At 70.9% G+C, this 55,938-nt stretch carries 58 protein-coding genes (1 of these 58 running past the window's edge); 21 read left to right on the top strand and 37 right to left on the bottom strand.

Annotated features, from left to right (window positions below):
* The 4 genes from ACSHWB_RS39355 to ACSHWB_RS39340 form a co-directional block, all read left to right on the top strand.
* A protein-coding gene (locus ACSHWB_RS39355) for a non-ribosomal peptide synthase/polyketide synthase (protein WP_439658396.1) crosses the window boundary here: on the top strand, window positions 1–901 show its 3' portion. 18,518 nt of this gene lie to the left of the window's left edge; the window shows 901 of its 19,419 coding nt (coding positions 18,519–19,419); its start codon lies off the left edge, out of view; its stop codon occupies window positions 899–901.
* Window positions 902–904: 3 nt separating this feature from the next.
* Window positions 905–2,155, top strand: coding sequence for an MFS transporter (locus ACSHWB_RS39350; RefSeq protein WP_439658395.1), 1,251 nt, complete (start codon window positions 905–907; stop codon window positions 2,153–2,155).
* A gap of 4 nt (window positions 2,156–2,159) precedes the next feature.
* A complete protein-coding gene (locus ACSHWB_RS39345; protein ID WP_439658394.1) occupies window positions 2,160–2,366 on the top strand; it encodes an MbtH family protein in 207 nt (68 codons plus the stop codon).
* A gap of 90 nt (window positions 2,367–2,456) precedes the next feature.
* The gene (locus tag ACSHWB_RS39340; RefSeq protein WP_439658393.1) at window positions 2,457–2,747 is read left to right on the top strand and encodes a DUF4342 domain-containing protein; all 291 of its coding nucleotides are present in this window, start codon (window positions 2,457–2,459) and stop codon (window positions 2,745–2,747) included.
* 266 nt (window positions 2,748–3,013) lie between these two features.
* Here the strand turns inward: ACSHWB_RS39340 and ACSHWB_RS39335 are convergent, their stop codons facing one another.
* Genes ACSHWB_RS39335 through ACSHWB_RS39320 form a run of 4 tightly spaced genes read right to left on the bottom strand, consistent with a single transcriptional unit; the run spans window position 3,014 to window position 7,238 of the window.
* A complete protein-coding gene (locus ACSHWB_RS39335; protein ID WP_439658392.1) occupies window positions 3,014–4,189 on the bottom strand; it encodes a mandelate racemase/muconate lactonizing enzyme family protein in 1,176 nt (391 codons plus the stop codon).
* 1 nt (window position 4,190) lies between these two features.
* A complete protein-coding gene (locus tag ACSHWB_RS39330) occupies window positions 4,191–5,018 on the bottom strand; it encodes a carbohydrate ABC transporter permease (protein ID WP_439658391.1) in 828 nt (275 codons plus the stop codon).
* Window positions 5,018–5,962 carry a carbohydrate ABC transporter permease gene (locus tag ACSHWB_RS39325; RefSeq protein WP_439658390.1) on the bottom strand — a complete coding sequence of 315 codons (945 nt, stop codon included), beginning with the start codon at window positions 5,960–5,962 and terminating at the stop codon, window positions 5,018–5,020. The genes ACSHWB_RS39330 and ACSHWB_RS39325 overlap by 1 nt, the downstream gene beginning before the upstream one ends.
* 4 nt (window positions 5,963–5,966) lie before the next feature.
* On the bottom strand, window positions 5,967–7,238 hold the full coding sequence (locus ACSHWB_RS39320; protein ID WP_439658389.1) for an ABC transporter substrate-binding protein: 1,272 nt from the start codon (window positions 7,236–7,238) through the stop codon (window positions 5,967–5,969).
* A gap of 123 nt (window positions 7,239–7,361) precedes the next feature.
* On the opposite strand from ACSHWB_RS39320, the gene ACSHWB_RS39315 reads away from it, so the two are divergent.
* The 6 genes from ACSHWB_RS39315 (at window position 7,362) to ACSHWB_RS39290 (ending at window position 13,501) form a co-directional block, all read left to right on the top strand.
* Entirely contained in the window at window positions 7,362–8,126 is a 765-nt protein-coding gene (locus ACSHWB_RS39315; protein WP_439658388.1) for a FadR/GntR family transcriptional regulator, read from the top strand.
* 199 nt (window positions 8,127–8,325) lie between these two features.
* Window positions 8,326–9,672: an alpha/beta hydrolase family protein gene (locus ACSHWB_RS39310; RefSeq protein ID WP_439658387.1), complete on the top strand. Its 1,347-nt coding sequence runs from the start codon at window positions 8,326–8,328 to the stop codon at window positions 9,670–9,672.
* A 101-nt stretch (window positions 9,673–9,773) separates the two neighbouring features.
* Window positions 9,774–10,676, top strand: coding sequence for a transporter substrate-binding domain-containing protein (locus tag ACSHWB_RS39305; RefSeq protein ID WP_439658386.1), 903 nt, complete (start codon window positions 9,774–9,776; stop codon window positions 10,674–10,676).
* The gene (locus ACSHWB_RS39300) at window positions 10,673–11,557 is read left to right on the top strand and encodes an amino acid ABC transporter permease (RefSeq protein ID WP_439658385.1); all 885 of its coding nucleotides are present in this window, start codon (window positions 10,673–10,675) and stop codon (window positions 11,555–11,557) included. The genes ACSHWB_RS39305 and ACSHWB_RS39300 overlap by 4 nt, the downstream gene beginning before the upstream one ends.
* Window positions 11,554–12,360, top strand: a complete 807-nt coding sequence (locus ACSHWB_RS39295; RefSeq protein WP_439658384.1) for an amino acid ABC transporter ATP-binding protein — start codon at window positions 11,554–11,556, stop codon at window positions 12,358–12,360. The genes ACSHWB_RS39300 and ACSHWB_RS39295 overlap by 4 nt, the downstream gene beginning before the upstream one ends.
* A complete protein-coding gene (locus ACSHWB_RS39290) occupies window positions 12,353–13,501 on the top strand; it encodes a CapA family protein (protein WP_439658383.1) in 1,149 nt (382 codons plus the stop codon). Before ACSHWB_RS39295 ends, ACSHWB_RS39290 begins: the two co-directional genes overlap by 8 nt.
* Here ACSHWB_RS39290 and ACSHWB_RS39285 read toward each other — a convergent pair.
* Window positions 13,489–14,397: a PaaX family transcriptional regulator gene (locus tag ACSHWB_RS39285; protein WP_439658382.1), complete on the bottom strand. Its 909-nt coding sequence runs from the start codon at window positions 14,395–14,397 to the stop codon at window positions 13,489–13,491. The genes ACSHWB_RS39290 and ACSHWB_RS39285 overlap by 13 nt on opposite strands.
* A 210-nt stretch (window positions 14,398–14,607) precedes the next feature.
* Entirely contained in the window at window positions 14,608–15,528 is a 921-nt protein-coding gene (locus tag ACSHWB_RS39280; protein ID WP_439658381.1) for a PaaX family transcriptional regulator, read from the bottom strand.
* A 70-nt stretch (window positions 15,529–15,598) separates the two neighbouring features.
* Here ACSHWB_RS39280 and ACSHWB_RS39275 point away from each other — a divergent pair, with 70 nt between their 5' ends.
* From ACSHWB_RS39275 to ACSHWB_RS39265, 3 genes are read left to right on the top strand one after another with little or no spacing between them, the layout of a single operon-like run.
* The gene (locus ACSHWB_RS39275) at window positions 15,599–16,831 is read left to right on the top strand and encodes a CaiB/BaiF CoA transferase family protein (RefSeq protein WP_439658380.1); all 1,233 of its coding nucleotides are present in this window, start codon (window positions 15,599–15,601) and stop codon (window positions 16,829–16,831) included.
* Window positions 16,832–16,833: 2 nt separating this feature from the next.
* Window positions 16,834–17,898 carry a 2-hydroxyacyl-CoA dehydratase gene (locus ACSHWB_RS39270; protein WP_439658379.1) on the top strand — a complete coding sequence of 355 codons (1,065 nt, stop codon included), beginning with the start codon at window positions 16,834–16,836 and terminating at the stop codon, window positions 17,896–17,898.
* Window positions 17,891–19,153 (top strand): 2-hydroxyacyl-CoA dehydratase, encoded by a 1,263-nt coding sequence (locus ACSHWB_RS39265; RefSeq protein ID WP_439658378.1) that lies wholly within the window; start codon window positions 17,891–17,893, stop codon window positions 19,151–19,153. Before ACSHWB_RS39270 ends, ACSHWB_RS39265 begins: the two co-directional genes overlap by 8 nt.
* 3 nt (window positions 19,154–19,156) lie before the next feature.
* Here ACSHWB_RS39265 and ACSHWB_RS39260 read toward each other — a convergent pair whose 3' ends face one another.
* The gene (locus ACSHWB_RS39260; RefSeq protein WP_439658377.1) at window positions 19,157–20,347 is read right to left on the bottom strand and encodes a fumarylacetoacetate hydrolase family protein; all 1,191 of its coding nucleotides are present in this window, start codon (window positions 20,345–20,347) and stop codon (window positions 19,157–19,159) included.
* A 151-nt stretch (window positions 20,348–20,498) separates the two neighbouring features.
* The gene (locus ACSHWB_RS39255; RefSeq protein ID WP_439658376.1) at window positions 20,499–21,584 is read right to left on the bottom strand and encodes a D-galactonate dehydratase family protein; all 1,086 of its coding nucleotides are present in this window, start codon (window positions 21,582–21,584) and stop codon (window positions 20,499–20,501) included.
* An 8-nt stretch (window positions 21,585–21,592) separates the two neighbouring features.
* Here ACSHWB_RS39255 and ACSHWB_RS39250 point away from each other — a divergent pair, with 8 nt between their 5' ends.
* Window positions 21,593–22,153, top strand: coding sequence for an amidohydrolase family protein (locus ACSHWB_RS39250; RefSeq protein ID WP_439658375.1), 561 nt, complete (start codon window positions 21,593–21,595; stop codon window positions 22,151–22,153).
* Between the two features lie 55 nt (window positions 22,154–22,208).
* Here the strand turns inward: ACSHWB_RS39250 and ACSHWB_RS39245 are convergent, their stop codons facing one another.
* The 3 genes from ACSHWB_RS39245 to ACSHWB_RS39235 all read right to left on the bottom strand — a co-directional run bounded on the left by ACSHWB_RS39245 (window position 22,209) and on the right by ACSHWB_RS39235 (window position 24,688).
* Window positions 22,209–23,159 (bottom strand): alpha/beta hydrolase, encoded by a 951-nt coding sequence (locus tag ACSHWB_RS39245; RefSeq protein WP_439658374.1) that lies wholly within the window; start codon window positions 23,157–23,159, stop codon window positions 22,209–22,211.
* Window positions 23,160–23,187: 28 nt separating this feature from the next.
* The gene (locus tag ACSHWB_RS39240; RefSeq protein WP_439658373.1) at window positions 23,188–24,123 is read right to left on the bottom strand and encodes an NADP-dependent oxidoreductase; all 936 of its coding nucleotides are present in this window, start codon (window positions 24,121–24,123) and stop codon (window positions 23,188–23,190) included.
* A 97-nt stretch (window positions 24,124–24,220) separates the two neighbouring features.
* Window positions 24,221–24,688: a cupin domain-containing protein gene (locus ACSHWB_RS39235; RefSeq protein WP_439658372.1), complete on the bottom strand. Its 468-nt coding sequence runs from the start codon at window positions 24,686–24,688 to the stop codon at window positions 24,221–24,223.
* Window positions 24,689–24,856: 168 nt separating this feature from the next.
* Here ACSHWB_RS39235 and ACSHWB_RS39230 point away from each other — a divergent pair, with 168 nt between their 5' ends.
* A complete protein-coding gene (locus ACSHWB_RS39230) occupies window positions 24,857–25,354 on the top strand; it encodes a MarR family winged helix-turn-helix transcriptional regulator (protein ID WP_439658371.1) in 498 nt (165 codons plus the stop codon).
* Window positions 25,355–25,356: 2 nt separating this feature from the next.
* Here ACSHWB_RS39230 and ACSHWB_RS39225 read toward each other — a convergent pair whose 3' ends face one another.
* The 13 genes from ACSHWB_RS39225 to ACSHWB_RS39165 form a co-directional block, all read right to left on the bottom strand.
* Window positions 25,357–27,312, bottom strand: coding sequence for an ATP-binding protein (locus tag ACSHWB_RS39225; protein WP_439658370.1), 1,956 nt, complete (start codon window positions 27,310–27,312; stop codon window positions 25,357–25,359).
* Window positions 27,313–27,340: 28 nt separating this feature from the next.
* Window positions 27,341–28,195, bottom strand: coding sequence for a helix-turn-helix domain-containing protein (locus ACSHWB_RS39220; protein WP_439658369.1), 855 nt, complete (start codon window positions 28,193–28,195; stop codon window positions 27,341–27,343).
* A gap of 27 nt (window positions 28,196–28,222) precedes the next feature.
* Window positions 28,223–28,852, bottom strand: coding sequence for a response regulator (locus ACSHWB_RS39215; RefSeq protein WP_439658368.1), 630 nt, complete (start codon window positions 28,850–28,852; stop codon window positions 28,223–28,225).
* Window positions 28,849–30,123, bottom strand: a complete 1,275-nt coding sequence (locus ACSHWB_RS39210; protein WP_439658367.1) for a sensor histidine kinase — start codon at window positions 30,121–30,123, stop codon at window positions 28,849–28,851. The genes ACSHWB_RS39215 and ACSHWB_RS39210 overlap by 4 nt, the downstream gene beginning before the upstream one ends.
* A 29-nt stretch (window positions 30,124–30,152) precedes the next feature.
* Entirely contained in the window at window positions 30,153–31,364 is a 1,212-nt protein-coding gene (locus ACSHWB_RS39205) for an acyltransferase family protein (protein WP_439658366.1), read from the bottom strand.
* A 47-nt stretch (window positions 31,365–31,411) separates the two neighbouring features.
* Complete coding sequence (locus ACSHWB_RS39200; RefSeq protein ID WP_439658365.1) at window positions 31,412–32,323, bottom strand: LysR family transcriptional regulator; 912 nt, start codon at window positions 32,321–32,323, stop codon at window positions 31,412–31,414.
* A gap of 108 nt (window positions 32,324–32,431) precedes the next feature.
* A complete protein-coding gene (locus ACSHWB_RS39195) occupies window positions 32,432–32,998 on the bottom strand; it encodes a TetR/AcrR family transcriptional regulator (RefSeq protein WP_439658364.1) in 567 nt (188 codons plus the stop codon).
* A gap of 54 nt (window positions 32,999–33,052) precedes the next feature.
* Entirely contained in the window at window positions 33,053–34,009 is a 957-nt protein-coding gene (locus ACSHWB_RS39190; protein WP_439658363.1) for a PDR/VanB family oxidoreductase, read from the bottom strand.
* A 14-nt stretch (window positions 34,010–34,023) separates the two neighbouring features.
* The gene (locus ACSHWB_RS39185; RefSeq protein ID WP_439658362.1) at window positions 34,024–34,758 is read right to left on the bottom strand and encodes an SDR family NAD(P)-dependent oxidoreductase; all 735 of its coding nucleotides are present in this window, start codon (window positions 34,756–34,758) and stop codon (window positions 34,024–34,026) included.
* Window positions 34,755–35,276 (bottom strand): aromatic-ring-hydroxylating dioxygenase subunit beta, encoded by a 522-nt coding sequence (locus ACSHWB_RS39180; RefSeq protein WP_439658361.1) that lies wholly within the window; start codon window positions 35,274–35,276, stop codon window positions 34,755–34,757. Before ACSHWB_RS39180 ends, ACSHWB_RS39185 begins: the two co-directional genes overlap by 4 nt.
* The gene (locus tag ACSHWB_RS39175) at window positions 35,269–36,540 is read right to left on the bottom strand and encodes an aromatic ring-hydroxylating oxygenase subunit alpha (protein ID WP_439658360.1); all 1,272 of its coding nucleotides are present in this window, start codon (window positions 36,538–36,540) and stop codon (window positions 35,269–35,271) included. The genes ACSHWB_RS39180 and ACSHWB_RS39175 overlap by 8 nt, the downstream gene beginning before the upstream one ends.
* A 17-nt stretch (window positions 36,541–36,557) precedes the next feature.
* Window positions 36,558–36,938: a hypothetical protein gene (locus ACSHWB_RS39170; protein WP_439658359.1), complete on the bottom strand. Its 381-nt coding sequence runs from the start codon at window positions 36,936–36,938 to the stop codon at window positions 36,558–36,560.
* Window positions 36,939–36,965: 27 nt separating this feature from the next.
* Window positions 36,966–38,102 (bottom strand): flavin-dependent monooxygenase, encoded by a 1,137-nt coding sequence (locus ACSHWB_RS39165; protein ID WP_439658358.1) that lies wholly within the window; start codon window positions 38,100–38,102, stop codon window positions 36,966–36,968.
* A 128-nt stretch (window positions 38,103–38,230) separates the two neighbouring features.
* Here ACSHWB_RS39165 and ACSHWB_RS39160 point away from each other — a divergent pair, with 128 nt between their 5' ends.
* The 4 genes from ACSHWB_RS39160 to ACSHWB_RS39145 all read left to right on the top strand — a co-directional run bounded on the left by ACSHWB_RS39160 (window position 38,231) and on the right by ACSHWB_RS39145 (window position 41,918).
* Complete coding sequence (locus ACSHWB_RS39160; protein ID WP_439658357.1) at window positions 38,231–39,691, top strand: PAS domain-containing sensor histidine kinase; 1,461 nt, start codon at window positions 38,231–38,233, stop codon at window positions 39,689–39,691.
* Window positions 39,692–39,806: 115 nt separating this feature from the next.
* A complete protein-coding gene (locus ACSHWB_RS39155; protein ID WP_439658356.1) occupies window positions 39,807–40,319 on the top strand; it encodes a flavin reductase in 513 nt (170 codons plus the stop codon).
* A gap of 25 nt (window positions 40,320–40,344) precedes the next feature.
* Entirely contained in the window at window positions 40,345–40,626 is a 282-nt protein-coding gene (locus tag ACSHWB_RS39150) for a hypothetical protein (protein ID WP_439658355.1), read from the top strand.
* The gene (locus ACSHWB_RS39145; protein WP_439658354.1) at window positions 40,623–41,918 is read left to right on the top strand and encodes an amidase; all 1,296 of its coding nucleotides are present in this window, start codon (window positions 40,623–40,625) and stop codon (window positions 41,916–41,918) included. The genes ACSHWB_RS39150 and ACSHWB_RS39145 overlap by 4 nt, the downstream gene beginning before the upstream one ends.
* 7 nt (window positions 41,919–41,925) lie before the next feature.
* Here ACSHWB_RS39145 and ACSHWB_RS39140 read toward each other — a convergent pair whose 3' ends face one another.
* From ACSHWB_RS39140 to ACSHWB_RS39105, 8 genes are all read right to left on the bottom strand, one after another.
* Window positions 41,926–42,549 (bottom strand): response regulator transcription factor, encoded by a 624-nt coding sequence (locus tag ACSHWB_RS39140; protein WP_439658353.1) that lies wholly within the window; start codon window positions 42,547–42,549, stop codon window positions 41,926–41,928.
* Window positions 42,546–43,103, bottom strand: a complete 558-nt coding sequence (locus ACSHWB_RS39135) for a nuclear transport factor 2 family protein (RefSeq protein ID WP_439658352.1) — start codon at window positions 43,101–43,103, stop codon at window positions 42,546–42,548. Before ACSHWB_RS39135 ends, ACSHWB_RS39140 begins: the two co-directional genes overlap by 4 nt.
* Before the next feature lie 10 nt (window positions 43,104–43,113).
* On the bottom strand, window positions 43,114–44,556 hold the full coding sequence (locus ACSHWB_RS39130) for an aldehyde dehydrogenase family protein (RefSeq protein WP_439658351.1): 1,443 nt from the start codon (window positions 44,554–44,556) through the stop codon (window positions 43,114–43,116).
* A complete protein-coding gene (locus ACSHWB_RS39125; protein WP_439658350.1) occupies window positions 44,553–44,948 on the bottom strand; it encodes a hypothetical protein in 396 nt (131 codons plus the stop codon). The genes ACSHWB_RS39130 and ACSHWB_RS39125 overlap by 4 nt, the downstream gene beginning before the upstream one ends.
* Window positions 44,935–46,923 (bottom strand): primary-amine oxidase, encoded by a 1,989-nt coding sequence (locus ACSHWB_RS39120; RefSeq protein ID WP_439658349.1) that lies wholly within the window; start codon window positions 46,921–46,923, stop codon window positions 44,935–44,937. The genes ACSHWB_RS39125 and ACSHWB_RS39120 overlap by 14 nt, the downstream gene beginning before the upstream one ends.
* 37 nt (window positions 46,924–46,960) lie before the next feature.
* Entirely contained in the window at window positions 46,961–48,385 is a 1,425-nt protein-coding gene (locus ACSHWB_RS39115; protein ID WP_439658348.1) for an APC family permease, read from the bottom strand.
* 245 nt (window positions 48,386–48,630) lie between these two features.
* A complete protein-coding gene (locus ACSHWB_RS39110) occupies window positions 48,631–49,518 on the bottom strand; it encodes a dioxygenase (protein WP_439658347.1) in 888 nt (295 codons plus the stop codon).
* A complete protein-coding gene (locus tag ACSHWB_RS39105; RefSeq protein WP_439658346.1) occupies window positions 49,515–50,552 on the bottom strand; it encodes a maleylacetate reductase in 1,038 nt (345 codons plus the stop codon). Before ACSHWB_RS39105 ends, ACSHWB_RS39110 begins: the two co-directional genes overlap by 4 nt.
* Window positions 50,553–50,719: 167 nt before the next feature.
* On the opposite strand from ACSHWB_RS39105, the gene ACSHWB_RS39100 reads away from it, so the two are divergent.
* Window positions 50,720–51,136 (top strand): DUF6892 domain-containing protein, encoded by a 417-nt coding sequence (locus ACSHWB_RS39100; protein ID WP_439658345.1) that lies wholly within the window; start codon window positions 50,720–50,722, stop codon window positions 51,134–51,136.
* Window positions 51,137–51,151: 15 nt separating this feature from the next.
* Here the strand turns inward: ACSHWB_RS39100 and ACSHWB_RS39095 are convergent, their stop codons facing one another.
* Complete coding sequence (locus ACSHWB_RS39095; RefSeq protein WP_439658344.1) at window positions 51,152–52,027, bottom strand: helix-turn-helix transcriptional regulator; 876 nt, start codon at window positions 52,025–52,027, stop codon at window positions 51,152–51,154.
* A gap of 105 nt (window positions 52,028–52,132) precedes the next feature.
* Here ACSHWB_RS39095 and ACSHWB_RS39090 point away from each other — a divergent pair, with 105 nt between their 5' ends.
* Window positions 52,133–52,834, top strand: a complete 702-nt coding sequence (locus ACSHWB_RS39090; RefSeq protein ID WP_439658343.1) for an SDR family NAD(P)-dependent oxidoreductase — start codon at window positions 52,133–52,135, stop codon at window positions 52,832–52,834.
* 12 nt (window positions 52,835–52,846) lie between these two features.
* On the opposite strand, the gene ACSHWB_RS39085 is transcribed toward ACSHWB_RS39090, so the two are convergent.
* The 4 genes from ACSHWB_RS39085 to ACSHWB_RS39070 form a co-directional block, all read right to left on the bottom strand.
* Complete coding sequence (locus ACSHWB_RS39085; protein WP_439658342.1) at window positions 52,847–53,194, bottom strand: hypothetical protein; 348 nt, start codon at window positions 53,192–53,194, stop codon at window positions 52,847–52,849.
* Between the two features lie 62 nt (window positions 53,195–53,256).
* Complete coding sequence (locus ACSHWB_RS39080; protein WP_439658341.1) at window positions 53,257–54,006, bottom strand: SDR family oxidoreductase; 750 nt, start codon at window positions 54,004–54,006, stop codon at window positions 53,257–53,259.
* Entirely contained in the window at window positions 54,003–54,914 is a 912-nt protein-coding gene (locus ACSHWB_RS39075) for a helix-turn-helix domain-containing protein (RefSeq protein WP_439658340.1), read from the bottom strand. Before ACSHWB_RS39075 ends, ACSHWB_RS39080 begins: the two co-directional genes overlap by 4 nt.
* A gap of 69 nt (window positions 54,915–54,983) precedes the next feature.
* Window positions 54,984–55,790: a serine hydrolase gene (locus tag ACSHWB_RS39070; protein WP_439658339.1), complete on the bottom strand. Its 807-nt coding sequence runs from the start codon at window positions 55,788–55,790 to the stop codon at window positions 54,984–54,986.
* Window positions 55,791–55,938: the final 148 nt, after the last annotated feature.

Below are 55,938 nucleotides of genomic sequence, written 5' to 3'. Positions count from 1 at the left end.
GGTCGACGGGGTGTCCTGGCGGATCCTGCTGGACGACCTCGAACTGGCCTACAAGCAGGCCGACCTCGGCGAGAAGACGACGTCGTTCCTGGACTGGGCCAAGCGCCTCAGCGAGCACGTGGCGGCGGGTGGACTCGACCACGAGCTCGAACACTGGACCGCTGCCCTGGACGTGCACGACCTGCCGGTGGACCGCGAGCAGCAGAAGCCAGGAACCCCGGCCGAGATCGTGTCGATCACGCTGGACGCCGAGGCCACGGACGCGTTGCTGCACGCGGCACCCACCGCGTACCGCACCCGGATCAACGAGGTCCTGCTCAGCGCGCTCGCCTGGGCGTTGTCCCGGTGGACAGGGCAGCAGGTCGTCTCGATCGACCTCGAGGGGCACGGCCGTGAGGACGTCCTCGACGGGGTCGACCTGACCAGGACCGTCGGCTGGTTCACCACGATCTTCCCGATCGCCCTGACCGTGCCGGAGGAGGACGAACCGCGGTGGCGCGAGATGGTCAAGTCGGTGCGCAGGCAGCTGCGCGCCGTGCCGGACAACGGGTTCGGCTACTCGGCGCTGCGTCACCTCGGCTCACCCGAGGCACGCGAGCGGCTGTCCGGCGACGGGCGGGGCCCGCAGATCGCCTTCAACTACCTCGGGCAGTGGGACAGCACCGCCAAGAACACCGGCAGCGGCCTCTACGTGGCGTCGCACTCGTCGCTGGGACAGGACCACGATCCCGCTGAGAGCAGCTCGCACGTGCTCGAGGTGGTGGGCGCGGTCCAGGGCGGTGAGCTGGTGTTCTCCTGGTTCTACCAACCGGATCTGCACGACCTCGCGACCGTGGAGCAGGTCGCCGGCGACTTCGCCGACGCCCTGCGGAGCATCGCGCGGGACTGCGGGAAGGGCTGAGCCATGACCGTTCCGTTGTCCCGCAACCGCGACTACCGGCTGCTGTGGATCAGCCAGGCGCTGTCGGCGTCGGGCTTCAGCGCGTCGATGATCGCCTTCCCCCTGCTGGTGCTCGCCCTCACCGGGTCGCCCGCGACAACCGGTCTCGTGCTGGGCGTCGAGGCGGCGGCCCAGGTCGTGGTGGGACTGCCAGGCGGCGCCCTGGTGGATCGCTGGAACCGCAAGAAGATCATGCTCATGGCCGAGGCGACGCAGGCACTGGCCGTCGCCAGCCTGGTCCTCGCGCTCTGGCTGGACATGCTGGGCGTGGCGCACATCGTCGTGGTGGCAGCGCTGATGGGCGTGTGCAACGGCTTGTTCGGCCCGGCCGAACAAGCCGCGCTGGTGAAGATCGTGCCGCAGGAGCAACTGGCGACGGCGCTGGCGATGAACTCCGCCCGCGGCGCGGTGGGGCAGCTGTCGGGCACGGCACTGGGCGGTTTCCTCTTCGCGGTGGGAAGACTGGTGCCGTTCGCGTTCAACGTGCTCACGCACACGATCTCGTTCGTGGCGTTGTTGTTCGTGCGCGTGCCTCCGTCCGAAGTCGAGCAGGCGCCGGACAGCCACCTGGGCAAGGAGATGGCCGAGGGCCTGCGTTGGGTCTGGCGGCAACGGCACGTCCGCGTCACGGTGCTGTGCGCGGTGAGCCTCAACTTCCTCTTCAGCGCCTACTACATCGTCATCATCGTGCTGGTCTCCGGCAGAGGTGTCTCCTCGGGCGAGATCGGTGTCATGGCGGCGATGCTCGGCGTGGGCGGCATCTGCGGCGCTCTGCTCGCGCCATACCTGCACCGGGCGATGAGCCCGTACGCGTCGATCATCGTGGTGTTCTGGGCGCTGGCCGTGCTCACCCCGGTCGCAGTCTTCATCGACAACGGCCTGCTGATGGGCGCGTTGTTCTTCGCGATGGCCCTGCTTCCGCCGACCGCGAACACCACGATCAACACCTACCAGCTCCTGCTCACGCCCGATCGCCTGCGCGGCCGGCTGAGCGGGGTGATGGGGATGATCTCCGGCGTCTCCGCCGCGGCCGGTCCCGCGTTCGGCGGCCTGCTCGTGCAGGCGGTGGCCGGCACCTACGCGGTCCTCCTGATCGCCGCGGCCATCGCGGTGATCGCGCTCATCACGACCCTGAGCCCCACCATGCGCTCGTTCCCGCGCGAGGAGACCCTCGCGATGGACGCATCGGATTCCGAAACGACGAAAGGAAGATGAACACGTGGACGAGGACGTCAAGTACCAGGTCCTGATCAACGACGAGGAGCAGTACTCCCTCTGGCCGGCGGACCAGGACATCCCCGCCGGATGGCGCAGCACCGGCACCGAAGGGAGCAAGGAGCACTGCGTGTCCTATGTGGACGAAGTCTGGACGGACATGCGCCCGCGCAGTCTCCGCGAGCGGATGGCGGCCGGTCAGCAGGAGTGACACCCGCTCCTGAGCGGAAATCGGGGACAGGACGCCTGGATGTGGGCAGACTGGCGTCTTACAGCGATGTCCGCAGTTTCGAGGAGAGACATGAGCGAACCCAGGCCCGAGTCCGCCCGCAACGCCGTCGACTCGCTGGTCGACGCCGTGCGCGGGCTGGTCGACGAGGGCATCAACCGCCATGTGGTGGTGCGGGACAGCAGGGACGACGTGCTGCTGGAGGTCCCGGCGGCCCTCGGACTGGTCGCGGCCTTCGCGGCTCCGGTGGCCACGACGATCGGTGCGGGTCTCGCGCTGGTCGGCAAGTGCTCGATCAAGATCGAGGACCGTCGCGAGCCCGGTGACGAGCCCGCGACGACGGTCGAGCCGGAGCAGGTCTAAGCACCTGGCGAGAAGTTCTGTCCCCGGCCTGTCGGGTCCAGTTCCCGATGGGTAACAAGGGGCCCGGCACGCTCTTTTTTGCAGTACGCGGGGTCCCCGCGTGTGCTCTGACAGTACGAAAGGTCCCCGCGTGCGGTTCTAGACTTGAGCCGGGCACGCTCAAGTTCTGGGGCGTAGCCCGTGGTTTCGGACAGGACTTCCGGTCAGGTGCCTAGGGGTCGAAGGCCGGTGGCACGCCACCGGCCTCGCCTTGGGCTGTGCGGCGTCTACGCGGGCAGCGGGCTCTCCGACGTGCCGGGCTCCACCGAGTGCAGGCGGCGACCGGCGCGCTCGGGCCGCACGTGTGTACCGGCCGCGACCGGATGGGGGAGGAGGTGGCTGGACGCAGCGATGGCCTCCTCGTCGAGGCGCAGACCCAGCCCGGGACCGTCCCCGAGGACGTAGGCGCCGTCCTCGACGTGCAGGTCCAGCACGACGCCGACAGCGGGCCGGAGGTCCTGCAGCTCGCTCACCAGGTGGTTGGGCACCGAGGTCGCGGCGTGCAGCAGTCCGACCGGGCTGGTGCCGATCGGGCTCACCGGCAGGTCGTGAGCGTGGGCGAGCGCGGCGACCCGCAGGAAGTGGGTGACACCCCAGACGCCTGCTGTCTGCACCACGTCCACCGCTCCGGCGGCGATGAGGGGCCGGTGCTGTTCGAGGCCCGTGAGGTTCTCCCCGGTGGCGACGGAGGCGCGGATCCCCCGGCCGACCGCCGCATGACCCTCCACGTCCCAGCGCCGCACGGGTTCCTCGACCCACGTCAGGTCGAAGGTCCGTTCGAGCTCGGCGACGTAGCGGACCGCCTGCTTGCGGGTCCAGGTCTCGTTCACGTCGAGCATGAGGCCTGGGCGGGCACCGCCGCCCGCCTCCGTCAGGAGGTCGCGCACCAGGGCGAGGCGGTGGCGGTCCCTGTCGACGTCGAGGCCGCCCTTGATCTTCGCCGCGCGCAGGCCGTGGCCTGCGTAGTTCTCGTACGCCGCAACCAGTTCGTCGTCGGTGAGGGCTATGTCCAAACCGGACGCGTAGGCGGGCACGGTGCGGTCGCGGCCGCCCAGCAGCCGCCACAGCGGTTCGCCTGCAGCCTGGGCCTTGATGTCCCACAGCGCGGTGTCGAGGGCGCCGATCGTGCCGAACACGGAGCCGGCGTGCCCCGCCTTGAACGTCCACCGCAGCATCCGGTCGTACAGGGCGGTGACGGACCTGGGGTCCTCGCCCTCGACGGCGGCGAAGACGGCCTCGATCTCCACGTGCGGGCCGAGTCCGACGCCGGTGATGCCCGCGTCGGTCTCCACGACGACGATCGGCACCCTGACGAGGCCGTCGGGGATCACGCCGTTGGCGTCGCCGATCGGACGGCCCCAGTCCTGGACAGTGGTGAGAGTCCGGTAACCGGTGATGCGCATGTCAGCCCTTCGTGGACCCGGCGGTGACACCGTCGGCGATCTGGCGTTGCAGGAACAGGTAGACGACGAGCACGGGGACCGCGGCGATCAGCACCCCGGCGGCGAACGTGGGGATGTCGTCGGAGTACTGGCCCCGCAACGACGTCACGCCGACCATGAGCGTGCGGTGTTCGGCGGACGGCATCATCAGCAACGAGATGAGCACGTCGTTCCAGCAGAACAGCGCGTTGAGCACGCCGACGGACAACAGCGCGGGCGCCCCGATCGGCAGCATGATCCGCCAGTACACGCCGTAGACCGTGTTGCCGTCGATGCGGGCGGCGTCGACGATCTCCGCCGGCACGGTCGCGTAGTAGCTCGTCAGCAGGAAGATCGTGAACGGCAGGAACTGGGCCACGTACGCGAGCACCAGGCCGGGGTAGGTGTCGATGAGACCGGTGCCGGCCATGATCCGCGCCAGCGGGACCATGATCACCTGGAACGGCACGAACAGCGCGGCGAGGATCCCCAGAAACAACGCGGAGGAGCCGCGGAACCGCAGCCGGGCCAGCGCGAAGCCCGCCATCGAGCCGAACAACAGCAGCAGCGCGACCGAACACGCCACGACGAGCACCGAGTTGACGAAGTACCGGGACATCCCGACGCTCGTCCACGCCCTGACGACGTTGTCCAGGCTGAAGGAGCTGGCCGGCGCGAAGCGGTCGAGCACGTACTCGCGCCGGGTCTTCATGGCGACGTTGGTGGTGAACACCAGCGGGTAGATCGTGGCCAGTGCGAGCACGGCCATCGGCACGGCGACGACCCACCTGGTGAGCCTGGGTCCGGACATCAGTCCTCCCTACCGGTGGCGCGGCGCAGGATGCTGATCTGGGCGAGCCCGACGACGAGCATGATCGCGAACAGCGCGGTCGAGGCCGCCGAGGCGAGCGCCGGCTGGTTCATCTGGCCCTGCTGGATCCAGACGTAGTACTCGGGCAGGTAGGTCGACCCCTCCGGCCCGCCGCTCGTCATCACGTACAGCAGGCCGAACATCGAGGTCAGCATGCCGATCATGGTGGTGACGAAGACGAACTGGATCGTGCGCGTCAGGCTCGGGACGATCACGTGCCGGACGGTCTGCGCGAACGAGGCGCCGTCCACCCTCGCGGCGTCGAGCAGCGTCGAGTCGAGGGTGGCGAACCCCGCGAGGAAGACGACGAGCGCCATGCCGAACGTCGCCCAGACGTGCACCCCGATCACCGCGAAGATCGCCACGCCAGGATCGCCGAGCCAGTCCACGGGCCCGATGCCGAGACCGCCGAGGAGCCGGTTGAGCGGGCCGTCGAACGCCAGCAGCAGGTTGAAGATCGCGCCGACGATCACCGGCGACAGCACGGCCGGGAAGAAGTAGACGCCCCGGTAGATCCGGTGTCCCGGCACCCGCAGGTAGAGGAACGTCGCGAGCAGGCCGGGGATCGCCACCGCCACCGGCAGCAGCAGGACGAGCAGACCGACGTTGCGCAACGCGGTGCGGAACAACGGATCGGTGAACAGCGTGACGTAGTTGTCGAACCCGACGGACGTGCCGTCGCGCTCGCCGTCGCCGGTGAACGAGAAGTTGACGCCGAGCACCAGCGGCCACAGCCGCAGGCCGACGATGATCAGCAGGGCCGGTGCCAGGAGGACCAGGGGAGCCAGGCGTTCTGCCCGCGAACCGGCACGGGCAGGACGCCTGACCGTCCTGGCGGGTCCGGCGGCGGCCGGACCCGCGGAGGACAGGGTGGGTGCGGTCACGCCGTCAGCCCGTCTTGTCCGACGCCGCCAGCTGGGCGACCGCGTCGTCCACAGTGGCCGATCCGCTCAGCAGCTGCTGGGACAGACGGCCCATCAGGTCGAGCGTCTTGGACGACAGCGCGACGTGCAGCGCGGGTTTGCCGGACTTGATCTCACCGACGATCGTCCGCAGGGCCGGACCGCCCGCGGCGACGTCGATCGTCGAGTCGGACGCGACGGCACCGCTGTTCTCGTAGAACGCCTTCAGCGCGTCGGCCGAGGTGAGCGAGCGCACGAGGTCCGCGGCCAGCTTGGGGTCCTTGGTCCACTTCGCCACCGCGTACCCGATGCCTCCGTCGTAGGGCAGGCTCGGTTTCGCAGCCGAGTTGACCACGGGCGCCTGCATGACACCGATCTTGTCGGCGGGCAGGAACTCGGCGAAGTCCTTCCAGTGCCCCACGTCCGACATCAGGCCGATGACGTTGGCTGCCTTGCCGGAGTTGAAGAGTGCGAAGGCGTCGTTGAACATCGCGGTGGAGTTGGCACCGTCGGTGTTCAGGCCGGAGTCGGCGGTCTGCTTCCAGAGTTCGAAGAGCCGCTTGACGTTCGCGGAGCCCCAGTCGCGCTTGCCGGCGATCCAGTCGTCGTACTCTTGCGGCGTCAGCACCGCGGAACCCATGGCGGACAGGAAGAACTGGATCCCGTAGCCCTCCTTGTTGCCCTGTGCCAGGCACTTCGCGCCGGTGTTCTCGGCGATCACACCGCAGTTGCGGACGAACTCGTCCCAGGTCCTCGGCGGCGAGCCCGGGTTGAGCCCGGCCTTCTGGTAGAGGTCCTTGTTGTAGTAGACGGGATGTCCCTGCAGGGTCACCGGTGCGGCGTAGGTCTTGCCGCCCTTGGTGAACGCGTCCCAGCCGGCCAGCCGCTGCCGGTCCTGTGCCACGTACTCGTCGATCGGGGCGAGGGCGTCCGTCCGGTCGCGGATCTGCCCGCCACCGTTGAACAGGACGACGTCGGGCCCCTTGCCTGCCTGGATGGCCGCGCCGAGCAGGGTGTAGTACTGGTCGAACGGCTGGGCGACGAACTCCACTGTCACGCCGGAGTGCTTCTTCGCGAAGTCGGCCTTCGCCTTCTCCACGTACGCGGCGACCTCGGCGTCGCCGGACTTCCAGTCCCAGACCACGAGCTTGTCGCCCGAGCCGCCGGACTGCGAGCCCGGCCCGGACGCGCTCCCGCAGGCGGCGGTCAGCATCAGTCCCGCGACGAGGGCAGCAGACCAGAGTGTGCGCTGCTTCATTGCTCGCTCACTTCTCTTCTTCGAGAGGGGGACGCCGGGCTGCGGAGATCCCGACGAAGTGCGGTGAACGTAATTCGTATGACGTATTACGTCAACCGTCGCGTTCGGGCTAAGCTCCGCGCCATGACCGCTTCAGGCCGGAAACCGATCGCCGTCGCTCCCGACTGGGCGCGCAGGCCCGCGAACCTGGCGAGCGCGGTGACCGCGGAGCTCGTGGGCCGGATCGTGCGCGGTGACCACCCCTCCGGCACGTTGCTGCCGACGGAGCCCGTGCTGTGCGAGGCCTTCTCGGTGAGCAGGACCGTCATCCGCGAGGCGGTGAAGGTGCTCCAGGAGAAGGGCCTGGTCCAGGTGCGGCAGGGGGCGGGCACCCAGATCACCCCGCCGGCGATGTGGAACATGCTCGACGAACTGGTTCTCGCCGCGTCCGTCGCCGAGGACGAGTCGCTCGCGGTGCTCGACGACCTGGTCGTCACCAGGCGGTTGCTCGAGTCGGACATGGCGCAGGTCGCCGCCCGCGCGGCGGACGAGGCCACCGTCGCGGCGCTGCGCGAGATCGTGGAGCTGATGGACCAGCTGGTCGGCGACCCGGTGGCCTACCGGGAGCAGGACCGGCTCTTCCACGACCGGATCATGCAGGCGTCCGGCAACCGGATCGCCCGCGGTGTCGTGCGCGCACTGGAGAGCCAGGTCATCAACACCGCCCGCTACACCGGCCGCAACGACCGCGACCTGTGCGCGGCCTCGAACAAGGGCCACCGCCTCATCTGCGAGCGGATCGCCGCCAACGACCCGCAGGGTGCGTCCGAGGCCATGTTCACCCACATCACCGAGGCCTGGCTGGTCCGCCGCACCGGCGCCGGGGACCCGAGCCGGCTGGAGAGGTAGCCCGCAGTGCGCCGTGTCGACGCGCGCCACGGCGAGGTCGCGGAGTCCTGGTCGGGGGCGCTCAACCTCGAGTGAGACGGCCGCGTTCGCGGTCTGCGGCGACGGCCGAGATCTTATTAGACATAATTCTTGACGTGCGTTGTGTAGAGAGCACAAGATGAGGCCCCACCGAGCAGGACTCCTGGGAGTGGAGGCTCGAATGTCCGCAGCGCGTGATCTCGGTGCCGCCCTGGCGGCGGTGGTCGTCCTCGTGACCGGTGCGCCGGCCGCGGTCGCCGCCGAGCCGTGTCTCTCCGAGGCCGCGTGCACGGCCGGGCAGCTGGCCGACGGCACCCCGTACCAGTTCGTCCGGCCGCACAAGTGGAACGGCGTGGTCCTGGTCGACATGGACTTCGCGGCAGGCGGCCTCACCACCGCGCTCACCGGGAGTCTCGTCCAGCGCGGCTACGCCGTGGGCGGCACGACCAGGACCGTGACCGGGTGGCGCATCGCCCAGGCGATCGACAACCAGGCCGCCGCGCTCGACCGCTTCGAGGCCGCTTTCGGTCCGGCGCGGTGGGCGATCGCCGAAGGCCGGTCGATGGGCGGGTTCGTCGCCGCCGGGGTGGCGCAGGTTCACCCGGACAGATTCGACGCGGCCGTGCCCATGTGCGGTGGGCTCGGCGGTTCGGTCGGGCAGTGGAACCAGAAGCTGGACACCGTCTTCACGGCGAAAACGCTGCTGTTCCGCGACACGGACCTGCCCGTCACCGGCATCCCGGCGGACGTGCCCGGCGCGCAGCAGCGGTGGATCTCTGCTCTCGCCACCGCGCAGTCCACTGCGGACGGACGAGCGCGCATCGCCCTCGCGTCCGCCATCGGTCAGCTTCCCGCCTGGGGCCTCGCGGCCGACGGTGCCACCACGCCGGTGCCGAGGTGGTGGGACGCGGCAGGCCTGGAGAACGGCATGTACCAGGCGCTGGCGGGTGGTCCGCTGCCTTACGTCGGTCAGGCGATGAGCAGCAGGCGCGCGATCGAACAGCTGGCCGGCGGCAACCCGTCGTGGAACACCGGTGTCGACTACGCCCGGCAGTTCGCGCTCGCCGAACCCGCGCACCAGTTGTCCGTCGTGCGGTTGTACGCGGAAGCGGGGCTGGACCTGCGCGCCGACCTGGAACGGCTGGCGGCCGCGCCTCGCGTCGCCGCTGATCCCGCCGCGGTGGCGTACCTGTCCAAGGGCATCGTGTTCACCGGTGACGTCCGCGTCCCTGTGCTCACCGTCAATGCCATCGGGGACCAGATCTCCACTGTGGCGCAACAGCAGTCGTACGAGGAACTGGCCCGCCGCGCGGGCAACAGCCGGTTCGTGCGCCAGACGTACGTGCGGACGGCGGGCCACTGCACCTTCACGGTGGGGGAGCAGGTGGCCGCGATCGACCAGATGTGGCAACGGTTGCGGACGGGACGCTGGCCCGACGTCTCGCCCCGCGCCATGAACGGGCTCGCGGGCGACGGCCGGTTCGTCGGCCACGCCCTGCCCCGCTTCAACAGGATGTATGCGGGCTGACCGCGCATCGCGCCCGACCTTGACACGGCCGGGCGCCAACGTTAGACACTATTGTCCACGGCCGTAAATCAAATGCGGTTCTATCGACGGCGGGAGCACCGATGCTCAAGTCTCGTAGATCTCTTCTCGCGATGGTGGCTGTGGTGCTCGTCGCCGCATCCGGATGTGGCGGTGGCGCGTCCGGCGGCGCCCAGAACACCGCCGCGGACGCGAGCGCCACCCACCACGACAAGCTTCCCCAGCAGTTCAAGGACTCCGGGGTGATCCGCTTCGCCGGCGACTCGCACCCTCCCTACCGGATCGTCGGCAAGGACGGCACCACGGTCACCGGCCTCGACCACGACGTCCAGCAGGCTCTGGCCAAGGTGCTGGGCGTGCGCACGGAGATCACCATCGTGCCCGGGCTGCCCGCCGCGCTCTCCGGCATGCTGTCGGGCCGCTACGACGCGTTCAACGGCCCGGTGAAGGACACGGCGGAGCGGGAGAAGCAGTTCGACGCCGTCGTCTGGATGGTCACGAGGACCGCCTACCTGGTCCCGAAGTCGGGTTCGGCGAACGTCAAGGCCAGTGACGACCTCTGCGGCAAGAAGGTCGCGGCCGTGGCGGGCAGCATCGTCCAGGACCAGATCGTCCGCCTCACCGACTGGTGTGTGAAGAAGGGCAAGCCGGCCGTGGAGTTCATCGGCCTGGCCGACACGAACGGCACCGTCCTCGCGGCGAAGTCCGGCCGCGCCGACGCCGCGGGCATGACCGAGAGCGCCGCGATCGACGCCCTGGCGGCCGCGAAGGACGACTTCACCTACGTGACGCAGACCGACGAACAGGGTGCGGGCGTCGACAAGCTCGCCATGCTCGTGCCGAAGTCGAGCGGTCTCGGACCGGTGATGCACCAGGCGTTCCAGGAGATCTTCGCCAACGGCGAGTACGAGCGGATCATGAAGCAGTACGGGCTGGAGAACGTGAAGGTGGCCAAGCCCGAGCTCAACACGGCGGCCGGCCAGTGACCACGACCGCCACCACCGGGCGGGACACCGGGGACGTCGACGTCGCCACGTCCCGCCACCGCCCGAGGCCGTGGCGCTGGGTCCTGGGCGCGGTGATCGTCGTGCTCACGGCCCAGGCCGCCTGGTTCGTCACGCACAACCCGCGGTTCGAGTGGCCCGTCGTGGCCGAGTACCTGTTCGACCCGAACGTGCTGGCGGGCCTCGGCACCTCCGTGCTGCTCACCGTCGTCGCCATGCTCGGCGGGTCCGTGCTCGGCGTGCTGCTCGCCCTCGGGCAGCTGGCGGACTTCGGTCCCGTGCGCTGGGTGTGCACGCTCTACATCGGACTGTTCCGCGGCATCCCGCCGCTGGTGCAGCTGTTGTTCTGGTTCAACCTCGCCTACCTGCTGCCGCGGCTGTCGATCGGCGTCCCGTTCGGGCCCACGTTCGAGTCGTGGTCGACGAACGACCTGATCACGCCGCTCACCGCCGCGCTGATCGGGCTCACGCTGCACGAGGCCGCCTACATGGCGGAGATCGTCCGCGCGGGCATCCTCTCGGTGGACCCCGGTCAGCGGGACGCCGCCATGGCCATGGGCTTCACCGGCGGGCAGACGTTCCTGCGCGTGGTCCTGCCGCAGGCGATGCGGGTGATCATCCCGCCGAGCGGCAGCCAGTTCATCTCGCTGCTGAAGGGCACGTCGCTGGTGAGCGTCATCGCCATGACCGACCTGCTGCACGCCGTGCAGGTCGTCTACAACCAGACCTACCAGATCGTGCCGATGCTGATCGTGGCCTGCTTCTGGTACCTGGTCGTGGTCACCACGCTGTCGTTGCTGCAACAGCGTCTCGAACGCCGGTTCGGCCGCGGGCAGCGGTCCTCACGAGGGGAGTGGCAGTGACGACCGGACCCGTGCTGAGCGTCCGGAACATCCGGCGCAGCTTCGGCGAGCACGCCGCACTCGACGGGGTCAGCCTGGACGTGGCCGAGGGCGAGGTGGTCGCCGTCATCGGCCCGTCGGGCTCCGGCAAGTCCACCCTGGTGCGCTGCGTGCACCAGCTCGAACCGATCGACAGCGGGGCGATGTACCTCGACGGCGACCTGCTCGGGTACGAACACTCCGGCGCCGGGCTGCGCCCGTTGCGGCCGCGTCAGGTGGCCGAGCAACGGCGCCGCATGGGCATGGTGTTCCAGCAGTTCCAGCTCTTTCCCCATTGGACGGTGGAACGCAACATCAGCGAGGCCCAGGTCCGGGTGCACGGACGCAGCCAGGAGCAGGCCCGCGAACGGACGTTGGAACTGCTCGCGAAGGTCGGCCTCACGGAGAAGGCGGCGGCGTACTCGCGGCAGCTCTCCGGTGGCCAGCAGCAACGGGTGGCGATCGCCAGGGCACTCGCCACCCGGCCGCGCATCATGCTGCTCGACGAGCCGACCAGCGCGCTCGACCCGGAACTGGTCGACGAGGTGCTGACGGTGATCAGGGACCTGGCCGCCGCCGGGCTGACGATGATCATCGTCACGCACGAGATCGCCTTCGCCCTCGAAGTCGCGGACCGCTTCGTGTTCATGGACCGCGGCCGCGTCGTCGAGCAGGGCCCGGTCGCCGACGTGCTCGGGGACGGCACCTCGGACCGCCTGCGCTCGTTCCTGTCCCGCTACACCCAGCAGCGCGACACCGCGCGGGAAGCGAGGTTCCGTGTCTGACGCGGTGACCGTGCTGTCGGTCGGGGACCTCGTGCTCGACGAGCCGGACCCGGCGTCGTTCCTCGTCCCCGCCCGCTCTGTGCTCGCGACAGGCGACGTCGTGATCGGGCACGTGGAGGTCCCGCACAGCACCACGGACGTCCAGGTCAGCACGGACGTCCCTGCGCCACCGGCCGATCCCGCCGGGCTGGCGGCCCTGGCGGACGCCGGCTTCCACGTGGTGACGCTCGCGGGCAACCACGTCTACGACGCGGGCGAGGTCGGAGTGGCGGACACGATCGCCCATGCGCGGGCCGCCGGACTCGTCACGGCGGGTGCGGGGCCCGATCTCAGCGCTGCCCGGCGCCCGGCCGTGGTCGAGCGCGGCGGACTGCGGATCGGGGTGCTCAGCTACAACCTCGTCGGCCCCCGCGAGTCCTGGGCCACCTCGCGCAAGGCGGGCTGCGCGTACGTCCGGGTGCTCACGCACTACGAGCTCGACCACGCGAGCCCCGGCGGCCCTCCCAGCGTCTACACGTTCGCGGAACCGGCGAGCCTGTCGGCCATGGAGGACGACATCCGCGCGCTGGCGTCCCAAGTGGACGTTGTCACCGTGTCCATGCACAAGGGTGTCGGGCACACACCTGCCGTTCTGGCGATGTACGAGCAACCGGTGGCGCGGGCCGCGATCGACGCGGGAGCGCACGCCGTGTTCGGCCACCACGCGCACATCATGCGCGGCATCGAGGTCTACCGCGGCCGGCCGATCTTCCACGGGCTGGGCAACTTCGTGACCGTCACGCACGCCCTCACGCCGACCGGCAACGACAACGCCGAACGAGCCGACTGGGCGCGCAGACGCGTCGAGCTCTACGGCTTCGCCCCGGATCCGGACATGCCCTTCTACCCGTTCCACCCGGAGAGCCTGAACACGGTCATCGCCACCTGCCGGTTCGACAGCGGGGGGATCACCGCGGCGGGGTTCGTGCCGTGCCGGATCGACGGGCAGGGCCGTCCGGTGCCGGTGTCCCGTGTGGACGGTGGTGCCGAGGTCGCCGGCTACGTCCGGCTGATCGGCGAGAAGGCCGGTCTGGACACGGAGTTCGACTGGGACGGCGACGAGGTCGTGCTGCCCGGCGTGTCCCGTGCTCAGCCCGCGTAGTCGCTGGCGTGTCCGCGCACCAGGGCGGCGACGTCCGCGTCGAACTGACCCACGACCTGCCTCACGCGCTGCTCGGCCAGCGACGCGAGGTCGTCGTAGAGCTCCGTGAACAGCGCCCTGGCGCTCGCCCTCGGCCACGGCTGCGGCAGCAGGCTCATCGGCAGTTCCGGGTCGAGGCCGGGGAACCGGCGCCAGTCGTCCATGAGGGCAGTGCGCTCCACGAGCGCCTCGGCCGTGCCGATCCGCCCCTCCGCCAGGCGCAGGCGGACACCGGAGTAGTCGTCGATCAGCGCGTCGTACCTGGTCCGCAACGCGTCGAGGTCCCACGCGGTGATGGGGTGACCGCCGAGCGGACTGCCGCCGGCCACCTCGGCGCGCAGCACGGTGGCGGTGTCGATGGCGAGCTCGGCCAGCACCTCGGTGATCGCGGCGACCCGGTCGTGCGGGCAGACCCACACACCGTCGAAGAGGGTCGCGAACCCGAGCCAGCTCAGCCGCGTCCGCAGGGCGTGGCGCAGGTCCCGCTGGTCCTCGGGCACCGAGAAGACGGCGACGGTCCACTGACCCTCCCACCGCTCCTCCGCGGCGCCGAACGTCACGATCTGCCGCAGACCGCTCTCCAGCACCCGTGCCGCACGCGCGCTCAGCGCGTAGTACGTGTGCCGGCCCGTTCGCGACATCTCCAGCAGGCCCCGGCGCGACAACCTGCTCAACGCGGCCCGCGCGCTGATCCCGGTGATGCCGAACTCGCCGAGCAGGGCCACCAGTGCCGCGGAGGGCAGGGGAGCGCGCTGGCCGTACCAGTAGTCGCCGATCAAGGTCAGGAGAAGGTGCTGCGGGCTGCCACCGGACTGCATCCTGGGGAGTGCGGGCACTTCGTGAGGAGCAGCGACCATGAAGTCAGCTTACATTTTTCCTCGCGATCGACACGACATGAGATCCGCTTCAGTCTTCCTGGCCGCTCGTAGACAGGTCTGCGGTCAGCCGTCAGCTGTAAGAAGCGTCAATGCTTGACACTTCTCGTTGCGAGTGGTGACCTATGAGTCTAGTTACTGCGGAGGGGAGTGCGGATGTGGTCGAGTCCTCACCGTGCTGCCTCTGACGCGTCAGGGCGCCTGGCGGGTCGTGTGGTGGCGGACCAGCTCGACGTCGTCCGGGTCCAGTTCGCGCACGATCTGCCGGACCCGGTGCTCGGCCAGCGGCCCGAGCCCGTCGTACACCTCGGCGAACAACGCGCGTGCGGTATCGCGGGGCCAGTCCTGCGGCAGCAGCTCGTGCGGGAGGTTCGGGTCCTTCCAGCGGAACGTGCGCCACTCGTCCATGACCTGAGTGCGGCACACCAGTGCCTCGGCCGACGTGACCGCACCGGCCCGGACCCGTTCGGCGAGCGGCGACACGGTGCCGATGAACCCCTCGTACAGCGCGCGCACCTCGTCGAGGTCCCACGCGTCGGTCAGCGGCCGTCCGCCGACCTGGCCGTGGGCGCGCAGCACGACCGCGCTCGTCACGCCGAGCGCGTCCAGTTCGCCGACGGTGTCGTCGGCGGACGCGGTCGGCGAGATCCAGAAGCCGTCGAAGATGGGCGCGAACCCGAGCCAGCGCAGTCGTGTGCGCAGCTGGTGGCGGATCTCGCGCTGCTCCTCCGGGATGGAGAACGCGACGGTCGTCCACGCGCCGTCCCACAGTTCGGCGACCGTGCCGAACGACAGGACCCTGCGGACCGACTCGGCCAGCGTCGTCGCGGCAGCGCCCTCGACGCCGTAGAAGGTGCGCCGCCCGTTGCGGTGCACGCTCATCATGCCGCGCCGGGACAGCCTGCTCAGCGACGCCCGCGCGCTGGTCTCGGTGATGTCGAACTCGGCCAGCAGGCGGACCAGCGCCGCCGACGACGCCCAGCCGTCGGTGGACAGCCAGTAGTCGGCGTAGAGCGTCATCAGCAGGTGCTGGGGCGCGCCGCCGTGCTGCTGGCGGGGGAGCAGGTCGGAGCGAGGACCGCGCTGGGCGGCAGATCGCGGCGTGGCCGTCACGATCAGCGAGTGTAGAGGTGGCACGCCGACCGTCACGGAACGTGCCGGTCGTGACCGAGGAGGTGCGCAGGTGGCAGAGCAACCGCTCGCCGGGCGGACGGTCGTCGATCTCACGACCGCACTCGCCGGGCCCTACGCCACCCTGTTGCTCGGGGGCCTGGGCGCACGGGTGATCAAGGTGGAGAACCCGCGGACGGGCGGGGACTCGTCGCGTGGCAACGCCCCGTACCTGGGCAGGGACGGACTCGGCCTCGGGCGGGTCCACGCCGACGACGTGTCGGTGTCGATGTTGTTGCGGGGCCGCAACAAGGAGAGCGTCACGCTCGACCTCAAGCACCCCGAGGGCCGCGACGTGCTGACCGACCTGGTGCGGCAGGCCGACGTGCTGGTGGAGAACTACAGCGCGGGCGTCACCGACCGGCTCGGCATCGGCCCCGCGGCCATGCTGGCGGTCAACCCCCGGCTGGTCTACACGTCCATCAGCGGGTTCGGGGCGCAGGGCGGGCCCGCCAAGGCGATGGACACGATCGTCCAGGCACTGTCCGGGATCATGGGCACCGCCGGGCAGGAGGGCGACGACCCGGTCCGCAACGGCCTGCCGGTCGGTGACCTGGTCGCACCGCTGTTCGCGGTCATCGGCACGCTGGCCGCGGTCGTGCAGGCCGACCGCACCGGTGCCGGGCAGCACGTGGACGTCTCGATGCTCGGGGCGCTGACCTCGCTGGTCGCGTGCGAGCCCTTCGACGCGTACGCGGCCGTCGGCCTCGCCCAGCGCACCGGCTCGCTCGTGCCGAGGCTCGCGCCGTTCGGGCTGTTCGAGGCCGCGGACGGATGGCTGGCCCTGTGCGGGCCGACCGACCGGTTCGCGGCGGGGGTGTTCGGGGCCATGGGGGATCCGGCGCTGGTGTCCGATCCGCGTTTCGCCACGAGGGACGCGAGGGTGGCGAACGCGTCCGTGCTGCACAAGCTGATCGGGCAGTGGACGGCCGGGCGGCGGCGGGCCGAGGTCGTGGCGCTGCTCGTCGACAACGGGGTGCCGGCCGCGGAGGTGCGGGAACCCGCAGAGGCCGTGCGGGACCCGTTGGTCCGCGCGCGCCGCGAGGTGGTCGCGCTGACCCACCCCGCCCACGGCGCCACGGCGGACATCTCCGCCACCGGGGTGCCGATCGTGTTCTCGGGCGCCGACGCCGGGTTCGACCGGCCGGCCCCGGCGCTCGGCGAGCACAACGACGCCATCTACGGGGACTTCCTCGGGTACGGCGCCGACCGGATCGCCGCACTGCGCGCGGACGGGGTCATCTGATCATGGGCACCCCTCTGGAACGGCTCCTCGACCACTACGAACAGCGCTACCCGGCCGCGTCCGGCGAGTTCGTGATCGGGTGTGTGGGCCAGGACGTCCCGGTCGAGCTCGTGACGGCGGCGGGCGCGCTCCCCGTGCGGCTGGCGGGACGACCGGGCATGGACGTGACACCGGGCGAGACGTACCTCGGCCGTGGCGTGGACCCGTCGGCGCTGTCGGTGCTGACCCGGCTGCTGACAGGGGAGTACGGCAGGCTCGACCGGCTCCTGGTGTCCCGGGACTGCGAGGCCTCGCTGCGGCTGTTCTACGCGGTGCGCGAACTGCGCCGGCTCGAACCCGGGCTGGGACTGCCGGAGACCCACCTGGTCGACGTGCTGCACCTGCCGCACTGGACGACCACGCGGTACGTCGGGAGCCGCTTCGCCGAGCTGGTCGCCGTGCTGGAGCGGTGGACGGGGACGCGGCTGACCGCGCCGAGGATCGCGTCGGCGATCATGCTGCACGACGCCCGCCGCGACCTGTGGCGCGCGGTGTCCGCGCTGCGCAGGGACCTCCGGCTGACCGGTGTACAGGCGCTGGCCGTCTTCGGTGCGGTGCTGCCGGTGACGGAGCACAACCGGTTGCTGAGGGCTTTGCTCAGGTCCGATTTGGACGTCCACACAGGACGACGGATCTTCCTCACCGGCAGCTCTCACGACAACCCGGAGGTGTACCGGTCGTTGGAGGAGCTGGGAAGCGTGGTGGTGGGCGAGGACCACGACTGGGGAGACCTGCTCGCCACGCGGCTCGTGGGTGAACCGACACTCGCCGCCCTGGTCGAGCGGTACCAGTACAACGGCCCCACTGCCGCACGTGCGTCGATCGCCGCCCGCGCGGCGCACACGGCACAGGCGGCGGCCGACTGCGGAGCCGAGCTCGTCCTGTCCTACGTCAGGCGCAACGACGACGCGCCGCCCTGGGACTTCCCCGCGCAGAAAGAAGCCCTGCGGCCGCACGGCATTCCGGCCGTGATGTTCGATCGCCAGGACTACGGCTCGATCCACCTCGCGGAGGTGTTCGTTGGCTGAGAAACTGCTGGCCTCGGCCACGGAGGCGACCCGCTACCAGCGCGAGTGGTTCCGCGATCTGCAGAAGTCCGCGGCCACGGGAGGCCCGCTGGCGCTGGTGAACGCCGACGCCCCCCAGGAGATCTTCCGCGCGATGGGGATCCCGTACGTGGTCAACCAGTGGTGGGCGTCCGTCGTGGCGGCCAAGCAGCGGGCGCCGCACCACCTGGAGCTCCTGCGGGAGCGCGGCTACCCGGACCACACCGAGCAGTACAGCTCGATCTCGCTCGCGTCGCTGTTCGACCCCGACCCGCACCTGGCCCCGTGGGGCGGCCTGCCCCGGCCGACGATCGTGCTGGCCGAGACCGTCGGCGACGGCGGGCGCAAGATCTTCGACGTGTGGGGCAGCCAGCCGGACATCACCTACTACGCGCTGGAGAGCGCGGCCGAGAACGCGGTCCCGGTGAACTGGTGGGACCTGATGCCGCACGACTGGGAGAAGGCGGTCGGCACGACGAGGCTGGACCTGATGGTGGCCGAACTGCACAACCTGATCCGGTTCCTCGAAACGACGACCGGCCAGGTGTTCAGCGAACGCGCACTGAGGCGGGTCCTCGACCTCGTCAACGAGCAGGCGGAGTGGAACCGGCGCACCCGCGACCTCGTCGCGCGCACCAGACCGAGCCCGCTGGCCGTCACGGACAGCATTCCGAGCGTCATGATCCCGCAGTGGCACCGGGGCACCGAGTGGGCGCGTGACGCCGCGCAGAGCTTCTACGAGGAGGTGGAAACCCGAGTCCGGTCCGGCGCCGCGGCGTGCGAGGACGAACGCGCCCGCCTCATGTGGATCGGCCGGGGCCTCTGGTACGACATGGACTTCTACCGCAGGTTCGAGCAACGCCACGGCGCGGTCTTCGTGTGGTCCATGTACCTGGCCATCGCGGCCGACGGCTACCCGCGCTACGGCGACGATCCGCTGAGGACGCTCGCGGCCCGGTTCGCCGCCTTCCACGACCAGCTCTACACCCCGCCGTGGTCGAGCGAGTGGTACGTGAAGGAGGCCAAGCTCCACGGCGTCGACGGCGTGGTGCACCTGGTCTCCGACGACGCCCGCGGCAGCTACTTCACCAACCGCGCCCTCCGCGCCGCGGGCATCCCCGTGTACGAACTGCACGCCGACAACGTGGACACCCGCTCCTTCGCGGAAACCGCTGAGACAGAACTGGAGGACTGGCTGGAACGCGAAGTGCTCCCGGCCGCCCGAGCCGGTGCCTGACGGCTAGCTCGGTCGCGCCTTCGAGCCCAGCAGACCGCGGGCGGCGAGGTTCTCCATCAGCGCGGTGATGCCGAACGTCCAGTCCTCCGCCTCCTCGGCCGTGTTCACGACGTTCGTCAACGCGCCCAACCGGGGCGACGAGATGCGGACGACGTCCCCGACCTTGTGGGTGAACCCTTCGCCGGGCTGGTCCCGGTCCTCGGTCGGGGCGAACATCGTGCCGGTGAACAGCACGAAGCCGTCGGGATAGCGGTGGTGCGCGCCGAAGGCGTGGGAGACGAGGTCCTCGAGCTCCCGGCTGATCTCGGACACCGGATTGACGCCGTGCAGCTCGAAACCGTCGGGCCCGCTGATGTCCAGGGCGATCCGGGTGGCCTTGGCGTCCGCCAGGCTGAACCCGTCGTCGAACAGCCGGAGGAACGGCCCGATGGCGCAGGAGGCGTTGTTGTCCTTCGCCTCGGTCAGCAGGAGAGCACTGCGGCCCTCGAAGTCGCGCAGGTTGACGTCGTTGCCGAGCGTCGCGCCGACCGGGTTCCCGCGCGAGTCCACCACCAGGACGAGCTCGGGCTCGGGGTTGTTCCAGGCGGAGCGGGCGAGAACCCCGATGTCGGCTCCCAGCCCCACCGCCGAGAGCACCGGGGCCTTGGTGAAGATCTCGGGGTCCGGCCCGATACCGACCTCGAGGTACTGCGACCACAGGCCCTCGGCCTGAAGAACCCGCTTCACCTCCGCGGCCTCCGCCGACCCCGGCCTCAGGTGGGAGATGTGTCCCTGGACGATCGCGCCCACCTTCGCGCGAACCTCCTCGGCCCGCGTGGGGTCCCCGTCGGCGCGCTCCTCGATGACCCGCTCGAGCATGCTGCGCACGAACGTCACGCCGGCGGCCTTGAGCACCTGCAGGTCGACGGGCGCCAGGAACCGCGGAGTGGAACCTGCCGGGTTCGTCGTGGCGGCCAGCACCTCCGCGAACGGCCACGACGTGCCGCCCGCGTGGTTCCTGACGATCTCCAGCGCGTCCGGCCGGTCGAGCAGCGACGACACGGTCGATGCCGCCTGCGACAGGTCTACGACCTCGTCGCCGCGGATCGCCACGACCGAAGGGCCGCCCGCGGACGGGTCGAAGACCCTCGCGACGAGTGTGGCGTCCGCTGCGTCCTCGGGGAGAACGTCGGCGGCGTTGAGCGATACCCCCATGGAGATCCTTCCTGCACGCACATCAGGTCGCGTTGGGACTGCCGTGTCGCGAACTCGGCAATTCTCGCGGACCACGAGGTCCTCGACCAGCGGTCTGCGGAGATCGGGGCACTTCACCTCGACCCGCGACCTCCACAGCCGCCGAGCGGGGTCACCAGTCGTGCATGGACCCGTCCAGCCGGAGGCGGTTCACCGGCAGGTAGGCGCGGGAGTACGGGTGCGCCTCGGCCACGGCGTCGTCGTACCCGACGCCCAGACCCGGTTCGTCCGACGGCGCGAGCAGGCCGTCGGCGAAGCGGTACGTCGGCTGGAACACCTCGTCCGTCGCCGCGGAGTGCTTCATGTACTCCTGGATGCCGAAGTTCGGGATCGTGATCCCGAGGTGCAACGCCGCCGCCAGCCCGACCGGGGAGATGTCGGTGGGACCGTGCACGCCGGACTTGATCTGGTAGACGGCGGCGTAGTCGAAGATCCGGCGCAGCGCGGTGATCCCGCCCGCGTGGGTGACGGGGGAGCGGACGTAGTCGATCAGCTGCTCCTCGAACAGCTCGCGGTAGTCCCAGATCGTGTTGAAGACCTCGCCGATCGCCAGCGGCGTGGTGGTGTGCTCGCGGACGCGGCGCAGCACGGCGGTGTTCTCGGCGGGGGTGACGTCCTCGAGCCAGAACAGGTCGTACGGTTCGAGCTCCTTGCCGAGCTTCGCGGCCTGGATCGGGGTCAGCCGGTGGTGGGCGTCGTGCAGCAGCGGAAGTTCCGGGCCGAACTCGTTGCGGACCGCCTCGAACACCCTCGGGGCGTGGCGCAGGTAGGCCCTGGTGTCCCACTCCTCCTCGACCGGGGCCGCTGAACGGCGTGCGGGTTCGTGGTCGTAGCGCGATGTCGTGCCGGAACCTCCCAGGTCGGCGTTCGCGCTGGACGCCACGCCGTAGACGGAGCCCAGACCGGGAATGCCGCTCTGGATCCGGATGGCGCGGTAGCCCTGGTCGAGGTGGGCGCGGATCGAGTCGAACAGCTCCGACAGCTCCGCGCCGCTGGCATGCCCGTAGGTGAGGCAGCCGCGCCGGCTCCGGCCGCCGAGCAGCTGGTAGAGCGGCATGCGGGCGAGCTTGGCCTCGATGTCCCACAACGCGGTGTCGACCGCGGCGATCGCGGCCATGGTGATCGGCCCTCGCCGCCAGTAGGCCCCGCGGTACAGCCGAGGGCATCGCCGTCGCGATCGGCCACACCCGCGCGACACCGGACGAGGTGACCGCCGCCGTGGACGCGGGCGCCACCCTCTCCAGCCACCTCGGCAACGGCATCCCGACCACGCTTCCCCGCCACCCCAACGTGATCTGGCGCCAACTGGCCGACGACCGCCTGAGCGCGGGCCTGATCGCCGACGGCCACCACCTCCCGTTCGACACCCTGGAGGTCATGCTCCGCGCGAAAGGCCCCGAGCGGGCGTTCCTGGTCTCCGACTCGACCGAGATCGGCGGCAGGCCACCGGGCAGGTACCGGACCGCGGTGGGCGCGGAGGTGGAACTGGACGCGCACCAGCGCCTGTCCGAAGTGGGCAGTGACCTGCTCGCGGGCGCCGCAGCCACGCTGCTGGACGGCGTGCGGAACGTGGCGGCGAGGACGTCGCTCAGCCTGTTCGCGGCGCTCGAACTGGCGACCCGAAACCCGGCGCGCCTGGTGCCGTCGGCGCGCGAAGGCGTTGGAGAGCTTCGGGTGGGAGGACCTGCCGACATCGTGGTGCTGGACGACCACGAGGGGCTCGCTCTGGCCGGGGTCGTCCAGTCCGGGCGCTGGGTTCGAGGATGAGCTCGGCCACCGCGGAAGTTCGCCCACCACTCACCTCGCGGGCACTTCGGCCGCGCTAGATCGACCTGAGAACCCGGACCCGGTCGGCGATGGCACGCCGGGCCACGTCGGAGTCGAAGGCGATCGAGTCGAACTCGTGCGGTGCACCGGGGTGCAGGTGGAACTCGACCGGCACGCCGTCGCGGCTGAGCGTCGTCGCGTAGGCCAGGTCCTCGTCGCGGAACACGTCGAGCTGGCCGACCTCGATGTAGGCCGGTGGCAGGCCGGTGGCGTCCTTCAGCCTGGCGGGTGCCGCGGTCGCAGGGACGTCGGGGCCGCCGGCGGCGTCGCCGAGCAGGGCGGGCCATGCCGTGAGGTTGTCGTCGTAGGACCACAACGCGTACGGCGCGACGTGCGGGTCGACCTCGGTGGTGCGGTCGTCGAGCATCGGCATGATCAGGATCTGCCTCGCGATGGCGGGGCCGCCGCGGTCGCGGGCGAGGATCGACAACGCCGCCGCCATCCCACCCCCCGCGCTGTCGCCCATGACGCCGATCCGTGCGGGGTCGACGCCCAGGTCGGCGGCGTGGTCGTGCAGCCAGCGCAGTGCTGTGTAGGCGTCTTCGAGCGGAGTGGGGAAGGGGTGTTCTGGCGCTCGGCGGTACTCGACGGACAGCATCGGCACGCCGCTCGCGGACACGTAGCGGGAGACGGGGCCGTCGAACAGGTCGATGTGGCCGAAGATGTACCCGCCGCCGTGGAAGAACAGCACAGCGGGGCCCGGCGTCGCGCCTTCCTTGGTGTACCAGCGCAACGTGATCCGTGCGCCGTCGTCGGTCGTGGCGTGGTGGTCGGTGGTGGTCACGTCGGCGGGGATCGGCTGGGCCGTCCCGGCGGCGCCGATGATCGGCTCCCACATCGCCCTGCGCGCCTCGACGTCGCCCACGGCCGGAGGGGTGGCTTCTGCCATCGCGCCGGCCATCGGGGCCAGCGCGGTGGCGATCTCGGGGTCCAGTCCGAGGGACATGGTCGTTCTCCTGTCAGGTGAAGGGGTGTCAGACGACGAAGACGACCTTGCCGCGGACCTCGCCCGAGGCGGCCTGGACGTGGATCGCCGGCAGTTCGGTCAGCGGCAGCCGTTGCTCGACGTCGACCCGCAGGTCGCCGGAGTCGACCAGTGCCACGAGCTTCGCGAGCTGCTCGGCGTCGCTGCGGACGTAGAGGTTGACGCCGCGCACGTCGCGTTCCTCGTCGGCCGGCGCGGGCATCCAGATCGTCGTGTTGACGACGGTTCCGCCGTCGCGCACCAGTGAGGGCAGTGCGGCCAGCACCGCCGGGTCGACCGGCGCGAGGTTGAGCACGAGGTCGACCTGCTCGGTCACCGCCGACAGCACGTCGGTGGTGGTGTGGTCGACGACCTCGTCGGCGCCGGCGGTCTTCACGGCCTCGGCGCTGCGCGGGCTGGCCGTGGCGATCACGTGCGCACCGGCCTGCTTCGCCAGCTGGACGGCGTAGCCGCCGACCGGTCCACCCGCGCCGTTGACCAGCACGCGCTGCCCCGCCTTCAGCTGACCGTGGTCGAAGAGCGCCTGGTAGGCGGTGAGACCGACCAACGGGAACGCGGCGGCGTCGGCCAGCGGGATGCCCTTGGGCGCCGCGGTGAGGACTGCGGCCGGTGCGAGGACGTACTCGGCCGCCGCGCCGGGCTTGGTCATCGGGAGGAAGCCGACGACCTCGTCGCCGGCCGCGAGGCCCTCGACGCCCTCGCCCAGCGCGTCGACCGTGCCGGCCACGTCGAGGCCGGGGGTGTGCGGGAGGTCGACCGGGATCGGGCCCTGCATGACGCCCAGGCGGATGTTGCCCTCGACGGGGTTGAACGTCGTCGAGGTGACGCGGACCAGGACCTCACCGGCCGCGGGGACCGGCTGCTCGACGTCCTCGTACCGCAGGACCTCGGGGCCGCCGAACTCGTGGAAACGCACTGCCTTCATGACTGCTCTCCCTCGGTTTTGCTTCGAACTTGAAGCAACTGGGACCGACAGTAGACCTGCTTCGAATTCGAAGCAAAGTGACGTGCGGCACGTGGGGTCAGCGCGGAGGGCCGAGCACGACGTTGCCGGAGATCTCGGCGGCCTCGGCGAGCAGCGACTGCGGGATCTCGAACCCGTCGGGGCGCGGTTCGCGCAGGTCGCGACCGGCGTGGCGGAACATCTTCTCCAGCCCGCCCGGCGTCGAGATGAGCAGCAGGTCGGCCCTCTCGGAGGTGATCCGGTAGCTGTGCGGGATGCGGCGGGGCAGGAAGACGATCCCGCCTTCACGCAGTTCGTGCTCCTCGTCGCCGGCCCAGACCAGCGCGGAGCCGGAAAGCAGCAGGAAGACCTCGTCCTCGTTGTTGTGCATGTGCCACGGCGGCGCCTCGCCGAGGCCGGCGTCGAACCGCCCGACGGTCAGCTGACCTCCGGTCGCCTCGGCGTCGAGCAGGACGCTGAACACGCTCCCGCCGATCCATTCGAGCTGTTGCTGGTCCTCTCGCTGGGCGAGGTGGGGGATGCTCAAGTTCGTCCTCGGTCCGGTGGGACGGCGGCGCCGTCCTCTTGCCTGCAGACCCTGATGTGCGCCGCTGCCCGCCCGCCAGGTCCTGAGGTGCTCACCTGTGTCCAGTGCTGCTCACCTCGCGCACTCCGCCGGGACGCTCCTTCGAATTCGAAGCAGTAAGCTGCGACCATGCCCGACTCACCGCCGTCGCTCGACCCCGTCCAGCTCGGCGCCTACTTCGCCCTCGTCGAGGTCACGAGCCTGCTGCGGCACGCGGTGGAACAGCAGCTGAAGGAGGCCGGGGACCTGAGCTACGTGCAGTTCCAGCTGCTGGCGCGGCTCGGGGACTCACCGACGGGCAGCCACCGCATGACCGACCTGGCCGACGGCGTCGTCTACAGCCGCAGCGGCCTGACCTACCAGGTGGGGCTGCTGGAGAAGGCGGGTCTGGTCGAACGCTCGCCCTCCGCCGAGGACGAACGCAGCGTCACCGTCACCATCACCGACGCCGGGCGCACGCTGCTCGCGGCGGTGCTGCCCGGGCACGTCGAGATCGTCAGCGGACTGCTCTTCGAACCGCTGTCGCGCGAGGACGTCCAGACCCTCGCCGGACTGCTGGCGCCGGTGCGCGACCACATGCGGTCGACGCCGCCGCGTTCGGCAGCGCCCCGCCGCCGCAAGAGCTGACGTCACCTGGCCAGGAGGTGCTCGACGAGCCGCTCCTTGGCCAGGGTGAGGTGGCGCCGGTAGGTGCCGTACGGCACGCCCAGCCGGCGCGCGGCCGCCCTGTGGGTGCCCGACGCCGCGATGTAGGTGGTGGTGAGGGCGTCGTGGGCCTTGACGCCGGCGGGATCGACCCGCAGGGCGTCGAGGGCCGCCGTGATGGCGGCGCGCAGGTCCGCGACGGGATCGGCCGACCCCGGCGGCACCAGGTGTGACCGCAGCAGCACGCTGGTCGCGAACTCGCGCGGGGCACGCCAGGTGCGCAGCGCTTCGAGCACACCCTCCTCGAACGCCTTGCGCGACAGGGGATCCGCCGACGCCGGGCCCCACGAGGCGACGGGCGTCGAGGCACGGGCCCTGTCCTCGACCCACCGCTCCACGGGTTGCCGTCGCCAGTCCCTGCCGAAGACGTGCTGGCGGACGCCGTCGACCTCCACCGCCACCACCTCGTGCAGCCCGGCGGCGGCGAGGTGCTGCCGCCACCGTCCTGCGTCCTGGAAGACGGTGAAGGTCATCGCCCGTCCCGGGGTCCGCATCTCGGTCGCGACGGTGCGCCGGCCGATCAGGTCCATCAGCGGCGAGGGTCGTTGGTGCCCGCCGGACTGCACCGCGAACCGCCGGATGCCCCAGTGTTCGCCTTGGCGCAGGGGAGCGGCCGCCTCGACGTGCTCCCACAGCGCCGCGATCACCGGGTCGGCGGCCAGGTCGTCGGGCGCCGGCGTTGTGAACCGGAGAACGGCCATGTACCCCAGCAGCCTGCCCGCGGAGCGGTAGACGCGAAAGCCCTCCGGCTGGCGCTGGACCCAGTGCGCGGCAGCGGACTCCCCGCCCATGCCGAGGACCTCGGGCACGTCGGCGGGAACGAGAGGTGTGTCCTCGATGTGGGGATGGGCCCGCCAGTCGTACAGGTCGTGCGAGCCGGCGTGGTCGCGGAAGAGGAACATCCACTCCGCGACGCGCAGCAGTGCGTCGTCCTCGGAGGACCGGCGCACCGCGCCGAGGCAGGCGGCCGAGATGCGTGTGCGGATCTCCTGGCAGCGCTCGGGGTCCCGCCACCGCAGATCGGCCGCGAGCGCGGATCGCACCGCGTCGTGCGGGTGCAGCCCTTGGGGTGTGGTCTCGACGTAGGGCTGCCGGCGCAGCCAGGAGAACGCCGTCGCGGCGGCGTCGTCGCCGAGCACCGCGCGCAGCAGTTCCTCCCGCGTGACGTGTGCCTGCGCGAGCACGTCGAGCGCGCGCCGGTGAAGACCGCCAGGGACATCACCAACCAGCCGCTCCACCAAGGTGGTCAGGACGTCACCGGTGGGGTCCACGACCGCGGCCGGTGCCGAGGCGGCGAGGGACAGGACGAGCGGGTTGCCGCCCGCGAAGGCGACGATGGCGGCGCGGTCGTCCGGTGCGACGTTCCGCGCCGCGAGGAGGGATCCGGACTGGACGGCGTCGAGCGGTCGCACGGCCAGTTCGGTGAACAGCCGCGCCCAGCCGGGATCGGTCACCCACCCGGAGTCGGGGGCGATCCTGCTCGCGAGCACGACGATCGCCTCCGCCGCGAGCCTGGGCAGGAAGGTGTCGCGCAGCCACGGTTCGAGGTGCTGGGACTGCTCGAAGGTGTCGAGGAGCAGCACCGCGCCGGGTTCGACGCACGCCGCCGCGGCGGCCACCTCCAGCCGGCGCGGATCCGCGCCGAGGAACCGCGCGTCGACCTGGACGACCTCGCGACCGGTGAGCTCCGCCTGCGCCGCCGCGTAGCGCACCAGCGAGGACTTGCCGATGCCGCCGGGACCGTGGACGTACGCCACGACCGGGGCGTCGGCCGCCCCGGCCAGCATCCGGTCGAGCACCGACTGCTCGACGTCCCTGCCCACCAGCGTTCCCGCTCGCGCCGTGGTCAGCCGGTCCGCCAGGCCCGAGTTGATCGACATGACCCCAGGATCGCCGACCGCCGGCCGGTCAGCCAGGGTCTGCTTGTCCCACCATGATGACGTCGGGTCCGGAGGAGGCGCGGACGACCTCGTCCAGCCGTCCCGCGTCGGCCGAACCCGGTGCCGCGGTGAGCACCACCGCCTGGAGGTTGTCGCCGGGCACCTGCAGCAGAGTGCCGTCGAGCGCTATGTCACCCACGCCCGCATGTCGGAACACGGCCCGATTCCCGTAGTCACCAACGGTTCTCGGCGCACGCCACAGGGTGTCGAACGAGCGGCTCGTGGTCCGCAGCTCGTCCACGAGCTCGGCGAGCGGCTCGTCGCCGGGGTGGCGCAGGAACGTGCTGTGCAACCGGGCGGCGAGCATCGCCCGGAACGCGGCCGCGTGGTCGTCGTCGCGGCTGATCTCGCGGTGGGCGTGGGAGAACGTGCGCCACGCGACGTTCCAGTCCCTGGTCTTCTGGTTCGACGCTCCCGCTCCGAGCGTCATCCACGCACGGTTGACGGCGACCACGTTCCACGCCGCGTCCGTCAGGAAGGCCGGGGTGTCGGCGAACCGCTCGAGCAACCGGATCGACGAGGCCCCGGCCGCACGCGGCACCAGCCCGTACGCCGCGGCGTACCCGGCCAGCGCGCAAAGCCGCTCGTACTCGGCCGGCTTCAAGCGCAACGCACGGGCGATCGCGTTCACCACGGCGGCCGAGGGGTGACGGCGGCCCTGTTCCAGCCGCCGCACGTAGTCCGCCGACACCCCGGCCAGCTCGGCGAGCTCCTCCCGCCGCACACCACGGGCGCGCCTGCGGCCGGTCGGCATCCCGATCGCGGCGGGATCCGTGTTCTCGCGCAACCGGCGCACCTCCGCGCCGAGATCCTGCACCGTCATGACGCCAGTGTCCTTTGTGGCCGGCCGTCAGTCCCGCGGTGTCAGGTAGCCGCGGGAGAACGCGGCGGCGACGGCGGCCGCCCGGTCGTTGACGCCCAGCTTCGCGTACACGTGCAGCAGGTGGGTCTTGACGGTCGTCTCGCTGATGAAGAGCCGCTTGCCCGCCTCGCGGTTGGTCGAGCCCTGGGCGATCAGTTCGAGCACCTCCAGCTCGCGCTGCGACAGCGGTGCCGGGGCAGGTTTGCGCACCTGGCCCAGGAGTCTGGTCGCGACGGTGGGGGAGAGCACCGCCTGTCCTCGTGCGGCGGCCTCCACCGCGCGGACGAGCTCCTCCCTCGGTGCCTCCTTGAGCAGGTAGCCGGTGGCACCCGCCTCGATCGCCGGCAGCACGTGGCTGTCGGTGTCGTAGGTGGTGAGCACCAGCACCCGTGACGGCACCCCGCGCTTCGCCAGCTCCCGGATCGCGGCGACCCCGTCGGTCCCGGGCATCCGCAGGTCCATGAGGATGACGTCGGGGCGCAGGCGTTCGCCTGCCGCGACCGCCTCCGCGCCGTCAGCGGCTTCGCCGACCACCGCGAAGCGCGGATCGGCACCGAACATGCCCCGCAGCCCGTCCCGCACCACCGGGTGGTCGTCGACGATCAGCAGCGTGATCACACCTCACCCCCGGCGGGGATCGCGGGCAGCGTCACCGTGATCGCGGTGCCCCCGTCCGGTTCGGACTCGACGTCGAGCCGTCCCGCGAGACGGTGCACCCGCTGCTGCATGCCGGCGAGCCCGAAGCCACCGTCCGCGGAGCTGGAGCGCCGTGCGCCGGGCCGGAAACCGACCCCGTCGTCCAGGACGTCGAGCGTCACCAGGTCCTCCATGTACGACAGGGTCAGGGCGACCCGACCGGCTCGGGCGTGCTTCGCGACGTTGGCGAGAGCCTCCTGCGCGGTGCGCAGCAGCGTCACCTCCACGTCGGTGTGCATCGGCCGGGCGTCGCCGGTCGTGGTCAGCACCGCCTCGACCCGGTTCACCTCGGACCAGCGCCTCGCCACGTCGCCGATCGCGTCCGGCAGGCGGGCGGACGCCAGCGCGGACGGCCCCACGGCGTGCACCGTCCGGCGGGCCTCGACCAGGCTCTCCCTGGCCAGGGTCATCGCGTTCGTCACGTGCCGGCCGGACACCGCCGGTTCGTCCGCCTGTTCCGCGGCCTGCAGCTGGGTCAGGATGCCGGCCAGCCCCTGTGCGAGCGTGTCGTGGATCTCCCGAGCCATCCGCTGCCGTTCGTCGAGCACGCCGGCCTCGCGGGCCTGCACCAGCAACTGGACGTGCAGGGCCGCGTTCTCCGCCAGCGCTGTCTCGAGCTCGGTGTTGGCCCTGTGCAGCTCGACCAGCGCCCGCTTCTGCCGGTGGTTGCGGCGGTCGGACATCACGTCGGCGTAGAAGGCCGCCGTGGCGATCACCGCGGTGACCGCGCTGACGGCGGGCCACTTCCACCACTCCTCGGTCGTGATGCTGTCCGCCCCGCCCACGTAGGAGATCGCCGAGACAGCGGACGTGACGGCCACGCCGACGTACCGCCACCGGCCTTTCAGGTACTGGAAGGCGTGCACGTAACCGATGAACGCGAAGAAGCCGAACCAGGGCGTGAGCAGCACCAGGCAGGCGGTGATCGTCACGAGACCCGCGTAGTACAGGCCCATCAGCCGCTCGTGGTCGTGCCATTCGGGGTGGGCCGTGTGGAACCACGCCACCCACGCGGCGAGCACGGTCGAAAGTCCCAACACGGCCGGAAAGTGCACCGGCGCGTCCCAGAGCGGTTGCAGCAGGGTGAACACGACGCTGACCGCCAGCAGCGGGTACGGGAGCACCCTCAGCACCGCGGACTCCTTGCGCTCCCAGCGCTCGAACTCCTCGCGCAACTCGGCCTCGACGCTCACCCCGGCAATGCTCGCACGCCCACGCCGCACTAGACGACTGCCCGCACGGCAGGCACACGGCGCAGAGCACCCGAGATCACCCAGCTCGCGGCCGCGGCGATCACCAGCGCCAGCAGGAACTTCAGGACGGGGACGGCGTCGAGCGGTCGAAGCAGCTCCACGGTTCCGACGATGACCGGCGCGTGCAGGAGGTAGACGGCGAAGGCGTTGTCGGCGAGGTAGCCGCCCAACCACGACGCCCCGGCGACGAACCGCTGGAACACGCGGAGCAGGACCAGGACGACACCGACGGCGAACAGCGACTCCCACAACGCGAGAGCCAGGTAGGCGGGATCGTGGCCGGCCAGCTCGTCGGGCGCCACGAAGCCGCGGTAACCGCCCAGCGCCAGCGGTACGAACGACCCCGCCACCAGGAACACGCCGAACCAGCCCGATCGCCGCGGAAGCGCCTCGAACCAGCGGCGGCGGTAGGCCAGGACACCGGCGGCGAACAGCAGGACGTACTGCGGCAGGTACGCGGCGCTGGGCAGACCGAGCACCGGCTCGTAGGTCCCGAGAGGGACGAAGATCCGCCACCCGTAGGTGACCACACCGAGGACGAGCGTGAAGCCGAGAAGTTCCCTTCGCCGCAACGGTTTCGGCCGCACCGGCTCCGCATTCCCGCGCAGGTGCCGTGCCACGGCGCACACGAGCGAGAAGATCAGCAGAACCTCGAGGAACCACGCCGGCCCGACCTCCCAGGTGGTGAAGTAATGGACCACGAAGGACGGTCTGGTCGCGGACGGCAGGTCGAGATAGGCCGGCAGGACGAAGAACGGGCGCAGCAGCAGGATGAACGCGAGTAAGGGGATCCCGAGTCGTCTCACCCGCTCGACCGCGAACGCGCGCGGCCCCCTCCTGTCCACCGCGCCGGGGACGAAGTACCCGGACAGCAGGAAGAAGAACCCCATGAAGAACGTCTGGTTGACCAGGAGCAGCAGGTCCAACGGCAGCGCCGCGGACGCCGTGGCGGGCTCCTGCCGGTTGGGCCAGACGTCGAGGTTGCTGTAGGGCGCCGCGCAGTGGTGCGCGACCACCAGCAGCGTCAGGAAGACCCGAAGGTTGTCGATGTAGGAGATGCGTGTCGTACGGGTAGTGCGGACGACGTCGGGTGAGGCCATGCCGAAAGCCTGCGGCGCGGGAGAAGATGCCGGATCTACCGCGCGGGCGTGGATCACCGCGAACGCGGTGGACCCCTCCATCCTCCGATCGGAGGATGGACGAAGCGCGAGCGGGGCGGCGTCGATCGTCAGCCTGCGGCTTTCTGCACAGGCTGACGATCGGCCGCGAAGAGGACGCCGAGGACGTCGAGCACCGACGTGACCAGCGCCGACTCCCGGTGCTCCCGCCAGGCGAGGGCGAGCTCGACGGACCCGGCGCCGGCCACGTCGCGGAACACGACGCCGGTCAGCGGCATCGCCCGCGCGGAGGCGGGCACGAGCGCGATGCCCAGGCCCGCCGCGACCAGCGCGAGCAGCGCGGCGGTGCCGGGCGCGTCGTGCTCGTGGTGCGGCAGGAACCCCGCCTGCCGGCAGCGGCGCACGACCGCCTCGTTCACCGCGGAGTCCGGGTTGCTGTAGAGCACGAACGACTCGGTGGCCAGATCGGGCATCGCGAGCAGCGGTTCGTCCGCCAGCCGGTGGTGGGCGGGGACGGCCAGCACCAGCGGTTCGACCTCGATCGTGCGGACCGAGATCTCCTCGCCGGTGGCGGGCGGGCGCAGCAGGCCCAGGTCGATGCTGTCGTCACGCAGACCGTCGCACTGCGCCGGGGTGAGCAGGTCCGTGTGGATCTCCAAGGCCACGTCGGGCAGTTCCCGTCGCAGGACGCGGACGATCCGCGGCAGGTGGGTGAAGGCGGAGGTGCCGGTGAACGCCATGCGCACCAGCCCCAGCCGCCCCTGGGCGATCCGCCGCACCCCGCGGACGCTGTCGTCGACGGAGCCGAGCACGCGCTTGGCCTCGTCGTGCAGGAACTCGCCCGCGGGCGTCAGGCGGACCTGGCGGGTGGTCCTGGTGAACAGGGCCGCGCCCAGTTCGGCCTCCAGCTGGCGGATGGCCTGGGAGAGCGCGGGTTGTGCCACGTGCAGCAGCACCGCGGCCCTGCCGAAGTGGCACGTCTGGGCGACAGTGGCGAAGTAACGCAGGTGGCGCAGCTCCATGGCGGAACCTCCGGGTGCGAGCCGGTCGATTCGCGGCCGGTGCCGCGATCGAGACAGGGCGAGTGCTGGACGAGGCGTCCGGCTGTCCACTTCGGACCGCGCGCCCGATCAGCTCCGGACGTGCTCCGCCGTGTAGCTCGCGAGCAGCGCGCGCAGTGCCTTGATCGCGCGCTCGGTCCGAGCGTCGTCGCCGAACGCGGTCTGGTGGAAGACCAGGCCGTCGAGCGTCATGAAGATGAGCTCGGCGAACGCGTAGTCGTCGATGCCGTTGCGCACCAGCTCGCGGTGCACCGCGGCGCGGTAGACGTCGTTGACCCGCTCCATCGCCGGGAGCAGTTCTGGCCGCCGGCGCGCCTCGAGGGTGATCTCGTACTGGAACGCCTGGGCGTCCGGGTCCGCGGCGACCAGCGAGACGATGCCCGTGGCGAACTCCGTGAACCCCGGCACGTCCGACGCCAGCTCGGCGCCGTCGACGCTGCGCTCCACGCAGAACGCGAGCGCTTCCTCGACCAGGGTGTTCCAGTCGCCGAAGTGGTAGCGCACCGAACCGTGGCTGACCCCGGCCTCGGCCGCGACCGAGCGGTACGTGAGGCCGCGCAGCCCCTGGGTGGCGACGATCCGGATCGCCGCTTCGAGCAGCGCCTGCCGTCCGGTCCCGTAAGCCACGCCCGCCATCGCGTCCCTTCTCCCCGCTCACCGGGAAGTCTAGCGGCGGGAACCGGGCGGGCCTCAGTACAACTCGATCACCAGCCTGTCGGTGAGCGCCCTGGACACGCACAGCGCCATCTGGTCGCCGGCGGCCTTGTCGCTCGCCGACAGGCAGTTGTCCCGGTGGTCGGGAGTGCCCTCGAGCACCCCGGAGACGCACGAGCCGCACACACCCTCCTCGCACGATCGGAACACCTCGATCCCGTTGGAAGTCAGCACCGACAGGATCGACCGGTCCGCCGGGACCTCGAACACCTCACCGGTGTCGAGCTCGACGGTGAACGGCCGGTCCGCGCTGGTGTCGGCCGCGGCGGCGGTGAAGTGCTCCACGTGCACGTGCGTGTCGCCGACGACCGGGACGAGCACCTCGGTGACCTGGTCCATGAACGGCTGGGGACCGCACGTGTAGGCGTGCGAGGCCGTGGTGAGGCCGGTGCCGATCTTCTCCAGAACGGTGTGCTGGTCCTCGGGGCCGAGGCCGAAGTGCAGGTGCACGCGGTCGCGGAACCCCTCGTGGGACTCGAGCAGCCCGACGAACGCGGCGTCGGCACGGCCGCGGGCGAAGTAGTGCAGGGTGAAGTCGGACCCGTCCCGCAGCAGCCGGTAGGCCATGCTCAGCAACGGTGTGACGCCGATTCCGCCCGCGAGCAGCACGTGCCGGTCGGCACCGGCCGCGATGCCCAGCAGGTTCCGCGGCTCCCCGATCCGGAGCACGTCCCCGGCCACGACGGTGTGCAGGGCGGCCGACCCACCGCGCGAGGCCGCCTCGAGCTTGACCGCGATGAGCACGGACGCGGTGTCGTCCGGCGGGCCGCACAGCGAGTACTGCCGGACCACTCCGGTCGGGCCGGTGACGTCGACGTGGGCACCGGCGTCGTAGGGCTCGAAGGGGCAGCCGTCCGCGCGGACCAGCCGCAGCGTCCTGATGAACGGCGTCTCCTCGGTCACGTCCGCGACGCGGACCAGGGTGTCTGGCATCGGTGCGTCCCTTCTCAGCGCAGGTAGAGCCCGCCGTTGGCGTCCCAGCAGGCGCCCGTGACGGAGGCGGCGTCCGCGGAGACGAGCAGCGCCACCACGCGGGCGATGAACGCGGGGTCGCCGAGCCGTCCGACGGGGATGTTCTCCGTGTAGCCGGCGAGGTTCTCCTCGCCGATGATCGACCGCACCACCGGGCTGTCCTGGGGGCCGGGCGAGACGGCGTTGACCGTCACGCCGTGGCCCGCGAGCTCGCGGGCGAAGACCTTCGTCGCGGTCAGCACGGCTCCCTTGGACGAGGCGTAGTGCCCGCCGGTGGCCGTGCCGCCGTTCTGCCCGGCCAGCGACGCCATGTTCACGATCCGCCCGTAGTTCTGGCGGGCGAAGTGCGTGCCGAAGACCTGGCAGGCGGTGAACGTGCCGGTGAAGTTGACCGCCATCACGGACGCGAGCTCGTCGGGCGTGATCTCCAGCAGGGGAGTCGCCTGCGTGCGTGCCGCGTTGTTGACGAGCACGTGCACGCCGCCGAGGTCGCGCACGACGTCGTCCTTGAGGCGGTGCAACGCTTCCTGGTCGCCGACGTCGACGCCGTAACCGCGGCTGTCGCCCAGTTCGCCGGCGAGCTTCGTCGCGGCCGCGGCGTCCAGATCGGCGATGGCGACGCGGAAACCGTCGGAGTGCAGACGACGCACGATGAACTCGCCGAGGCCGTGCGCGCCTCCGGTGACGACCGCGGTGTGCGGGCCGGTCACAGCAGGAACCCCGCCGCCGGAACGGCTTCCTCGCTGTCGACGAGCCGCACGACCTTCTGGACGATCAGGTCGGAGCCGGGACCGTCAGGGGAGAGCCGGATCCGGTGCAGCAGGTCCGCCGCCCAGATGTCGTGGTGCCCGCGTTTGTACGCGACGAGGACCTGGGCGGACCGCAGCACGACCTCGTCGTCGGTGACGGACCTGGGCACGAACCCCGTCACGGTGCGGATCGTGCGGGCGGCGTCCACCGCGGCGATCGCGTAGCCCTCGATCATGCGCGTCACCCGCATCCGTCGCATGCGCGCGTCGTCGTAGACCATGTTCAGCGACCCGGCGAAGTCCTCTGTGGACGGATCGACGGGGATGACGTAGATCCCGTCGTCGGCGTAGAGGCTGTTCCAGTCGACGTACTCCTTGCGGTCGAGCAGCTCGGCCTCGCGCCAGACGAGTTCCACGGCCCGGACCACGCGCGGGTCGGTCGTCGGGACGGGCGCGGGTGCCACGGTCAGCTCAGTCATCGCTCATCAGCTCCTTCCACTTGCCGTAGGCGGCGCGCATGCCGGTCTCGTCGGTGACGTGCGAGGTCGGCCAGCCCTCCTGACTCGGCTTCTCCCTGGCGAGCCCGCGGTTGACCATGATCGGCATCCCCGGATCGGCCTGGGCGCCGCGCTGCACGCGGTCCCAGCCCTCGGCGTCGTCGGGCGTCCCGAACCCGAACGGGCCCTGGAAGTGCTCGTGGACGCGCAGCCGTTCCCGGTTGACGGCCTCGACCTCCGGCGGGCCGTCCGGTCCGATCGCGACGTGCTCGATCCACGTCTCGTCGACCGAGATCGGGCGCAGCACCCGGAAGAACGCGGCCGACATCGACACGTTGGGGAACAGGTTGAGGTTGAAACCGGTGCCGTGCATGGCCCGGATCAGCCTGCGCACCTGCGCGTCGTCGAGGGTCTTCGACAGCTCCTCGACGAGGTGGCCGAACCGCCCCTGCAACGGCTCGGTGCCGTCGTCGGCGTCGAGGTCGGAGTGCTCGGGCACCATCTGCATGACGCTGTGCCCGTTGCCGAGGTCGTGCGTGACCGCCGTCGGGTCGGTCATGAACGACATCATGTCGGCGGTCTCGGCGTCGACCGAGGCCATCCAGGACCGGTGCACGATGGGGAAGTGGTAGCCGTCCGTGGTGTTCTCGAGCTGGATCTTCCAGTTGCCGCGGAACTTGAACCGGTGCCGGCCCAGCACCTTCACCGGGTAACCGCCGCCCTGCGCCATGAACCGGTCGATCCACAGCCGGACGTCGCCGAGGAACTCCGGCAGCGGCACGGCGTCGGCGTCGAACGTCGCGAAGACCATGCCCCCGTAGGACTCGGTGCGCAGCTTGCGCAACGACAGCTCCGACTTGTCGATCACGCCCTCGTAGCCGTCCGGGTACGGGATGCCGCGCAGCTTGCCGTCGAGGCCGTAGGACCAGGCGTGGTACGGGCAGGTGAACCCGTTGGCCTCGCCCTGCGGCTTCTCGCAGACGCTCGCGCCGCGGTGGCGGCAGCGGTTGAGCATGGTGTGCAGTGCGCCCTTGCGGTCACGGGTGACGATGACCGGCTGCCTGCCGACGTGCGTGGACTTGAACGTGCCCGGCTTGGGCAGCTCGCTCTCGTGCGCCACCCACACCCAGGTGCGTTCGAAGATCCGGGCCATCTCCTGCTCGAAGATCTCCGGGTCGGTGTAGAGGCGGCCGGCGACCCGGTCGCCGGCGACGAGGCCGGCCGGGTCGTGGGAGGTCTCGGTCATCGGGGTCTCCTGCCTGCTCAGTCGGGGAGGTCGACGTCGTCGCGGACGGTCAGCGCCCTGCCGATGCGCGCCTCTACCTTGGCGAAGCGCCAGAGCCGGGCGTCGCCGCCACCGACCGGGGTGGTGCGGAAGAGGTTGCAGGCCGCCTTGACGGTGTCCTGGCTGTCGGCGTCGGCGAGGACGTAGCAGGTCCACGGCCATCCGTCGGACGGGCCGACCATGTGGGAATCGTCATCGAAGTCACCGATGAACGTGATGCCCGGCAACGCCTTGAGCGAGTCCATCATGGACACGGTCGCCTTCCACATGTCACCGGCCGTGAGGCCGTCCGCGGGCAGGTCGAAGAAGTTCTGGTTGATGCCGATGCAGAACAGCACCCGAAGTGGCTGTGCGGTCACGGGAACGCTCCTGGTGGTCGGGCCGGCTCAGCGGAATCCGGGCGTGGTCGGCGGAAGTCCCATGAGGACCGCCCCGGCGGCGTCGTAGATCGCGGGGCCGAGGAAGGCGTGCTGCTTGGGCACCAGCGCGTCGCCCTGCAGCACTCGCAACGGGTGGGTGGTGTGGATCGGCGCCGTGCCGGAGAGCTCGACCACCCGGTCGACCACGTCCGAGGCGGTCTTCGCGAGGTGCGCCGAGGCGAGCCGCAACCGGGCGCTGTCCGCGTCGGTGGCCTCGTCACCGGCCAGGACGGTCTCCCACACCTCGTGGCTGAGCTCGTAGAACCAGGCCCGTGCCGACCGCAGCGCGGCTTCGGCCTGCGCGACGCCGGTCCGGTAGTAGGCGCGGTCGGCCAGCTTCGGGGCGCCGGTGACACCCGCGTAGCCGGCACCGGTGCGCACGGCGTGGTCGAGCGCGGCACGGGCGACGCCCGCACCGACGACGGCGAGGACCTGTGACGCGTAGGCGATCGTCGGGTACCGGTAGAGCGGTTCGTCCACGGTCGGCGTGCCGCCCCGGATGAACGTCCACTCCCGCGGCACCTCGACGTCGCGGACGACCAGGTCGAACGACCCGGTGCCGCGCATGCCGACGACGTCCCACTCCCGCACGATCTCGGCCTGGCCGGGGCGCAGCAGCGCGGTGCGGGGCTTGCCGCCGCTGCCGGCGTCGCCGGGCAGGCCGACGCCGAGCAGGTCCGCTCCCATGCAGCCGCTCGCGAACTTCCAGCGACCGTCTACCAGGAAACCGCGTTCGGTCGGTGTGGCGGGCTGGACCGGGAACAGGGCGCCGGCGAACGCGACGTCCGGGCCGTCCTGGTAGAGCTCCGCCTGCGTCTCCAGGGGGAGCGCGGCGAGGTAGACGAGCGCGGAACCGAAGCTCGCCACCCACCCGGTGGACCCGTCGACGGCCGAGATCCGCTCGACGCGGTCGAGGAACTCCGCCGGCGGCAGCGGCTCGCCGCCGAACTTGGCCGGTGTGGCCGCGCGGTAGATGCCGACCTGCTTGAGCCGGTCGACGAAGTCCTTCGGGACGAACCGTTGCCGGGCGAACTCGGTCCTGCGTTCGGCGAGCTCGGCGAGGACGTCGTCGAACGTGACGGCGGCGCTGGCGGTGTTCACCATCTCTGCTCCTCCTGCCTGGATGTCTCCGAAGCTAGGAAGCGCGGCGGGACGGCGAAATCGGTATTGCCCCTGCGGCCGTAGGGGATTCCTTCAGTGCGACGCCGCTGAGCTGGCCTTACGCTGGCCGAGTGGAAGTCGACCCGCGTTCGCCCGAACTGGCCGAGAACGACTTCGTGGCGATGATGAACGCCGTCCGGATGTGCGTGCTGCTGCACGACGCGGAGACGAAGAGGATCCTGTGGGCGAACCCCGCCGCCTGCGAGATGCTGGAGTGGGACGTCGCCGAGCTCCGTCCGCTGACGGCGAGCGACATGAGCAGCTCGGCCCAGCAGTACGACCGCGTTCTGGGCCGCGCCTGGCTGCAGGTGGCGGCCGAGCGCGGCATGAACCGCGTGGAGTGGCACTACCGCAGCAGGTCCGGGCGGATCATCCCGACCGACGCGCTCGCGGTGCGCGTGGAGCTGGCACAGGGACCCGCGGTCATGGTGCAGTTCCGCGACATCGAACGGGAGCAGGAGATCGAGCGGCAGCTGAGGCTGACGACGTCGTGGGTCGACGCGTTGGCACACCACACGTCCGCCATCGCGCTGATGCTCGACCCCTCGGGGGAGGTCCGGTTCGCGACCGACACCGCCGTCGCCGTGCTCGGTGCGGGCACCGACGAGCCGCTGGGGCGCTTGAGCGATCACGGTGTGGTGCGAGTGGACGGACGAGTGTCCACATGGGACGAGATCGTGCACCGCGCCGAACCGGTCACGCCGGTCCAGCTGGAGGTCCCCGGCAGTGAGCCGGTGTGGCTGGAAGGCAGTCTGGAACGGCTGAAGGTGGTCGACGGCGAGGCGCTGCTGATGCTGCTGCACGACGTCTCCGACCGCGTGCAGGACGAGGTCCGCCGGGACCGCGAGTCGCGCCGGGAGAACCACCTCGCGCGGTACAACGCCATGGGGGACATGGCGATGGCGATCGCGCACGAACTGGGCCAGCCGCTCGCGGCCGCAGGGAACTTCCTGGCCGGCGTGCGGTCGGGCGTGCGGGACGACGAGAGGCTCGTCTACGGCGTCGACAGCGCGGTGCGGCAGATCGAGCGCGCGAGCGCGATAGTCGGGTCGCTGCGGGCGTTCGTCGGCCACCTCGAGCACCTGAGCCAGGTCGCCGACCTCAACGACGTCGTGGAGGAATGCCTCTACTTCGTCCGCCTGCGCGCGGAACCCGCCGGTGTCGAGGTGGAGTTCCGGCGGTCGCCGGGCGCGGTGCCGGTGCGGTGTGAACGGGTGCTGACCGGGCAGGTGGTGCTGAACCTGTGCTTCAACGCCGTGGACGAGATGGCCGAGTGCCCGCCGGACCGGAAGGTCGTGATCAGCACGGGCGTCGAGGGTGGCGAGGGCGTGCTGACGGTCGACGACCGGGGCCGCGGGTTCCCGCGCGACCCGTTCGAGGAGTCCTTCACCGCCAAGGAGCACGGAAGCGGCATCGGCCTGGCGCTGAGCCACCGGATCATCACCCGTCAGCACGGGCGCATCTGGGCCGAGCGCCGTACCGGCGGCGGGTCGCGCTTCGGGTTCGCGCTGCCGCTGGCCGGAGACCTCTGAACGTTAGGAATCCCTTAGCCCGGCAAGGGGAACTCTCGATGTCGGCGCGGCGGCGCGGCTCGTACCGTCGGAGCGGTCGGGGTCACCGACAGCGCCGCACCACCGAGGAGGAGTCGTGTCCGAGCTGACCCGGTCCCAGCGCGAGTTCCGCGCCGCGATGGCCAACCTCTCGGCGGCGGTCAACGTCGTCACCACCGACGGCCCGCACGGCCTCGCGGGCATCACCGTGAGCGCGGCCTGCTCGGTCACCGACTCACCGCCGACCGTGCTGGTCTGCGTGAACCGGACGACCCGGTCCCACGAGGTGCTCGTCGCGAACGGGCGCATCTGCGTCAACGTCCTCGGCTCCGACCATGAGGACCTGGCGATGCACTTCGCCGGCGCGACCCGCGTGCCGACAGCGGAGCGGTTCACCGCGCGGGACTGGGACCTCGAGACCGAGGGCGTCCCCGTGCTGCGCGGCGCTCCGGCCTCGCTCGTCGGCCGGATCGTCGCCGAACAGGGACAGGGGTCGCACTCCGTGCTGTTCGTCGAGGTCGAGAAGGTGCTGACGAGTGCGGACAGCGGGGCGCTGGTCTACTTCCAGCGCCGCTTCCACAACCTGGCCGCCCAGCCGGTCAGCGCCTGACCGACCCGTCGCCGAGGAGGGGACCGTGACCGGACCTGCCGCGAACGAGCGCCAGCGCATGACGCTGACCTGCTACAACGACACGTACGGGTACGGCTGGCGGCACGTGGACCTGTTCGTCCACGACGCCGAGGGCCGCGAGCTCAACTGGGTGCACTGGCAGGTGGGCGAGGACGGCCCGGACGCCGCCGACGCCGTGACCGCCCGCGTGGAGCCGTCGTTGCGGCGCACCTCGCAGTGGCGGCACGCGGTGAGCGAGAGCGGCATGGACTACTGGACCGCCGACGCCGCCTGGGCGCAGTCGTGAGCCGCCGGCAGGGGCTGTACCGGCCCTGGTCGCTGCGAGAGCTCGTCGCCGAGCTGTCCACCGGGCGGACCACGCCGGACGCCGCCGCGGCACGGGCGCAGCGGCGGATCGCGGAGACAGACGGCGAACTGCGCGCGTGGGTGGTGCAGGCCGAGGTGCCGGACCTCGCCGTTTCCGGACCGCCCGGCGGGCCGGCGTCCGGCCTGCTCGGACCTCTCGGCGGTGTCCCCCTGGCGGTCAAGGACATCATCGACCTGGCGGGCCTGCCGACCCGCTGCGGTTCTCCGCTGCGCGCCGACGCCCCGCCCGCCACGGCCGACGCCGCGATCGTGCAGGCCTGGCGTACGGCCGGTGCCGTGCCGATCGGCAAGACCGTCACCACCGAGTTCGCGTACTTCCAGCCAGGACCGACGCACAACCCGGCCGCGCCCGGCCACACCCCCGGCGGCTCGTCCAGCGGCTCGGCCGCCGCGGTCGCGGCGGGCCAGGTGCCGCTCGCGCTCGGCTCCCAGACAGCCGGCTCGGTCACCCGGCCCGCGTCGTTCTGCGGGGTCGCCGCGCTGGTGATGAGCCACGGCCGCTTCCCGGTCACCGGGGTCGCGGGGCTCAGCCCTGCTCTGGACAGCCACGGCGTGTTCACGGCGACGGCGTCCGACCTGGCACTCGCGTGGTCGGCGCTGACGGGGGAGCCGGACGCGGGGCCACGCCGCCCGCGGTTGCTGCTGTGGAGCGGCGAGGAACAGACCGAGATGGCGCCCGCGATGAGGGAAGGCCTGCGGACCGTCGTGGACCGGATGCGGGCCGCCGGTGCGGTGGTGGACGTGTTCCCCGGCGAGCCGCTCGTGGCGCAGGTCGCCGCGGCGCACCCGGTCGTGATGGCCTACGAGGCCGCGCGGGAACGTGCCGCGGAACTGGCCAGGGCGGACCGGCTGAGCGCACCGCTCGCCACGTTGCTGCGGACCGGAGCCGCGACGCCCGACTCGGACTACGAGGCGGCCAGGTTGGTCGTCGCGGCCGCCGAGAGCGACGTCCGGGCGTGGACGGAGGGCTACGACGCCGTCATCGGACCGGCCACCCCGGGACCCGCGCCGGAGGGCCTGGGGGCCACCGGTGACCCCGTGCTCAGCCGCGGCTGGCAGGCGCTCGGCCTGCCGGTCGTCGCCGTGCCGGGCCTGCGCGACGAGCAGGGCCTCCCGCTGGGACTGCAGCTCGTCGGGCGTGCCGGCGGCGAGACCGCCCTGCTCGCCGCGGCGCGCTGGGTGGAGGACGTGGTGTGCGGCATCACCGCGTGACCCGGGGTCACACGGTGATGCCGCAGGTCAGGATGTCGCGCACCAGCGTTCCGAGGCTGTCGGCGCCGGTCTTCGACTTGATCCGCGCACGGTGCACGTCGACCGTCTTGACGCTCGTGCCGAGCCGGTGCGCGATGACCTGGCTCGGCAGGCCGTCGACGACGAGCTGGAGCACCTCGCGTTCGCGCTGCGTCAGCGTCTCCAGCCGCTCGTTCACCGCCCTCCGCCGCGCGTGCTCGGCGAACCGCAGCCGCGCCTGCACGAGCTGCGCCTGCACCAGCTCGACCATCCGCTGCGGCTGGTAGGGCTTCTCGAGGAAGTCGACCGCGCCCCTGGTGAGGGCGCGCACCGACATCGGGATGTCGCCGTGGGCGGAGCAGAACACGAGCGGTGCGGGGTAACCGAGCTCGATCAGCCGGTCCTGCAGCTCGAACCCGCTCACGACCGGCATGCGCACGTCCACGATCACGACGGCCGGCTCGTCGCGGTCGAACTCGGCGAGGAACGTCCGCGCGTCGGGGTAGGTCAGCGCCTGCACCCCGACGCTCTCCAGCAGGAACACCAGCGACTGCCGCAGGTCCACGTCGTCGTCGACGACGTGGACCACGGGGTCGGGCAGCACGGGTGTCACGGCTTCATGAGCACCGAGGTGAACGGGTGGTCGCTCGCCCAGTCCGGTGCCAGCGGGGCGACGAAGACGTTCTCGGTGCGGGTGCGGGTGATCCGCCAGCCGTCGTCGGTGCGGCGGAAGGAGTTGTTGAGACGGCTGGACCGCAGCAGCGACTTGCCGTCGGAGAACAACCAGGGCTGCATGTGGATCCACTGGCCGGTGGCCTCGTCGCCGTCCACGTGGATCTGCTCCGAGGTGAGGTAGTGCGCGTTGAGCAGCAGCTCCGGTTCCTGCTTCTCACCCCAGAACCTCTTGAAGTGCGCCCGGATCGCGTCCGCGCCCTCTGCCCGTCCGAACTGGCCGTCGTAGTACTCGCCGACGCCCTCCCACACCGCGTCGGCGGTGTAGAGCTCCATGATCAGGTCGATGCGGTGGTCGTCGTCGAGGACGCCGAACTCCGGGCAGGGCGTGTCGCACAGGAACATGTACCGCGCCTGAAGCCTGCGGATGTCCGCCTCGGCCTCGAGGACGGTGACGCGGCGGGCCAGGTCGGCGACGGTCTTCTCCAGGGTCATCAGGGCTTCCTCAAAGGACGATGGTGACGGTCTTGACCTCGGTGTTCGCGAGAACGCCCTCGTAGCCCAGCTCGCGGCCGACGCCGCTCGCCTTCAGGCCTCCCCAGGGCAGCTGCGGGCCCAGCGGCGACCAGCCGTTGACGCCGATGGCGCCGGCCTGCAGGGCCGCGGAGACCGAGTGCGCCCGGCCGAGGTCGGTGGTCCACACGGTGGCCGCGAGGCCGTAGTCGTTGTCGTTGGCCAGAGCGACGGCCTCGGCGTCGTTGTCGAACGGGATGACCGTGCCGACCGGGCCGAAGATCTCCTCACGGGCGATGGTGTGCTCGTTGGTGCCCGCGAAGACGGCCGGGTTGACGAAGAAGCCGGGGCCGCCGACGGGGGAGCCGCCGGTCACGAGCGTCGCGCCCTCGGCCTTCCCCTTCTCGACGTAGCCCAGCACCTTGTCCCGCTGGGAGCCGTTGACCAGCGGGCCCATCGTGGTGGCCTGGTCGAACGGGTCACCGACGACCTGGGCCTCCGCGGCCGCCTTCAGCCCGTCCAGCACCGCGTCGTACACGTCGCGGTGCACGAGGATCCGCGTGCCGGCGGCGCACACCTGGCCCTGGTTGGAGAAGAGCCCCATCGCGGCACCCTGGATCGCTGACGGCAGGTCGGCGTCCTCGAAGATCACCTGGGGTGACTTGCCGCCGAGCTCGAGCGTGGTGCGCTTGAAGTTCACCGCGCTGTTGCGCAGGATGCGCCGGCCGGTCTCGGTGGAGCCGGTGAAGCTGACCTTGTGCACGCCGGGGTGCACGGCGAGGGCCTCCCCGGTGACGGCGCCGATGCCGGGCAGCACCTGGACGGTCCCTGAGGGGAATCCCGCCTCCTGCACCAGCTTCGCGAGGTGCAGGATCGACAGCGTCGCGTCCTCGGCGGGCTTGACGATCACGGCGTTGCCGGTCGCGAGAGCCGGGGCGAGCTTCCAGCCGAGGATCATCAGCGGCGCGTTCCAGGGCACGATCGCGGCGATGACACCGATCGGCTCGCGCCGCGTGTAGGCGTGCGTGGGGGCGCCGAAGTAGCCGTCGCTGGAGATGACCTCGCCGTTGACCTTGTCCGCCCAGCCCGCGTAGTAGCGCAGCGAACCGATCAGGTTGGGCACGAACAGCGCGCTCGCGAAGCCGAACGGGACGCCCAGTTCCAGCGCCTCCAGCCGGGCCAGTGTGTCCGCGTCCCGTTCGACCAGGTCGGCGAGCCGGTGCAGCAGCGCGCCCTTGCCCGACGGCGGAACGGCGGCCCAGTCGCCGCGCAGGGCCCTCGTGGCCGCGGCGACGGCGGTGTTCACATCCTGCGCGTCTGCCGAGGCGATCTCGGTGATCGCCTCTCCCGTGCTGGGGTTGACGGCGGTGAACGTGCCCGCTCCGCCACCGGTCCAGCTCCCGTCCAGGAACAGTTCGGTCGTCGTGGTCGTCATGCGGTGCTCCCGGTGAGTTCGAGGTCCACTGCGGAGGGTGCGACCCACCAGACGCCCGCCGCCACCGCGCATTCGAGCGCGACCAGAACGACGAGGAGGGCGGGATCGTGGACGTGGGTGGCGGGCTGGGCCGCGGCGCCGTGCTGGTGCGCCGCCGCGGACGGGGCCAGGAGGTGGAGGTGGGCGGCGACCATGCCGATCGCGCCGAACGCCACCGCGGCCAGGGATCGCCGGCTGTCGTGCTTCCAGAGGTGGAACGCGCACGGCAGGCACAGCGCGCCCATGAGGCCGAGAATCAGGTCCGATGTGGACAGAGCGCTGACGAGGTGTGCGGCCGCACCGATCGCCGCCAGGACCGCGGTGCCGCGCTGGACGACCTCACGCGTGGCCATGGCCGTTCGTCCCGTTCTCGTTGGCACAGCACGAGTCCGCGGCGGCGCGGTTGAGGTCGGGCACGTCGAGCGTCGGGTTGCGGTCGAAGAACCCGTGCGGCTTCAGCGTGAAGCCCGTGTAGTCGACCGGCATGATCGGCCAGTCCTCGGGCCGAACGAAGTGCGTGAGGCCGAAGGTGTGCCACACCACGAGGTCCTCGCCGTCGATACCGCGGTCGGCGGCGGCGTAGGCGGGCAGGCCGTCGCCACCGGGGTTCTGGTTCACCAGGTAGCCGGACGGCCACAGCTCGTCGCGGTCGTAGCGGGTGACCCACAGGTGGTGGCGGGCGAACGCGGCGCGTGCGGCGATCGACGATCCCGGATCGGCCAGCAACGCGGGCCGGCCCTCCGGGTACAGCACATACGAGGTCGGCTCGCCCAGCCGGTTCGACCGCTCCGCGCTGGAGATCGCCCACACCCGGCTCAGGTGCGACGCCGCCTGCCTGCGGGCCTCCTGCTCGGTGCGCAGCCTCGTCCGCGAGCGCCGGATCGCGTTGCCCCACGGGTTGTCCGGGCCCGTCTGGACCGGCACGACCTCCAGCTCGTCGACCTGGTTGCGCACCCCGTCCACGGCGAAGTCGAGCCGCGCCGAGAACAGGTGCTGGTGCACCGGGGCGCCGACGCCGGGTGCCAGTTCCGTGAAGTGCGGGTCCTGCCCGTCGTACCCGGAGGGGAACGGGATGCCGGTGGCCTTGACCTCCAGCTCGATCGTGCCGTCGAGGTAGAGGTACCAGTAGAAGCCGTAGTCGTAGTTGCCGACCGTGCCGAAGAAAGACACGACGACGCGGCGCTGGCGGCGGGTCTCCGAGGAGCCGGAGAAGATGTCGTTGTGCTTCCAGAGGATGCCGAAGTCCTCCTCGTGGATGCAGATCGCGTTGCGGATGGTCTTCGGCGCGCAGTGGTCGTCGACGACGACGGCGTCGAGGTAGGTGATCTCGCCGAGGCAGTCGCAGCCGAGTTCCAGGGAGTTCGCGAGCCGCCCGAACTGGTACTCGCCCAGGTCGAAGTAGTTCTGCCAGCCGTGGGTCGGGCCGGGGTCGCCGTAGTTGACGACCATCTCCGCGACCGAGGCTCGGTAGAGGATCGGCCGCTCGGTTCCGGCGTCGTCGTAGGAGAGCTGGTGCAGCGTCAGGCCTTCACGGCCGTTGAAGCCGATCCGCACCGACCAGTTCTGCCAGCGCAGCACCCCGTCCTCGACGGTGAAGGACACGCCTTCCGGCTGGGTGATGGAGATGGGCCTGAGATCGGTGCGCTCGGGGCCGCGGTAGGCCGGGTCGAGGTAGTCGCCCGACTCCTGCGGCGTGTGCTCGACGTGCGTCTCGACGACGCGGAGCACCCGGCGGTTGCTGACGTCGACGTGCGCGATGACGCCGCCGACCGGGTGTGCCCAGGCCGAGTCCGCGGGGTGGTCCTGGTAGAAGCTCAGCACGCGGTAGACCCGGTTGCCGACCTCGTCGTCGTAGCCGAACACGCCCGCGGACAGCGGTACCGGCCGGACCTTGCCGATGTCGGTGATGCCGCGCTTGGCGATCGCCGCGAGCCATCCCCGGTCGGCCTTGACGATCCGTTCGACCAGTTCGTAGTCCTCGTCCAGGCACGGGCCGAAGCCCGCGACCGCGGGGTCGAGCTCGGTCCTCGACACGACCTGACCGGCCGTCACGTCCACGACGAGCGCGGAGATCGCCAGACTGTCCACATCGGTCAGCAGCAACGACACCTCGCGCGGCAGCTCCCGCGTTCCGTCCCAGACGAGCACGTCGGCCTTGTCCGGTTCGCGGAGCATCACGTACGAGAACCTGCTGTGCTCGCCGACCAGTCCGGCCGAGTCGAGGACCGCGCGGGCGCGCTCGACCTCGTCGGGGGTCAGGGCGGCCAGCGGGTGCCGGGCCGCGCCGGCGGCCGGTGCGGGGGTGGTGGGCAGCGTCTGCAGAGACATCTTCTTCCTCACGCGCGGTCGTTCGGTGGTGGGCGGGTCAGGCGGGTTCGACGACCTCGGCGGGTGTCCTGGCGCGGACGCGCGTCCAGCCGACCGCGAACATGACGGGGACGCTGGCGAGCAGGAGCACGACGGTGAGGGTGCTGCCACCCGTGAGGATCCCGAAGTTGTTCACCACCAGGGCGAGGATGCCGAGCATGAGGACGGCCGACAGCGCGGGCGCGACGAACGTCGTCCACCGGTTCGGCTCCACCCGGTTGCGGCGGAAGTAGGCGACCACGGCCACGGACGTGAGGATGTAGAGCACGACGAGGGTGGCGACGGCGAGTCCGCTGAACCAGCTGAACAGCTTGGCGACCGGATCGAGCCCCAGCAGCGCGAACGGGGCGACGACGACGGCGGCGACGATCGACTGCGCGAGTGACGCGGCGGCCGGCGCCTGGTGGCGGTTGGTGCGCTCCAGGACGGCGGGGAAGAGGGTGTTGCCGGCCATGGCGTGGAAGTAGCGCGTGATCATGTTGTGGAACGCGAGCACACCGGCGAACAGGGACGTGCACAGCAGGACGTCCGCGGCGGTGCTGGCCCAGCCGCCGAGCACGTTCTCCAGCGGTGCCAACGCGAACACGGCCGGATCGCTGCCGAGAGCCCGTCCCGCGGCCTCGCCGACGTTGGCGGACCCGTAGTAGACGACCAGCATCCACGTGACGAACGCGAGGAACACCGCGATAAGGGTGACAGCGACGTACGTCGCGCGCGGCACCGTCCTCTTGGGATCGCGGGCCTCTGACGAGTAGATGGCCGTGGACTCGAAGCCGAACATGGACGCGATGGCGAACATGATCGCGATACCGGGCGCCCCCGCCAGCACGGCGGAAGGACCGAAACTGCCCGCGACGTCGAGCGCGCCGGCACCGCGGGAGACGAGGACACCGATCGCGAACGCGGTGAGCAGCACCAGTTCGGCCGCGACGAGCACGCCGAGCACGCGGGCACCGAGCTCGACCTTGCGCGAGCCCAGGAACAGCACCAGCGCGATCGAGAGGAACGACCACACCCACCACGGCGACTCGATGCCGGCGAGGCGGGCCAGCAGTCCCGACGTGCTGGCGCCGAGCAGCCCGTACATCGCGAACTGCACCGCGTTGTAGGACAGCAGCGCGAGCAGCGACCCACCGGCACCGGCGCGCAGGCCGAGCCCGGCGCGGATGACCGCGAAGAACCCGCCGCGGGTGTCGAGGTGACGGGTGATGGTGGTGAACCCGACGGCGAACAGGATGACCACGAGGCCGACGGCCAGGTAGGCGCCCGGCGCACCGGCCCCGTTGCCCATGGCGACCGCGAGGCAGGCCGCGCCCACGATGCTGGTCAGCGGGGCCTGGGCGGACAGGACGAAGAACAGGATGCCGGGCACGCCGAAGGCGTTCGGCTTCAGGGTTGTTCGGGGTGAATCCGCGTTTGACATCGAGCGCCTCCACGAGGACCGCGGTGCGGGATCCAGAGGGCGGTGACCCGGCGGGGACATCGCCGTTGACGTGCACCAGCGTCAGCCAGAACCCCAAACTTGTCAATCGGATAGTTTGCGATCGGTGCAGCCGGTATCAACGTGATGATCGTTCTTATGAATCGTCCGTTCCGGACGCACAAGGCCGCTCCCGGCCGCCATGTGGACGGTCGGGAGCGGCCAGGACACGCACGGTGAGGTGGTGGTCAGGTCTGGGCGGGCGCCTCCGCCAGCACGACGTCGAACCGGGCGCGAGTCCACGCCCGGTCACCCAGTTCCCGCCCGTCCGGCGCCGGCGTTCCCGCCGGTTGCTCCGTGAACCGCTTCACCAACGACTCCTTCACGCCGAACACGGAGTCACCGATCTTCAACTGCGGGTCGTCCTCCACGAAGATGTGCGTCACGAGCGTGCGGAGCTTCGCCGCGGTCACCATGAAGTGCAGGTGCGCCGCCCGCATGGGGGAGCGGTGCACGGCCGCGAGCAGTGCGCCGACCGGCCCGTCGTGCGGGATCGGGTACGGCGTGGGCAGCACGCACCAGAACCGGAAACCGCCGTCGTCCTCCGTGAACAGGTGGCCGCGGCCCGTCACGCGGGAGTCGGTGTACTGGACGTCGTAGAAGCCGTCCTCGTCCGCTTCCCACACCTCGACGCGGGCGCCGGCGACAGGATGGCCGTCGGTGTCGCGAACGGTGCCCTCGACCCAGCAAGGAGTACCGGGGGCGCCGAACGCGATGTCACCGCCGTTGCCGATCATGGGGGAGTCCTCGACGAAGAACGGGCCGAACACCGTCGCCTCGGTGGCGTCGCGGTAGGCCTCGTTGTTGACCGCCACGGTCTGCATGGACGCGCCGAGCACGTCGGAGAGCAGGATGAACTCCTGGCGGCGGTCGTCGGTGAGGTGGCCGGCCGCTGTGAGGAAGTCGATGGCGTGCTTCCACTCCTGCTCGCTCAGCCGCACCTCGCGGATGAACGCGTGCAGGTGCCGGGTGAGCGCACCCATCAGCTCGCGCAACCGCGGGTCGGGCGCACCGGCGAACGACGCCACGACCTCGTCGGTGAGCTGCTGTTCGATGCGCTCCTGGGCGTCGGTCATGCCGGGCTCCACTCGGGACGGTCGCCGCGCCAGGCGGCGGTGAGCAACGTGAGCAGGTCGCCCTCGCTGACCGGGCGCGGGTTCGACGGCGGAACGGCCGGCAGGACCAGCCGCGCCGCCTCGGCGAGGGACTCCTCGGCGAGACCGGTGTCGCGCAACGCGTGCGACGCGCCGACCTCGTCGTACAACAAGACCAGCTCCCCTCCGAGCGCCGCGGCGACCCGCGAAGCGGCCTCCGGCGCGGCAGGAGCGTTGAACGCCAGCACGTACGGCAACACCGCGGTGTGCGTGGCGGCGTGCGGCAGGCCGTACGCGCCGCCGAGGACGTGGCAGATCTTGTGGTGCAGCCCGGATCCGGCCGAGGAGAACGCCACGGCGGCTAGGTAGGCGCCGTACAGCATCATCTCCCGGCCATCAAGGTCACCGGGGTTCGAGCACACCAGCCGAAGCCCGCGGCTCACCGCGCGAATCCCCTCCGCCGCAAGGGCTTGGTCGATCGGGTCCGTGCGCGGCGCCCACATCGAGTCGACGCAGTGCGCCAGCGCGTTGCACCCCGACGCCACCGTCAGGTCCAGCGGCAACGAGAGCGTGAGCGCCGCGTCGTAGACCACGGTCACCGGCAGGACCCGGTCGTCGGTACCGGTGGTCTTGCGCACGGCCTCGGTCAGACCCCACACGTTCGTGGCCTCGGAACCGGCGTAGGTCGTCGGCACGGCCACGATCGGCACCCCGCTGGTCAGCGCGACCGCCTTCGCCAGCCCCGTGGTGGAACCACCGCCGACGCTCACGACCAGGTCGGCCCGCGACTCCGCGGCCATCGCACGAGCGCGATCGGCGTCGGCCACGGGCACGTGCTGCCGCACGTCCGTCAGCCGCGCCACGACGCCGACCCCCGAGGTCACCTCGGGGAACTCCGAACCGATCACCAGCACCCGTTGCGCGCCAAGGCGTTCGACCTCGGCCGCCACGTGCTCGGCGGCCTTCCCGGCGCCGAACAGCACCCGCTGGCCCAGCGTGATGTGCTCCCAGCTCACCCGGTCTCCTCCCGGCGATCTCGGACGTCGGTCACCCCTGGACGCTAGGCCGACGGCCGCACAACCGGAAATATGCGTTTCACCTCCACTGAGACACCGCGGATATCAATGTGTCCTGGTGGAACGAGGTGACTTCCCTGGCGGCGGTTCCCCTATACGGTTCTGGCATGAGCCAGTCGATTCCGTTCGCCGACACCAACTTCAAGCTCGCCGTCGTCCAGGAGCTGATGTACAACCAGGACCTCCTGCCGAGGTTCGACCTGCGCGAGTACGCCGCCGAGCAGGGCTTCACCTACGACAGCGGGAGCGTCGAGGCGGTGCCGGAGGCGCTGGCCTACTTCGAGGCGCTGGAGGTCCCCGCCGAGCTCGCGGAGAAGATCACCGAGATCGAGATGGACGGCGGCAACGAGATCTACCTCGAGATCGCGCCGAACTGGGACGGCGAGGACGGGCTGTTCGACGTCGAGGAGTTCGCCGACGTGCGGCACTTCCCCCACCTCAAGTCGATGACGCTGTTCTACACGGGCAACGAGGAGTCGCTGGAGTCGCTGCGGGCCCGCGGGATCGAGGCCGACTGGCTCTGAACCGCTCCCGGTGGGTCAGAGCTGCGCGGTGGCCGGGTGGCCGGCGATGGCGGCGAGCCGGAGTTTGGTCTCGTCCTCGCTGCCCGGCGCGGCCGTCATGATGACGATCTTGAGCTCGGAGTGGCCCTCGGTCAGGACGTCGCAGTCCACCGTGACCGGGCCCACCGACGGGTGGTGGATCGTCTTGCGGTCTTCGCGGTGCGTGCCTACCTCCCCGTTCGCCCACAACGCGGCGAACCTGCTGTTGCCGGCGCTGAGGTCACGGACTAGTGCCGTCAGGCGGGCGTCCTGCGGGTAACGGCCGGTGGCGCGGCGCAGGTCGGACACGACGGCGGCGTCGGTGGCGTCGCGGTCGGCCTCGCTCACCGGCCACCGCGCGAGGTGAGGGGCGCTGCCGTCCAGCGGGAACCTGTCACGGGCGAAGTTGCGCAACCCGGGTGACGACGCGGCGGGATCACCGAGAAGCGCCGCCCACCCGCGGTTCCACCACACCAGCTGCCAGTCCGCCGCGAACACGGCGGCCGCCGTGTCTCCGAGGCGGGCGAGGACCCGCTGCACGCCGGGTGGCAGGTGGTCGGAGATCACACCGTTGGACGGTGCGGCGAGATTGGCGAGCCGGTACAGGTGATCCCGCTCCTCTGTGGACAGCTGCAGGGCGCGCGCCAGGGACGCCACGACCGACGCCGAGGGAGTCGTCGCCCGTCCTTGTTCGAGACGCACGACGTAGTCGACCGACACCCCGGCGAGCTCGGCCAGCTCCTCCCGCCGCAGTCCCGAGGCCCGCCGTCCACGCGCTGACCGCAGCCCGGCGGCCGACGGAGGCAGACGATCCCGCCACACACGAATCATCGGTCCGAGCCCGCTTCCGGATGTCCTCGTCACGATGTCCATCCTCCCGCCTGCGAGGGCGGTTGTCCGGGCGTGAGGGTGGTACTGGTCTTCCTACCGTCGAACCGTTCCTGGTTCACCCGTCGGCGCGGGTCCAGCATCGAACGCATGACGATCATCTTCATCACCGGAGCCAACAAGGGGCTCGGCCACGAGACCGCCCGCCGCCTGATCGAGCTCGGCCACATCGTCCTGTTGGGAGCCCGCGATCAGGCACTAGGTGAGGAGGCCGCCACTGCGCTCGGTGCGCGTTACGTTCCCATCGACGTGACCGAGGACGCGTCCGTCAAAGCAGCGGCGGCGAACGTCGCCCGCCACGAGGGCAGGATCGACGTGCTGATCAACAACGCCGGGGTGCACGGCCCCGCAGGGGGAGACCTGGAAGACCTCACCGGAGCCGATGCCCTGGCCGTCTTCGGGGTCAACGTCATCGGAGTCGTCCGCACCACGAGCGCGTTCCTGCCCCTGCTGCGCCGCTCGGACGACCCGGTGATCATCAACGTCAGCAGCGGCATGGGCTCCCTCGCCCTCACCCACGACCCCGACCGGCCCGAGTCGCGCGTCATCGCACCGCTGTACACCGCGTCGAAGGCAGCGCTGACGATGATGACGACGCAGTACGCCAAGGGGCTGAAGGACATCCGGGTCAACGCCGCCGACCCCGGCTACACCGCGACCGACCTCAACGGTCACAGCGGCTTCCAGACCGTCACGGAGGGCACGGACGCGATCGTCGCCCTGGCCACGGAGGGTCCCGGCGCCGCGAGCGGACGGTTCGTCTCCCGCGAGGGTGAGATCGCGTGGTCGTGAAGCCGACTCGGGTCAGTCGGCGAGTCCGGGCAGGTGGTAGCCGGTGTGGTCGTCCCACTCGATCTCGTAGTCGTCGAGGGTGAAGGTCCAGTCCGCGTCCGGCACTGCGCCGCGCAGTGCGGTGACCGCGGCCAGCCAGTGCACCAGCGACGGGACCGCGCGCTCATCCGCGGAGGGCAGCTTGGTCGACCCGTCGAGCACCGTTCCGGACTCCAGCCGGTCGTAGAGGTACAGCCCCTCTTCTTCCTGGGAGAACGGCGCGTTCGCGTTGTAGGTGTCGACGACCTGGCTGACCGCCGTGAGTTCGGCGTCGGTCAGCGGGGTCGTGCGGCGAGCCGTGTAGTAGAGGGAGACGCCCATGCGCACCACCGTAGTGGGGCTCTACTCAGGACAGGCGCGCAGCGTCGTCCACGGCTTCGGCATCAGCTGTCGCGCAGGACGCGGTGGGCGAGCCGGGGTGAGATCCGCATGAGCGTCCGCAGCAGGCGGACCTTGCCGATGTGGATCTCGTCGGAGTCGCGGCCGATGCCGGCGATCACGGCTGCGGCGGCGTCGGCGGGACTGATCTTGCCGCTGCCGCGCCCCAGGGTCATGTCGGTGTCGACCAGCGGCATCACCGCGTCGATCACCCGGACGTGGGGTGCGGCGTCCTGGCACTGGTAGCGCAGCGCGCGGCTGAAGGTGCGCACCGCGGCTTTCGTGGCGCAGTAGACCGGCGCCGAGCGCTTGGGCGCCAGCGCGAGGCCGCTCGTGATCGTGACGATCGCGGCGGAGGGGTGCCGGCGCAGGTGGGGAAGCAACCCGGTGCTGAGCGCGACGACGGCGTCGAGGTTGACGGCGATCTCGCGGCGGAGAACCGGCCGCAGCGCGGTGGGGTCGTCGGCGAAGAAGTCGGTGAGCGTCTGCACACCGGCGTTGTTGATCACCACGGAGATGTCGGGACGGCGTTCGGCGACGTCGCGGACGAAGGCGTCGACCGCCGCCGGTTCGGCGAGGTCGACAGGCCAGGCGTGGACGAGGTCGCCGTGTTCGGCCGCCAGTGACGTCAGGTGGTCGCGGTCGCGCCCGACCGCCACCACCCGCGCGCCGCTCGCGACCAGTTGACGGGTGAGCTCGCGGCCGATGCCGCGGGTCGCGCCCGTGACGAGAGCCGTGGTTCCGGTGAGGTTCATGCTCTTGTCTCCTTCGCCGGATGCGGGGTGAACGCGGACCGGTAGGCAGCGGGCGTCATGGCGGTGCGGCGTTTGAACTCGCGAGTGAGGTGGGGCTGGTCGGTGTAGCCGCAGGCGAAGCCGACGATGCCGAGCGGGTGCGTGCTGTTCATGAGCAGGTCCGCGGCGGCGTCCGCGCGGACGGCGGCGAGCAGGGCGGTGAACCCACCGGCGGGCCGCAGGGTGCGCTGGAGGGTGCGTGCCGATGTGCCGAACTGTGACGCCAGTGCGTGCACCGTCCAGCCGCGGGCGAGATCGCCGGCGAGGAGGTGGCGTGCGCGTGACGCCACGTCGGTGCCGGCGACCTGCGCAGGCTTTGGTGAGTGTCCGGACCAGGTGAAACGCCAGAGCGCGGTGCCACGACCGGCGTCGGGAGGGGTGAGAACGCCGTCGGCGTAGACCACCTGGTGGTGCGGTTCGAGCGTGACGACGACCCCGCGGGTGCCGATCGCCGTCATCAGCGCCGCCAGCACCCCGAGCACGAGCACGTCCTCGGCGGGTTCCGGCTGCGCCCCTGATCGCCCGACGTGTTCGGCGACGAGCTGATCAGCACCCGCCGCGCGGACGACCACGCGATGACGGGAGTGGACGAAGCGCTCGAGCCGGCTCCACCGGTCGAACAGGTCGGAGGGCGTGCCGGCGGCCGAGAGGGCCGAGATGGCCGGATCGGGCGGTAGCTGGGGGAGGTACTGGCCGACGCGCAGCATCGGGAGCAGGCCGTGTGTCCGCGTGACCTCCGCCAGCAACCGGCGCTTCACGGCGAGCGGCACGAGCGCGCCGGCCGGTGTGGGAGCCGGGACCGTGATTCCTTCCGCGGTGAGTGCGTGCTGCACCGCGGCGACCAGGACCGCGCTCGCGAACTCGTCCACCGCTCTCCCTCCGTTCCGATCGGGCACGGAAGAACGCTAAGCCAGGTCGTAGACGTGCGTCTTGAAGGATCACGCCAGACTGCCGCGGAGAGCCTCCACGGCCTTGGTCAGCGCGGCGCTCATCGTCGCGAGGTCGACGTCCTTGCGCCAGGAGCTCAGCAACGTCACGGCATAGGTGCGACCGAGCTTGACGAACCCCGTGCTGTTGAGCACCCGGCGATCGCCCGAGCTGCCCCAGCCCTGCTTGACCGCCCACGTCGCGCCCGGCAGTCCGCTGGGAATGCCGAAGTACTGGTCGACCCCGTCCGCCGCGGCACGCGGAGCCGCGGCCATCGCCGTCGTCAGCAGCTCACGGTCCTCAGCCTCGAGTGCGCCGGCGATGTGGCGGTAGACGCGGGAGACGTCCGAGGCCGATGTCACCGTGCTGCCCCACTGTCCCGCGACCGCCGGCGGCCGGGTGTGGCGCAGGCCGAGCGCCTTGACCTGGCGGGTGACGATCTCCGACCCTCCGCCGTGCTGCCACAACCGGCTCGCCACGCCGTCGTCGCTGCGCGTGAGCATCGCGGTGATGTCGTTCTCCACGTCGTCGGAGTTCGTGGACGTTCTCTGCAGCAGGTCGAGTGCGATCAGCAGTTTCACCACGGAGGCAGTCGGCTGAACGAGATCGCCCTTCCAGGACAGCACCGTCGCGCAGGTGTCCAGGTCGACGATCTCCATCGACAGCACGGGATCGTGTCCGGCGCTCACCAGCGCCTGACGTGCCTTCTGCACGGCGGGCACCTCACCCGCGACCGGTGTGAACTCGGTGCAGCGGGATCGCCACTCGTCCGAGCCGGTCCGGAGAACGACCACGACGGCCGCGAGCACCGCGATCACGAGACCCGTCGAGACAAGCCATCGGGTCCGGCCGCGTCGGCGCGGCGGCCCCCAGATGACCGGCCTGGGAAGCAGTTTTTGGGTAGGCGAGTCCGCATCACCGTGCATTGGCTGTGTCCAATCCGGAAGAAGGCAGCACAAAGCCGCG

The organism is Lentzea sp. HUAS TT2 (assembly GCF_051853195.1).
Taxonomy (GTDB): domain Bacteria; phylum Actinomycetota; class Actinomycetes; order Mycobacteriales; family Pseudonocardiaceae; genus Lentzea.
The sequence above is the reverse complement of the archived record's forward strand: the minus strand, read 5'-3'. Positions and strand labels throughout refer to the sequence as shown.

Coding starts and splice junctions, on each gene's coding strand:
- ACSHWB_RS39350 (WP_439658395.1), top strand. CDS start 905: ATGACCGTTCCGTTGTCCCGCAACCGCGACTACCGGCTGCTGTGGATC.
- ACSHWB_RS39340 (WP_439658393.1), top strand. CDS start 2,457: ATGAGCGAACCCAGGCCCGAGTCCGCCCGCAACGCCGTCGACTCGCTG.
- ACSHWB_RS39335 (WP_439658392.1), bottom strand. CDS start 4,189: ATGCGCATCACCGGTTACCGGACTCTCACCACTGTCCAGGACTGGGGC.
- ACSHWB_RS39330 (WP_439658391.1), bottom strand. CDS start 5,018: ATGTCCGGACCCAGGCTCACCAGGTGGGTCGTCGCCGTGCCGATGGCC.
- ACSHWB_RS39320 (WP_439658389.1), bottom strand. CDS start 7,238: ATGAAGCAGCGCACACTCTGGTCTGCTGCCCTCGTCGCGGGACTGATG.
- ACSHWB_RS39315 (WP_439658388.1), top strand. CDS start 7,362: ATGACCGCTTCAGGCCGGAAACCGATCGCCGTCGCTCCCGACTGGGCG.
- ACSHWB_RS39310 (WP_439658387.1), top strand. CDS start 8,326: ATGTCCGCAGCGCGTGATCTCGGTGCCGCCCTGGCGGCGGTGGTCGTC.
- ACSHWB_RS39305 (WP_439658386.1), top strand. CDS start 9,774: ATGCTCAAGTCTCGTAGATCTCTTCTCGCGATGGTGGCTGTGGTGCTC.
- ACSHWB_RS39285 (WP_439658382.1), bottom strand. CDS start 14,397: ATGGTCGCTGCTCCTCACGAAGTGCCCGCACTCCCCAGGATGCAGTCC.
- ACSHWB_RS39270 (WP_439658379.1), top strand. CDS start 16,834: ATGGGCACCCCTCTGGAACGGCTCCTCGACCACTACGAACAGCGCTAC.
- ACSHWB_RS39260 (WP_439658377.1), bottom strand. CDS start 20,347: ATGGGGGTATCGCTCAACGCCGCCGACGTTCTCCCCGAGGACGCAGCG.
- ACSHWB_RS39245 (WP_439658374.1), bottom strand. CDS start 23,159: ATGTCCCTCGGACTGGACCCCGAGATCGCCACCGCGCTGGCCCCGATG.
- ACSHWB_RS39240 (WP_439658373.1), bottom strand. CDS start 24,123: ATGAAGGCAGTGCGTTTCCACGAGTTCGGCGGCCCCGAGGTCCTGCGG.
- ACSHWB_RS39230 (WP_439658371.1), top strand. CDS start 24,857: ATGCCCGACTCACCGCCGTCGCTCGACCCCGTCCAGCTCGGCGCCTAC.
- ACSHWB_RS39225 (WP_439658370.1), bottom strand. CDS start 27,312: ATGTCGATCAACTCGGGCCTGGCGGACCGGCTGACCACGGCGCGAGCG.
- ACSHWB_RS39220 (WP_439658369.1), bottom strand. CDS start 28,195: ATGACGGTGCAGGATCTCGGCGCGGAGGTGCGCCGGTTGCGCGAGAAC.
- ACSHWB_RS39205 (WP_439658366.1), bottom strand. CDS start 31,364: ATGGAGGGGTCCACCGCGTTCGCGGTGATCCACGCCCGCGCGGTAGAT.
- ACSHWB_RS39200 (WP_439658365.1), bottom strand. CDS start 32,323: ATGGAGCTGCGCCACCTGCGTTACTTCGCCACTGTCGCCCAGACGTGC.
- ACSHWB_RS39195 (WP_439658364.1), bottom strand. CDS start 32,998: ATGGCGGGCGTGGCTTACGGGACCGGACGGCAGGCGCTGCTCGAAGCG.
- ACSHWB_RS39190 (WP_439658363.1), bottom strand. CDS start 34,009: ATGCCAGACACCCTGGTCCGCGTCGCGGACGTGACCGAGGAGACGCCG.
- ACSHWB_RS39180 (WP_439658361.1), bottom strand. CDS start 35,276: ATGACTGAGCTGACCGTGGCACCCGCGCCCGTCCCGACGACCGACCCG.
- ACSHWB_RS39175 (WP_439658360.1), bottom strand. CDS start 36,540: ATGACCGAGACCTCCCACGACCCGGCCGGCCTCGTCGCCGGCGACCGG.
- ACSHWB_RS39165 (WP_439658358.1), bottom strand. CDS start 38,102: ATGGTGAACACCGCCAGCGCCGCCGTCACGTTCGACGACGTCCTCGCC.
- ACSHWB_RS39135 (WP_439658352.1), bottom strand. CDS start 43,103: ATGACCCTGGAGAAGACCGTCGCCGACCTGGCCCGCCGCGTCACCGTC.
- ACSHWB_RS39130 (WP_439658351.1), bottom strand. CDS start 44,556: ATGACGACCACGACGACCGAACTGTTCCTGGACGGGAGCTGGACCGGT.
- ACSHWB_RS39125 (WP_439658350.1), bottom strand. CDS start 44,948: ATGGCCACGCGTGAGGTCGTCCAGCGCGGCACCGCGGTCCTGGCGGCG.
- ACSHWB_RS39120 (WP_439658349.1), bottom strand. CDS start 46,923: ATGTCTCTGCAGACGCTGCCCACCACCCCCGCACCGGCCGCCGGCGCG.
- ACSHWB_RS39115 (WP_439658348.1), bottom strand. CDS start 48,385: ATGTCAAACGCGGATTCACCCCGAACAACCCTGAAGCCGAACGCCTTC.
- ACSHWB_RS39110 (WP_439658347.1), bottom strand. CDS start 49,518: ATGACCGACGCCCAGGAGCGCATCGAACAGCAGCTCACCGACGAGGTC.
- ACSHWB_RS39100 (WP_439658345.1), top strand. CDS start 50,720: ATGAGCCAGTCGATTCCGTTCGCCGACACCAACTTCAAGCTCGCCGTC.
- ACSHWB_RS39095 (WP_439658344.1), bottom strand. CDS start 52,027: ATGGACATCGTGACGAGGACATCCGGAAGCGGGCTCGGACCGATGATT.
- ACSHWB_RS39090 (WP_439658343.1), top strand. CDS start 52,133: ATGACGATCATCTTCATCACCGGAGCCAACAAGGGGCTCGGCCACGAG.
- ACSHWB_RS39085 (WP_439658342.1), bottom strand. CDS start 53,194: ATGGGCGTCTCCCTCTACTACACGGCTCGCCGCACGACCCCGCTGACC.
- ACSHWB_RS39080 (WP_439658341.1), bottom strand. CDS start 54,006: ATGAACCTCACCGGAACCACGGCTCTCGTCACGGGCGCGACCCGCGGC.